The 55,868-nt window shown below is 69.5% G+C and carries 53 protein-coding genes and 2 pseudogenes (2 of these 55 running past the window's edge); 25 read left to right on the top strand and 30 right to left on the bottom strand.

What is annotated here, in order from left to right:
- Positions 1-344, top strand: the end of a protein-coding gene (locus tag ACFVIV_RS04970; RefSeq protein ID WP_379193463.1) for an FAD-dependent oxidoreductase. 1,006 nt of this gene lie to the left of the window's left edge; only the last 344 of its 1,350 coding nucleotides appear in the window; its start codon lies beyond the left edge, outside the window; it ends in the stop codon at positions 342-344.
- A 72-nt stretch (positions 345-416) separates the two neighbouring features.
- Here the strand turns inward: ACFVIV_RS04970 and ACFVIV_RS04965 are convergent, their stop codons facing one another.
- The 3 genes and pseudogenes from ACFVIV_RS04965 to ACFVIV_RS04955 form a co-directional block, all read right to left on the bottom strand.
- Positions 417-947: a thioesterase II family protein gene (locus ACFVIV_RS04965; protein WP_379193692.1), complete on the bottom strand. Its 531-nt coding sequence runs from the start codon at positions 945-947 to the stop codon at positions 417-419.
- A 29-nt stretch (positions 948-976) separates the two neighbouring features.
- Positions 977-1,213 (bottom strand): annotated as a pseudogene (locus ACFVIV_RS04960) (ArsR/SmtB family transcription factor); the annotation flags it as partial.
- A gap of 79 nt (positions 1,214-1,292) precedes the next feature.
- Positions 1,293-1,640, bottom strand: coding sequence for a DUF190 domain-containing protein (locus ACFVIV_RS04955; protein ID WP_379193462.1), 348 nt, complete (start codon positions 1,638-1,640; stop codon positions 1,293-1,295).
- 120 nt (positions 1,641-1,760) lie between these two features.
- Between ACFVIV_RS04955 and ACFVIV_RS04950 the strand changes: the two genes are divergently transcribed.
- The 3 genes from ACFVIV_RS04950 (at position 1,761) to ACFVIV_RS04940 (ending at position 3,712) form a co-directional block, all read left to right on the top strand.
- The gene (locus tag ACFVIV_RS04950) at positions 1,761-2,660 is read left to right on the top strand and encodes an alpha/beta hydrolase (protein ID WP_379193461.1); all 900 of its coding nucleotides are present in this window, start codon (positions 1,761-1,763) and stop codon (positions 2,658-2,660) included.
- Positions 2,661-2,820: 160 nt separating this feature from the next.
- Positions 2,821-3,405 carry a DUF4126 domain-containing protein gene (locus ACFVIV_RS04945; protein ID WP_379193460.1) on the top strand — a complete coding sequence of 195 codons (585 nt, stop codon included), beginning with the start codon at positions 2,821-2,823 and terminating at the stop codon, positions 3,403-3,405.
- Positions 3,406-3,427: 22 nt separating this feature from the next.
- On the top strand, positions 3,428-3,712 hold the full coding sequence (locus ACFVIV_RS04940) for a hypothetical protein (protein ID WP_379193459.1): 285 nt from the start codon (positions 3,428-3,430) through the stop codon (positions 3,710-3,712).
- A 14-nt stretch (positions 3,713-3,726) separates the two neighbouring features.
- Here the strand turns inward: ACFVIV_RS04940 and ACFVIV_RS04935 are convergent, their stop codons facing one another.
- Positions 3,727-4,230: a DoxX family protein gene (locus tag ACFVIV_RS04935; RefSeq protein WP_379193458.1), complete on the bottom strand. Its 504-nt coding sequence runs from the start codon at positions 4,228-4,230 to the stop codon at positions 3,727-3,729.
- A 652-nt stretch (positions 4,231-4,882) separates the two neighbouring features.
- Here ACFVIV_RS04935 and ACFVIV_RS04930 point away from each other — a divergent pair.
- Genes ACFVIV_RS04930 through ACFVIV_RS04915 form a run of 4 tightly spaced genes read left to right on the top strand, consistent with a single transcriptional unit; the run spans position 4,883 to position 8,327 of the window.
- Positions 4,883-5,785: a universal stress protein gene (locus tag ACFVIV_RS04930; RefSeq protein WP_379193457.1), complete on the top strand. Its 903-nt coding sequence runs from the start codon at positions 4,883-4,885 to the stop codon at positions 5,783-5,785.
- Positions 5,786-5,812: 27 nt separating this feature from the next.
- Entirely contained in the window at positions 5,813-6,802 is a 990-nt protein-coding gene (locus tag ACFVIV_RS04925; protein ID WP_379193456.1) for an Acg family FMN-binding oxidoreductase, read from the top strand.
- 6 nt (positions 6,803-6,808) lie between these two features.
- The gene (locus ACFVIV_RS04920) at positions 6,809-7,399 is read left to right on the top strand and encodes a hypothetical protein (protein WP_379193455.1); all 591 of its coding nucleotides are present in this window, start codon (positions 6,809-6,811) and stop codon (positions 7,397-7,399) included.
- A gap of 25 nt (positions 7,400-7,424) precedes the next feature.
- Entirely contained in the window at positions 7,425-8,327 is a 903-nt protein-coding gene (locus ACFVIV_RS04915) for a universal stress protein (RefSeq protein WP_379193454.1), read from the top strand.
- A 66-nt stretch (positions 8,328-8,393) separates the two neighbouring features.
- On the opposite strand, the gene ACFVIV_RS04910 is transcribed toward ACFVIV_RS04915, so the two are convergent.
- Both ACFVIV_RS04910 and ppsA read right to left on the bottom strand, forming a co-directional pair.
- A complete protein-coding gene (locus tag ACFVIV_RS04910; protein ID WP_379193453.1) occupies positions 8,394-10,112 on the bottom strand; it encodes a GAF domain-containing sensor histidine kinase in 1,719 nt (572 codons plus the stop codon).
- A gap of 129 nt (positions 10,113-10,241) precedes the next feature.
- Positions 10,242-12,545 (bottom strand): phosphoenolpyruvate synthase, encoded by a 2,304-nt coding sequence (gene ppsA / locus ACFVIV_RS04905; RefSeq protein WP_379193452.1) that lies wholly within the window; start codon positions 12,543-12,545, stop codon positions 10,242-10,244.
- A 222-nt stretch (positions 12,546-12,767) separates the two neighbouring features.
- On the opposite strand from ppsA, the gene ACFVIV_RS04900 reads away from it, so the two are divergent.
- Together ACFVIV_RS04900 and ACFVIV_RS04895 are read left to right on the top strand one after the other, a co-directional pair.
- Entirely contained in the window at positions 12,768-14,123 is a 1,356-nt protein-coding gene (locus ACFVIV_RS04900) for a wax ester/triacylglycerol synthase family O-acyltransferase (protein ID WP_379193451.1), read from the top strand.
- A gap of 72 nt (positions 14,124-14,195) precedes the next feature.
- Entirely contained in the window at positions 14,196-14,393 is a 198-nt protein-coding gene (locus ACFVIV_RS04895) for a three-helix bundle dimerization domain-containing protein (protein WP_379193450.1), read from the top strand.
- Positions 14,394-14,466: 73 nt separating this feature from the next.
- Here ACFVIV_RS04895 and ACFVIV_RS04890 read toward each other — a convergent pair whose 3' ends face one another.
- From ACFVIV_RS04890 to ACFVIV_RS04865, 6 genes are all read right to left on the bottom strand, one after another.
- Entirely contained in the window at positions 14,467-16,482 is a 2,016-nt protein-coding gene (locus tag ACFVIV_RS04890) for an erythromycin esterase family protein (protein WP_379193449.1), read from the bottom strand.
- The gene (locus ACFVIV_RS04885) at positions 16,479-17,630 is read right to left on the bottom strand and encodes a site-2 protease family protein (protein WP_379193448.1); all 1,152 of its coding nucleotides are present in this window, start codon (positions 17,628-17,630) and stop codon (positions 16,479-16,481) included. The genes ACFVIV_RS04890 and ACFVIV_RS04885 overlap by 4 nt, the downstream gene beginning before the upstream one ends.
- 25 nt (positions 17,631-17,655) lie before the next feature.
- Positions 17,656-17,847, bottom strand: a complete 192-nt coding sequence (locus tag ACFVIV_RS04880) for a hypothetical protein (RefSeq protein ID WP_379193447.1) — start codon at positions 17,845-17,847, stop codon at positions 17,656-17,658.
- 33 nt (positions 17,848-17,880) lie between these two features.
- Positions 17,881-18,537, bottom strand: coding sequence for a DUF2267 domain-containing protein (locus ACFVIV_RS04875; protein ID WP_379193446.1), 657 nt, complete (start codon positions 18,535-18,537; stop codon positions 17,881-17,883).
- Positions 18,538-18,549: 12 nt separating this feature from the next.
- On the bottom strand, positions 18,550-19,104 hold the full coding sequence (locus ACFVIV_RS04870) for a flavodoxin domain-containing protein (protein WP_379193445.1): 555 nt from the start codon (positions 19,102-19,104) through the stop codon (positions 18,550-18,552).
- A gap of 75 nt (positions 19,105-19,179) precedes the next feature.
- Positions 19,180-20,058, bottom strand: a complete 879-nt coding sequence (locus tag ACFVIV_RS04865) for a DUF302 domain-containing protein (protein ID WP_379193444.1) — start codon at positions 20,056-20,058, stop codon at positions 19,180-19,182.
- 235 nt (positions 20,059-20,293) lie between these two features.
- Here ACFVIV_RS04865 and acsA point away from each other — a divergent pair, with 235 nt between their 5' ends.
- The 7 genes from acsA (at position 20,294) to ACFVIV_RS04830 (ending at position 27,764) form a co-directional block, all read left to right on the top strand.
- Complete coding sequence (acsA, locus tag ACFVIV_RS04860) at positions 20,294-22,060, top strand: acetate--CoA ligase (RefSeq protein ID WP_379193691.1); 1,767 nt, start codon at positions 20,294-20,296, stop codon at positions 22,058-22,060.
- Between the two features lie 215 nt (positions 22,061-22,275).
- Complete coding sequence (pdhA, locus tag ACFVIV_RS04855) at positions 22,276-23,283, top strand: pyruvate dehydrogenase (acetyl-transferring) E1 component subunit alpha (protein ID WP_379193690.1); 1,008 nt, start codon at positions 22,276-22,278, stop codon at positions 23,281-23,283.
- Positions 23,280-24,251 carry an alpha-ketoacid dehydrogenase subunit beta gene (locus ACFVIV_RS04850; RefSeq protein ID WP_379193443.1) on the top strand — a complete coding sequence of 324 codons (972 nt, stop codon included), beginning with the start codon at positions 23,280-23,282 and terminating at the stop codon, positions 24,249-24,251. The genes pdhA and ACFVIV_RS04850 overlap by 4 nt, the downstream gene beginning before the upstream one ends.
- Complete coding sequence (locus ACFVIV_RS04845) at positions 24,252-26,054, top strand: 2-oxo acid dehydrogenase subunit E2 (protein WP_379193442.1); 1,803 nt, start codon at positions 24,252-24,254, stop codon at positions 26,052-26,054. It begins immediately after the preceding gene.
- A gap of 5 nt (positions 26,055-26,059) precedes the next feature.
- Positions 26,060-26,314, top strand: coding sequence for an acyl carrier protein (locus ACFVIV_RS04840; protein ID WP_379193441.1), 255 nt, complete (start codon positions 26,060-26,062; stop codon positions 26,312-26,314).
- Between the two features lie 108 nt (positions 26,315-26,422).
- Entirely contained in the window at positions 26,423-27,433 is a 1,011-nt protein-coding gene (locus ACFVIV_RS04835) for a hypothetical protein (protein ID WP_379193440.1), read from the top strand.
- Between the two features lie 10 nt (positions 27,434-27,443).
- A complete protein-coding gene (locus ACFVIV_RS04830; RefSeq protein ID WP_379193439.1) occupies positions 27,444-27,764 on the top strand; it encodes a hypothetical protein in 321 nt (106 codons plus the stop codon).
- A gap of 211 nt (positions 27,765-27,975) precedes the next feature.
- Here ACFVIV_RS04830 and ACFVIV_RS04825 read toward each other — a convergent pair whose 3' ends face one another.
- Together ACFVIV_RS04825 and ACFVIV_RS04820 are read right to left on the bottom strand one after the other, a co-directional pair.
- Positions 27,976-28,551 (bottom strand): CBS domain-containing protein, encoded by a 576-nt coding sequence (locus ACFVIV_RS04825; protein WP_379193438.1) that lies wholly within the window; start codon positions 28,549-28,551, stop codon positions 27,976-27,978.
- Positions 28,552-28,556: 5 nt separating this feature from the next.
- Positions 28,557-29,105, bottom strand: coding sequence for a flavodoxin domain-containing protein (locus ACFVIV_RS04820; RefSeq protein WP_379193437.1), 549 nt, complete (start codon positions 29,103-29,105; stop codon positions 28,557-28,559).
- A gap of 210 nt (positions 29,106-29,315) precedes the next feature.
- Here ACFVIV_RS04820 and ACFVIV_RS04815 point away from each other — a divergent pair, with 210 nt between their 5' ends.
- Positions 29,316-30,347 carry a hypothetical protein gene (locus tag ACFVIV_RS04815; RefSeq protein WP_379193436.1) on the top strand — a complete coding sequence of 344 codons (1,032 nt, stop codon included), beginning with the start codon at positions 29,316-29,318 and terminating at the stop codon, positions 30,345-30,347.
- 231 nt (positions 30,348-30,578) lie between these two features.
- Entirely contained in the window at positions 30,579-31,043 is a 465-nt protein-coding gene (locus ACFVIV_RS04810; RefSeq protein WP_379193435.1) for a pyridoxamine 5'-phosphate oxidase family protein, read from the top strand.
- Positions 31,044-31,073: 30 nt separating this feature from the next.
- Here the strand turns inward: ACFVIV_RS04810 and ACFVIV_RS04805 are convergent, their stop codons facing one another.
- The 5 genes from ACFVIV_RS04805 to ACFVIV_RS04785 all read right to left on the bottom strand — a co-directional run bounded on the left by ACFVIV_RS04805 (position 31,074) and on the right by ACFVIV_RS04785 (position 35,209).
- A complete protein-coding gene (locus ACFVIV_RS04805; protein WP_379193434.1) occupies positions 31,074-32,645 on the bottom strand; it encodes an ABC1 kinase family protein in 1,572 nt (523 codons plus the stop codon).
- Between the two features lie 66 nt (positions 32,646-32,711).
- A complete protein-coding gene (locus ACFVIV_RS04800; protein WP_379193433.1) occupies positions 32,712-33,287 on the bottom strand; it encodes a hypothetical protein in 576 nt (191 codons plus the stop codon).
- A gap of 5 nt (positions 33,288-33,292) precedes the next feature.
- The gene (htpX, locus tag ACFVIV_RS04795) at positions 33,293-34,192 is read right to left on the bottom strand and encodes a zinc metalloprotease HtpX (RefSeq protein ID WP_379193432.1); all 900 of its coding nucleotides are present in this window, start codon (positions 34,190-34,192) and stop codon (positions 33,293-33,295) included.
- A gap of 4 nt (positions 34,193-34,196) precedes the next feature.
- Positions 34,197-34,475 (bottom strand): hypothetical protein, encoded by a 279-nt coding sequence (locus tag ACFVIV_RS04790; protein ID WP_379193431.1) that lies wholly within the window; start codon positions 34,473-34,475, stop codon positions 34,197-34,199.
- Positions 34,472-35,209: a PspA/IM30 family protein gene (locus ACFVIV_RS04785; RefSeq protein ID WP_379193430.1), complete on the bottom strand. Its 738-nt coding sequence runs from the start codon at positions 35,207-35,209 to the stop codon at positions 34,472-34,474. The genes ACFVIV_RS04790 and ACFVIV_RS04785 overlap by 4 nt, the downstream gene beginning before the upstream one ends.
- A 279-nt stretch (positions 35,210-35,488) precedes the next feature.
- On the opposite strand from ACFVIV_RS04785, the pseudogene ACFVIV_RS04780 reads away from it, so the two are divergent.
- Positions 35,489-36,202: pseudogene (locus ACFVIV_RS04780) on the top strand (DUF4389 domain-containing protein); the annotation flags it as partial.
- On the opposite strand, the gene ACFVIV_RS04775 reads toward ACFVIV_RS04780, so the two are convergent.
- From ACFVIV_RS04775 to ACFVIV_RS04765, 3 genes are all read right to left on the bottom strand, one after another.
- Positions 36,179-36,604, bottom strand: coding sequence for a hypothetical protein (locus ACFVIV_RS04775; RefSeq protein ID WP_379193689.1), 426 nt, complete (start codon positions 36,602-36,604; stop codon positions 36,179-36,181). The pseudogene ACFVIV_RS04780 and the gene ACFVIV_RS04775 sit on opposite strands and share 24 nt — an antisense overlap.
- Positions 36,605-36,654: 50 nt before the next feature.
- A complete protein-coding gene (locus ACFVIV_RS04770; protein WP_379193429.1) occupies positions 36,655-37,119 on the bottom strand; it encodes a nitroreductase family deazaflavin-dependent oxidoreductase in 465 nt (154 codons plus the stop codon).
- A gap of 106 nt (positions 37,120-37,225) precedes the next feature.
- A complete protein-coding gene (locus ACFVIV_RS04765; RefSeq protein WP_379193428.1) occupies positions 37,226-37,408 on the bottom strand; it encodes a hypothetical protein in 183 nt (60 codons plus the stop codon).
- A gap of 274 nt (positions 37,409-37,682) precedes the next feature.
- Between ACFVIV_RS04765 and ACFVIV_RS04760 the strand changes: the two genes are divergently transcribed.
- The 4 genes from ACFVIV_RS04760 to ACFVIV_RS04745 all read left to right on the top strand — a co-directional run bounded on the left by ACFVIV_RS04760 (position 37,683) and on the right by ACFVIV_RS04745 (position 42,050).
- Positions 37,683-38,675: an ABC transporter ATP-binding protein gene (locus tag ACFVIV_RS04760; protein WP_379193427.1), complete on the top strand. Its 993-nt coding sequence runs from the start codon at positions 37,683-37,685 to the stop codon at positions 38,673-38,675.
- 10 nt (positions 38,676-38,685) lie between these two features.
- Entirely contained in the window at positions 38,686-39,858 is a 1,173-nt protein-coding gene (locus ACFVIV_RS04755; RefSeq protein ID WP_379193426.1) for an ABC transporter permease, read from the top strand.
- Positions 39,855-41,027 carry an ABC transporter permease gene (locus ACFVIV_RS04750; protein ID WP_379193425.1) on the top strand — a complete coding sequence of 391 codons (1,173 nt, stop codon included), beginning with the start codon at positions 39,855-39,857 and terminating at the stop codon, positions 41,025-41,027. The genes ACFVIV_RS04755 and ACFVIV_RS04750 overlap by 4 nt, the downstream gene beginning before the upstream one ends.
- A 132-nt stretch (positions 41,028-41,159) precedes the next feature.
- A complete protein-coding gene (locus ACFVIV_RS04745) occupies positions 41,160-42,050 on the top strand; it encodes a cutinase family protein (protein WP_379193424.1) in 891 nt (296 codons plus the stop codon).
- Between the two features lie 80 nt (positions 42,051-42,130).
- Here ACFVIV_RS04745 and ACFVIV_RS04740 read toward each other — a convergent pair whose 3' ends face one another.
- The 8 genes from ACFVIV_RS04740 to ACFVIV_RS04705 all read right to left on the bottom strand — a co-directional run bounded on the left by ACFVIV_RS04740 (position 42,131) and on the right by ACFVIV_RS04705 (position 54,994).
- Positions 42,131-43,642: a M1 family metallopeptidase gene (locus tag ACFVIV_RS04740; protein ID WP_379193423.1), complete on the bottom strand. Its 1,512-nt coding sequence runs from the start codon at positions 43,640-43,642 to the stop codon at positions 42,131-42,133.
- Between the two features lie 91 nt (positions 43,643-43,733).
- Positions 43,734-45,623, bottom strand: coding sequence for a M4 family metallopeptidase (locus ACFVIV_RS04735; RefSeq protein ID WP_379193422.1), 1,890 nt, complete (start codon positions 45,621-45,623; stop codon positions 43,734-43,736).
- 165 nt (positions 45,624-45,788) lie between these two features.
- Positions 45,789-46,583: a ParB N-terminal domain-containing protein gene (locus ACFVIV_RS04730; protein WP_379193421.1), complete on the bottom strand. Its 795-nt coding sequence runs from the start codon at positions 46,581-46,583 to the stop codon at positions 45,789-45,791.
- Positions 46,584-47,159: 576 nt separating this feature from the next.
- Complete coding sequence (locus ACFVIV_RS04725; protein ID WP_379193420.1) at positions 47,160-47,756, bottom strand: TetR/AcrR family transcriptional regulator; 597 nt, start codon at positions 47,754-47,756, stop codon at positions 47,160-47,162.
- A gap of 5 nt (positions 47,757-47,761) precedes the next feature.
- Complete coding sequence (locus tag ACFVIV_RS04720; RefSeq protein ID WP_379193419.1) at positions 47,762-49,222, bottom strand: alpha-L-fucosidase; 1,461 nt, start codon at positions 49,220-49,222, stop codon at positions 47,762-47,764.
- 106 nt (positions 49,223-49,328) lie between these two features.
- Positions 49,329-51,830, bottom strand: a complete 2,502-nt coding sequence (locus ACFVIV_RS04715) for a cation-translocating P-type ATPase (RefSeq protein ID WP_379193418.1) — start codon at positions 51,828-51,830, stop codon at positions 49,329-49,331.
- Positions 51,831-51,832: 2 nt separating this feature from the next.
- Positions 51,833-52,168: a spore germination protein GerW family protein gene (locus tag ACFVIV_RS04710; RefSeq protein ID WP_379193688.1), complete on the bottom strand. Its 336-nt coding sequence runs from the start codon at positions 52,166-52,168 to the stop codon at positions 51,833-51,835.
- Positions 52,169-52,285: 117 nt separating this feature from the next.
- Positions 52,286-54,994 (bottom strand): alkaline phosphatase D family protein, encoded by a 2,709-nt coding sequence (locus ACFVIV_RS04705; protein ID WP_379193417.1) that lies wholly within the window; start codon positions 54,992-54,994, stop codon positions 52,286-52,288.
- Positions 54,995-55,112: 118 nt separating this feature from the next.
- On the opposite strand from ACFVIV_RS04705, the gene ACFVIV_RS04700 reads away from it, so the two are divergent.
- A protein-coding gene (locus ACFVIV_RS04700; protein ID WP_379193416.1) for an NADH-ubiquinone oxidoreductase-F iron-sulfur binding region domain-containing protein crosses the window boundary here: on the top strand, positions 55,113-55,868 show its 5' portion. Its footprint extends 834 nt past the window's final position; 756 of the gene's 1,590 nt are visible here — the first part of the coding sequence; its start codon is at positions 55,113-55,115; the stop codon falls past the right edge of the window.

Here is a 55,868-nt window from a genome sequence, read left to right as displayed (position 1 = left end):
TCGATCCGAACGTGCACTCCTGCGGCACCGTGTACCCGCACGGCGTAACCGAGCTGTCCCACCCCGAACCCGGGTTCTATCTGACTGGAATGAAAAGCTACGGCCGCGCCCCGACCTTCCTCGCCCTGACCGGATACGAGCAGGTCCGCAGCATTGCCGCCGAACTGGCCGGCGACCACGAATCCGCGACGCGGGTGGAGTTGACCCTGCCCGAAACCGGTGTCTGCGGTGGCGCGGGCGTGTTCGACGCCCCCGGCGCCACCGCCGACGAGGCGAGCGGCTGCTGCGGCGGTTCCGCTGCGCCGCAACTGATCACCCTCGGATCGGTATCCAGCGCCAACTGATTCACTCCCATGCCCACCCCGAAAACACCACGCAGGCCGACTCGCTCACCCCGAATCGGCCTGCGCCGGTTATTAATTCAGTAGCGCTCGGGAGCTGTGATCGCGGATCAGCTGGGCTACCGGGTGGGCATTCGCATCGAGGAAGAAGTGGCCGCCGGGGAAGGATTTCGCGACGAAAGAACCCGAGGTGTGCGAACCCCACGCCTCGATCTGCGCGAAGCTCGCGTCGGGATCACGGTCGCCGACGAGGGCGACGATCGGCGTGCTGACCGTCGCGTCCGTACTGCATTCGTAGGTTTCGATGGCCCGGTAGTCGTTCCTGACGATCGACAGAATCAACTGCCGGAATTCCGGGTCCTCGAGCAAAGCCGGTGGGGTGCCGCCGAATTCCAGCAGGTGCCCGGCGAGTTCCCGATCGCTCAGCAGATGCATTCGGATCTCGGGCAGCTCGGCCGAGGGCGCGCGCCGGCCGGAGGCGAACAGGACCCGTGGGCTCGCTGCGAATTCCCGCTCGAGTCGCCGGCAGGCCTCGAAAGCCACGACGGATCCCATGCTGTGCCCGAACAAGGAGAATTCCCGAGCGCCCCCGAGCGCCTCTTTCAGCTCGGGCAGCAGACCGTCGACGAGGTCCGCGATATCTCATAGGTGACCGAGAGCCCCTCACGCCGCGCGGTGACCAGACCGGCGCGCCGCAGAATCGACAGCTGCTGCGACAGGTTCGCCGCCTCCACCCCGATCTCGGTCAGCATCTCGGATACGGCATGCTCCCGCTGGCTGAGCAACTCGAGCACGCGAATACGCACGGGGTGTCCGAGCGTCTTGAAGAAGTCGGCCTTCATTTGATAGAGCGGCCGCTGCATCCCTGGCATCCGAGCCACTCCTTCCGCTGATGGCGGAATCACTGCCGACGACCGCCGTATTGATTGCAGAGTTTAGCAAACAGCGCAATCACTCGTCGGCGCGCTGCCCGGCGACATAGCGGATGACCTCGACGGGGTCGAGCAGGATCAGCCCCTCGATGCCGAGTTCGTCGAGCTGGGGCAGGAATTCACGGATGCGCTGCTCCTCGTCGACGATGACGATCGCGACCGGCAGATCCTGCGACAGCGACAGCAGCCGGCTGGTGTGGATGAGCGAGGTGGCGCCATAGCCTTCCACCCCGTGGAAAACCGATGCCCCCGCCAGCCCGGCGCGGTGGGCGCGGCGCACGATCTCCGCCGAGAGCGGTTTGTGATGCCAGGTGTCGCTGTCGCCGATGAAGATCGTCAGCCGTAATGCACTACCCGCCAATCGCATCGATGCTCACCCTTCCCGTCGTTCGGGTAACGCCGTGCCTTCATGGTCCCAGAAGGGTTGGCGGCTGTCCGGTGTGGGTAAAGAACTGAGCGTCCGTCGTCGTTCGATCTTGGGGGACCGGTGTCCGAACCTGCTGGCAATAATCGTGAAACATCGACCGCCGCTCCGACATTCGTTTTCGTGCACGGATTGACGAGCAACAGCTTCTACTGGGCGCCCGTGGTTCGCGAACTGGCCCTGCTCGGGCACCGCGGCCTGCCGGTGGATCTACCCGGACACGGGCTCGACGCCTCCTTCCCGATGTCCTACCAGGCGCAGGACATCGCCGCATTCGCCGCCGAGCCGTCGACGATGTCCGCGATCACGGTGCAGGACAACGTCGATCACGTCATCGACGTCGTGCGGAGGGTGCGTGCCCACGGCCCGGTCATCCTGGTCGGCCACAGCCTCGGCGGCATTACGATCGGCCTGGTCGGCAACGCCATCCCCGAGGCCATCCACCGCATCGTCTACCTCTCCGCCTTCTGCCCCTCCACCCCCGACGCTCCCAGCGCCATGGCCCTGAGCCAGACCCCCGAAGCCATGAAAGAAGTCCCCACCCCGAACCCGGACCACTCGCTGTTCCTGGGCATGGAGCCGGTCTCCCGCGGCCTCATCCGCTTCAACCTCCGCTCGGCCGACCCCGAAGCCCTCGAGGACTTCCGCCGCACGAATATGCCCGAAGCCACCCTCGAACAAATGCTCCCCATCATCAACTTCGGCATGCAACCCGAAGACGCCGCCCAAACCAGCTTCGCCGACGCCCGAGTCGACCCCGCCACCTGGGGCCGCATCCCCCGCACCTACATCCGCCTGACCCTCGACAACGTCATCTCCCCGGCCCTCGCCGCCAAAATGATCACCGACGCCGACCGCCTCACCCCCGGCAACCCCTTCGACGTCCACACCCTGCAAGCCGGCCACGTGGGCGTAATCCTCCAGACCCGCGAACTGGCCGCCATCCTCGATAGCCTCACATAGTGCGCAGCGCAATGGCCCACTGAACAGGACCACCGGAACGATGGGAAGCGGACTGTGCCGGGCGGCCCGTTGGACAATCACGGTCTCCCGGCGATATCCGCGCTGACGCTCACCGGCTTCAATATCGGGTCGCGGTGGGCCGGGGCGGCAGACTGGTGGCATGGAGATCACAGCGGCGGTCGGGGCGGTGCTCGGGGCGTTCGGGTTGTCGGGGGCGGCGGGGCTCAATGCCTGGTTGCCGCTGCTGGTGGTGGGGGTCGCGGACCGGGCCGGGTGGATCGATCTGGGTAGCTCGTACGGGTGGCTCTCGTCCACTCCCGCGTTGATCGTTATCGCGGTCGTATTCCTGCTCGACCTGGTGGGGGACAAGATTCCGGCGTTGGATTCGGCGCTGCACGGCATCGGGGCGCTGGTGGCGCCCGCCTCCGGTGCGATTCTGTTCGCGGCCGAAACCAGTCTGTCCGCGCAGCTGCCGCCCGCGGTCGCCGCGATCCTCGGCGCCGTCACCGCGGGCAGCGTGCACGCCGGCCGGGCGGTGGCGCGGCCGTTCGTCACGGGAACGACCGCGGGCGTGGGCAATCCGGTGGTCTCGACGGCCGAGGACGGCACCTCGCTCGTGCTCACGATCCTGGCGCTGGCGGTGCCGGTGGTGGCGTTCGTGGTGATCGTGGTCGTGCTGATCGGATTGGGCTGGTTGGCATTTCGGGCGGCTCGATGGCTGCGTGGCGGGCGCGGGCGCGGGTAGTTCGGGTCTAGTGTTGGCCGGTATGGCGAGCAGGGACATTGTGGTGACGGTGGGCGAGGCCGACTGGCGCACGTTGAACGATGCCGCCGACTGCGCGGGGATGAGCGTGGAGGCGTATGTCTCCTGGGGCGTGCGGGTGCTGGCCATGCAGGCCAGACCCGGCGGGGCCAAGCAAGGCGGTGGTGCGGGCAGCCCCAGGGCGGGACGGCGCCCGTCCGGGACCACCGAGGAATCGGAGTCCGCCGCCTGGACCGAAACCTTCTCCGAGCGCCTGTCCCACCGCGCCGACCGGCACCACACCGACTGAGTGGAGCCCGCGGATCAAGACCGTCCCGACGCGGCCGCCGCGGGACTCCGGCGTGCGGTCCAGCGGGCGTCGAGGGAGTAGGCGCCCGCGCCGACGAGCAGCAGGAAGGTGCTGCCGCACAGCTGGGCGAGGTCGGTGCGGGATTCGTGGAGGAAGTCCCACCAGCCGGACTTGCCGCGGAACAGCGCGGCGTCGCTCCACAGGATGGGCAGTTTGGTGATCAGCAGCGCGCCGAGCATGTTCACGATCATCGGGATCGCCGCGAGGCGGGTGAGCAACCCGGCGAGAATGAGTACGCCGCAGGTGATTTCGAAAACCCCATCCAGGGGAGCGAAGAATCCCGGAGCCGGGATTCCGGCCTTGTCGAAGCGGCCCGCGCCGAGGGCGTCGGGACGCAGGAATTTGAGAATGCCTTCGTACAGGAAGATCGCGCCCACGTAGAGGCGGATGAGGATCACCGCGGCGGGCGCCCGGGTCGCCGTCACGCGATCGAGGAAACGAGTTCGGTTCTCGGACATGAGCTTTGTCCTCCACAGCGAGATGCCACCGCGAACTGCCTACCGATCCAGTATCGGCGAAGTGCAACCGGTGACGCAGCGACAGGCCCACAGGGCGGCCGGGCGATCCGCCACCGCCGGAGTCACTCCAGAGGGACCGGCCAGCGCAATTGCGTTCCCGAGCCATCGGCGCGTCCGTCGCGGCGGCACAGCGAGCCTCGCGCCCGGTGGCCGGCTCTTTCACCGCCGAGGTGATCGACGGCTTCTCGGCGAGATCGGCGACGTGCTCGGCGAAGGTATCCACGTGGTCGTCGAGAGTGAAAGTCGCGAAGGAGGCATCGATTTCGGTCGGCTGGAACTCTGCGGCGTCCCTGGACAGGATCCGGGACACCAGTCCGGCGCCAGGAATAGGCATGGGGAACTCCTTCCAAAGAAGTGATCACCCTGCAGGGCCGGTCCTGACTAGCCGACCCCCGGTAAATCGAGAGATGGACCCTGGCTCAGGTCGACTCGAGGCCGATACACTGTAATTTAAATATGCGCATCTATGCATGTGCTGCTTACCGTGTCAGCGATGCGAGGGCCGACGACCCAATGAGGTGATGACGTTGTTCCCTGGGGTGACCGGGCTGAGAACGGGATGCTCGGAGCATCACCGGAATCAGGAGACATCATGGCTGACAACGTTGTTCCCGCGCCGGATGCGGGCAATCTTCCGATCGTGGCCGCTGTGGACGGGTCGGAGATCTCCTATCAGGCGGTGGCCTGGGCGGCGGCCGAGGCCGAGCTGCGGGGGTGCCCGCTGCGCATCATCACCTCGTATGCGATCACCGTCGGGCAGGACCCGCGGACGGTGTACGGCGCGGCCGAGATGGCCGGGTTGCGGCGGGACGGGGAGCGGGTGCTGAGTGAGGCGCTGCGCATCGCCAGGCATGCCGCACCGGACGAATCGCTGGAGATCACCACCGAATTGACCTTCGATCTCATTACGCCGACCCTGCTCGGCTTGTCGAAGCAGGCGCGCATGCTGGTGGTCGGCAATCGCGGGCGGGGCGCGATCCGGCGGGCGGTGCTCGGTTCGGTGAGCACCGCGCTGACGCGTCACGCGCATTGTCCCGTCGCGGTGATCCATGGGCTCTCGGAATCGGAGCCGGGATCCTCCGGCAAGCCGGTTGTGGTCGGCGTCGATGGTTCCGAGAACAGTTTGCCCGCAGTCGAAATGGCCTTCGAAGAGGCCGCGCGCCGCAAGGTCACGCTGATCGCGGTGCATGCCTGGAGCGACACCACCGGCTACGACCTGCCGGTGGTCGGCTGGGACGGGATCCGGGAAACCGAGGATGTGCTGCTGGCGGAGAGCCTGGCCGGATTCGGCGAGCGCTACCCGGAGGTGCGAGTGGAGCGGGTCGTGGCCTGCGATACCCCGGTGCGCGCACTGCTCGAGCACGCCGACGGCGCCCAGCTGCTGGTGGTCGGCAGCCACGGCCGCAGCGGATTCTCCGGCATGCTGCTGGGCTCGGTGAGCACCGCGCTGCTGCATCTCTCCACCTGCCCGGTGCTCGTGGTCCGGGAACCCTGAAACGCGAATCCCGAGGAAGGACAAGCGATGTCGAGGACACATCCGGACCCTGAGACGCTGCGGGCGGCGCTGACGCTGGCGGTGCGGGCGCCTTCGGTGCACAACACCCAGCCGTGGCTGTGGCGCGTCGGGGACAAGACCGTGCACCTGTACGCCGACCACCGCAGGCAATTGCCGCACACCGATCCCGACTCCCGCGAGCTGGTGCTCAGTTGCGGTGCGGCCCTGCATCATCTGAGCGTGGCGTGCCGGGTGTTCGGCTGGGAGACCCGGGTGCACAGGCTGCCCAACCCGGCCGAACCGCGGCATCTGGCCGCGGTGGAATTCAGTGCCGCCGCCCCCGATCCGGCGGTGGTGCGCCTGGCGCGAGCCATTTCGCGCCGGCGCAGCGACCGGCGGCGCTTCACCTCCTGGGAGGTGCCCGAGGGCCAGGTCGCGCGGATCACCGCCGCCGGCGCCGGTCGGGGCGTCACCGTGCACGATATCGATGGGGCGGGGGAGCGGACCCGCCTGCTGAGCGCCTTCCGGCAGGCCGCCGACGAACACACGGGCGATGCCGCCTACCGCGCCGAACTGGCGGCCTGGAGCGGCCATCACGCCGCGCCGGAGGGTGTGCCCGCCCGCAATGCGGTGTCCGCCACCGACCCCACGGTGCGGCCGTTCGCGCAACCCGCGCTGGTCGAGGCGGTGGTGCGCGACACCGACGAGGCGGCGCGAATGCTGTTGCTGTGCACCGCTTCCAATGATCTGGAGTCCTGGCTGCGGGCCGGTGAGGCCGCCAGCGCGGTGCTGCTCACCGCCACCGCGCACGGCCTGGCCACCTGCGCGCTGACCGAACCCCTGGAGATCCCGCGGCTGCGCGAACGCATTCGCACCGACATCCTGGGCGGTTTCGGGCATCCGCAGCTGATCATCCGCATGGGCTGGGCGGCCACGAGTGCCGCGCCGATCCCGGCGACACCCCGGCTGCCGCTGCACGAGGTCGTGCGGCCGCTGGAACCGGCCGACGCGAGGTGATCGGCGATGGCAGGCAATCCCGTCCCGTTGCTGCGGCTGTGGCGGCTGCAACCGTGGAATCGCAATCCGCTGATGCGCGGTACGGATCGCTGCCAGGCGGTGCTCCGGCTGATGGTGATCGCCCTGCTGCTGATCGTCGTGCCGGTCGCGGGTGCGGCCGGCACCGCGGGCTACACCCGCACGGCCGACCGGATCAAAACGGAATCGGCCGCGAAGACTCTGGTCACGGCGACCCTGATAACCGAATCCACGCTGCGGCCGGGCGTGGGCGACTATCAGGCGGGCCGGTACGAGGCGCAGGTGAGCTGGCCGCGGAATGGGAATACCGATACCGGGACGGCCACTCTCGACGCGGCGGCGGCGATCGGCTCCGACGTGCAGGTGTGGCTCGATGCGGACGGGCGTCTCGCCGCGCCGCCCCCGAAAACGGGAACGGCGCTCGGCGACGGTGTCGGCATCGCGCTCACGGTGCTCGTCATCGGCTGGGGTGGCGCGATGGCCCTGCAATGGTGCGTGGTCTGGCTCCTGGACGGACTGCGCAGCCAGCGGTGGGACGCCGAATGGCGCGCCTTCGCCAGACCTATCGGCACCGACTGACATATCGAAGGACTTGGAGGACGAAATGACAGAACAAGCCAATTCCCCTGCACAGCAGTTGAATCCACCGGTGGTGGTGGCCGTCGACGGTTCGGCCCTGTCGTATCACGCCGCCGCCTGGGCCGCGGTCGACGCGGGCCTGCACGGCTGTGCGTTGCAGATCGTCACCTCGGTGGCGGTGCCGACCGGTTTCGGTCCGGGCGCGGTGCTGTCGGAGTCGGATATCCAGTGGCTGCGCACCGACGGCGAGCGCGTGGTGACCGAGGCCGCCCGGGTGGCGCGGACGGCGGCCGCCGGCGAGGCCATCACCATCAGCACCGATGTGATCCTGGATCCGATCATCCCGTTCCTGATCGAGCGCTCGAAGCAGGCCCGGATGGTGGTGATGGGCAGTCGCGGCCTGGGCGCCTTTCAGCGCACTCTGCTCGGCTCGGTGAGCACCGCGCTGAGCCGGCACGCGCACTGCCCGGTCGCGGTCGTCCACTCCACCGCGGGCACCGATCAGGTGTCGGCGGAGAAGCCGGTGCTCGTCGGGGTGGACGGCTCGCCGACCAGCGTCAAGGCCCTCGAGCTGGCCTTCGAGGAGGCGTCGTTGCGCAAGGTGGGCCTGACCGCACTGCACGCGTGGAGCGACTATCTGGGCGCGGACTACCCGCTGCCCGGGTGGGATGTGTTCCGGGAGGAGGAGAGTGCGGTGCTGGCCGAGCGGTTGGCCGGTTTCGGTGAACGCTACCCGGATGTGCCGGTGCGCCGGATCGTGGTGATGGACAGGCCCGTTCGCTCCCTGCTCGAGGAATCCGAGCATGCGCAACTGATCGTGGTGGGCAGTCACGGTCGCGGTGGATTCACCGGCATGCTGCTCGGATCCACCAGCGCCGCACTGCTGCACAGCGCGGACTGCCCGATGATCGTGGTGCGCGAACGCTGACCGCGGCGCCGTCGCATCGGATTCGATTCCGGTGCGGCGGTTCTCGGTGCGACGGTGCGGTGGCGCTCAGTGCAGTGGCACCGACCACCGCAGCCGGGTGCCGCTGCCATCGGCATTGGGCAGAATCGCGAATTCGCCGCCGACCTGCTGGGCGCGGTGCTCGAGATTGTTCAGCCCGCTCGGCGTGATGGAATCCGGAATCCCGCACCCGTCGTCGGACACCACAATGGTGAGGTCATCCTCGACTTCCACGGTGACGGTGAGGGTTTCGGCCCCCGAGTGCCGCACCGCATTGCTGACCGCCTCCCGTACCACCGCCTCGGCGTGATCGGCCAGCTCGGGCTCGATCACCGACAGCGGCCCGGAGATGCGCAGCGAGGTGCGCATTTCCACCGACGCGGTGTGCTGTTTGATCACCTGCTCCAACCGCTGCCGCAACCGGGTGCTCTGCCCGTTGCCGCCGTGCAGATCGAAAATCGAGGTGCGGATCTCCTGTACCACGTCCTGGAGATCATTGATGACCTCCGAAAGGCGTTGCCGCACTTCCGGAGTACGGGCCCGCGCCACGGTGCCCTGCAGGTTCAGCCCGGCCGCGAACAGCCGCTGGATGACGTGGTCGTGCAGATCGCGGGCAATGCGATCGCGGTCGGTGAGCACATCCAGCTCGCGCATGCGGTGCTGTGCCTCCGACAGCTGAATGGCCAGCGCGGCCTGGTCGGTGAAGGCGGCCGCCAGCTCCACCAGCTCATCGGGGAACAGCGGCGCCGCCAGGGGCCGCACCATGACCAGCACACCGAAGGTGGCGTCCTGGGCGTGCAGCGGCAGGATGAGCGTCGGGCCCGCGTTCGCGATCGGCTTGCCCAGCTCGATGTCGTCGGCGCTGTCGAAGCGCAGCGGAGCGCCCTCGCGGAAAACCTTGCCGATCGCGGTGCCGACCGTGCCGGCGACGGACACGCTGGGCCCCTCGGCCGGTCCCGACCACTGGGCGATACGTAGCTCGGTGACCTCCTCCGGCGTGCTCTCCGGGTCGTCGTTGACGGCCAGGAACGCCTGCACGGACTGGGTGAGCGCGCGCGCATGGGCCACCACGTCGGCGAGCACGGCGTCGGCGTCGGTGCCGGCCAGGAATTCGGTGGCGATATCGCGAGTGGCCTCGATCCAGGCCTGCCGGGTCTGGCTCGCCTCGTAGAGTCGCGCATTGTCGATGGCGGTGCCGGCCGCGGCGGCCAGCGCGCGCACGATGACCTCGTCGTCCTCGGTGAACGGGTGCCCGCCGGCCTTCTCGGTGAGATAGAGATTGCCGAAGATCTCATCGCGGATCCGGACGGGAACACCGAGGAAGGTGCCCATCGGCGGATGGTTTTTGGGGAAGCCCACCGAGGCGGGGTGATCGGCCAGATTGAGCAGCCGAATGGGCTGGGGCTGGCTGAACAGCAGTCCCAGGACACCGCGCCCGGCGGGCAGATCGCCGATGTGGGCGGCGGTGACGCTGTCGATGCCCTCGTGAATGAACTGGGTGAGCTGCTGGTCGTGACCGCGGACGCCGAGCGCGCCGTAGCGGGCGTCGACCAGGCTGATGGCGGTGCGGACGATGGTGCGCAGGGTTTGGTCGAGGTCGAGGCCCGAGGTGACCGTGAGCATGGCCTCGACCAGGCCGTCCATCCGATCGCGGGCGTCGATGATCTGCTCGACACGGTCCTTGACCTCGGTGAGCAGTTCTCGCAATCGCAATTGCGAAAGAGTGTCGCGCACCGAGTAGGAATCGCCTCGCGGATCCACGGTCATGGTCGTCTTGTCCTGTGTCTGTGGTCGCGAATCGGATGTCACGCACCGTGTGCCCACATTCTATTTGGACAGGGATCCATTTGTATTCCACGCCGGACCGAGTCGCCGCATGCACCCGAAAAGCGCAGATTATCCGCCGATTCGCTGGGCGATCGCGTGCTCGAGCAGAATCCGGCGCTCGGCCGCCGCGACGGTCTTCCGGGTGTGCGCGAGCGCATCGGGGGTCACCGAGACCGACGTGATGCCCATGCGCACCAGGTGTTCGGCGAACTCCGGGTGCGTCGAGGGCGCTTGGCCGCACAGCGAGGAGGTGATGCCGAGCCGGCGCGCGGTGGTGATGATGCGTTCGATCGCGTCGAGCACCGCCGCGTCGGATTCGTCGAACAACTCGGCGCATTCCTCCGAATCGCGGTCCACGCCCAGCATGAGCTGAGTGAGATCGTTGCTGCCGATGGACACTCCGTCGATGCCCATGCCCACATACTCGGGCAGGCGGTAGATGACCGACGGCACCTCCGCCATGACCCAGCGATGCAGGCCGCGATGGCTGCCGAGGGGGCTGCGGTCCACCAGTTCCAGGCAGGCTTCCAGCTCCCAGCGGGTGCGCACGAACGGGATCATCAAGTGCAGGTTGGGGGTTCGTTCCCGGACCCGGGCCAGGGCGGCGAGTTCGAGGGAGAACATCTCCGGTTCGCGGACATAGCGGTAGCAGCCGCGGAATCCGATCATCGGATTGTGTTCCTGCGGCTCGTAGCGGGTTCCGCCCTCGAGCGCACGGAATTCGTTGCTGCGCAAGTCGGTGGCGCGGTAGATGACCGGCCGCGGCGCGAACGCGGAGGTGATGCGATACAGCGCGTCCGACAACCTGCGGACGAAGGCCTCGCCCTGCCCGAGTGCGATGAGATCGCGCGGGTGGCGGCCGTCGAGCGCCTGGGTGAGCAGGGTTTCCGCGCGCAGCAGCCCGACTCCGTCGACGTCCTGGCCGGCCACCCGTTCGGCCACCTCCGGCAGCGCCAGGTTGACGTACACGCGGGTGGCGGTGGTCTCGACGGCGATCGGCGCGGCGGCCCGGTCCGCGGTGGTCGCGGATTTCCCGGAGCGTCCGGCGCGGATCTGCCCGGCGGTGCCGTCCACGGTGACCTCGGCGCCGGCGTGCAGTGCGGTGGTGGCGGTGCGGGTCCCCACCACGCACGGCACCCCGAGCTCGCGGGCGACGATGGCGGCGTGGCAGGTCATGCCGCCGCTGTCGGTGACCACGGCCGCGGCGCGCGACATGGTGGGCAGCCAGTCCGGATTGGTCATCGGGGCGACCAGCACCTCACCGTCGCGCAGCACCGCGCCCTCCGCGGGGGAGTGCAGCACCCGGACCAGGCCGCTGGCGCGGCCGGGTGCGGCGCCCAGCCCGCTCGCCAGCACCCGGCCCGGAACCTCCTGGGCCATCGGGGTTCTGGTGCCGGCGTGGTCGGGCAGCATGGTGATCGGGCGGGCCTGCACCAGCCACAGCTGCTCGTCGTCGAAGGCCCATTCGACATCCTGGGGCCGGTCGCCGTGATGCTGCTGCACCCGCAGCGACAGCCGGGCCACCTCGACGGCTTGTTCTTCGGTCAGGACGGGTGTGTCGGTGTCGTCTGCCGAGAGTTCCACGCGCCGATCGCCTTCGGGGCCGGGCACGATGGCGAAACTCTGCTTTCCCGGCCGCGTGGCCAGCAGGCTCGGGCCCGCATGGTCGAGCAGATAGGTGTCGGGTTCGGTCGCCCCGGACACCACCACCTCGCCCTGCCCGCGCGCGGCATCGATGACCACCCGGTCGCGGCGACCGGTGGCCGGGTCGGCGGTGAACGCCACCCCGGCGCTGCGGGCGGTCACCATGCGCTGCACGACCACCGCCATCTCGGGGCGATCGTGCATGCCGCGGCGGGCCCGATAGGTCAGCACGCGCGGGGTGAACAGCGAGGCCCAGCAGTCCACGACGGCGGTCAGCAGTTGGTCCTCGCCGCGAATATTGGTGCGCGAGAGGTTCATTCCCGCGAAGGAGGCCGTGGCGCTGTCCTCGCCCACCGCCGAGGAGCGCACCGCGACGCCGATGTTCTCGCCGAGCGTGCGGTAGGCGCTCAGGATGGCCTCGTGCACCGCGGGGGTCAGCGGCGAGTCGTGCACGAGTTCCCGCATCGTGCGGCAGTATTCGTCGAGCCGCTGCTCGTCGGCGCGGGTCGCGCGCAGGGCGGCGTCGAGCGCCTGTCCGTGCAGGCGGTCCAGGTCGCCGCCGTGCGGGCCCGCGCCGACCACCTCCGCGTAGCTGGAGCGCAGCACCGCGAAGCCGGGCGGCACGGGCAGTTTCGCCGCCACCAGCTCGCCGAGATTCGCGCCCTTGCCGCCCGCGCGATCGGCATCCGCCATCCGCAGGTCACCCAGATCGGCCACATAGTCGCCCATTACGGCTCCGTCCCTCGCGTGTCGTCCCTCTCAGCGTCGCCGCGGGGCCGGCCGGGCGGCAGGGGAGAAGGTCCCGGCCTCGGCGGGCGTTGGACCCGCGCCGCGATCCGACCGGTTCGCGTGACGACGGTCACTCGCCGCGAGGACCTTCGGGACTCACCGGCAGGGTGCGGGCCGCGAAACGATGGAGTGGGTAATACCCATTCGACATAGGTATCGGTCATGACCGAATTGCGACCGCTGGACGCGGGATTCATCGAGCTCGAGGATTCCGATCAGCACATCAGTCTTGGAATCGGCGCTGTGGCAATCATTTCCGGGCAGCCACCCACCCGCGCCGAATTCGCCGACGCCCTGAACGGGCGGCTGGCCGACAATGCCCGGCTGCGCCAGCGCGTGCGGCGGGCGCCGCTGGACCTGGCGACCCCAGTGTGGGAGGACGATCCGAATTTCGATGTGGCGCACCACATTCGCTGGACCGCGCTGCCGGAACCCGCCGACGACGCCGCACTGTTCGAGTTCATCGCCACCGAGCTCGAGGAGCGCCTCGACCGCGATCACCCGCTGTGGCAGTGCGTCGTGGTCGAGCACCTGCGCGATGATCGCTGGGCGCTGCTGGTGAAGGCGCACCACAGCCTGGTCGACGGCGTTTCCGGGGTCACGCTGTTCGCGAGCCTGTGCGATCGCGAGAACGAGGGCCCGCAACTGACCGTCGTCCCCGCCGCGGGCGATACCGCGCCGCGCACCGGTGTGCTCGATACGGTGACCGGGGCGCTGCGCTGGACCCTCGACGCGCCCCGCGCCCTGACCGGCATGGTGCGCAGCCTGATTCCCATCGTCGTCTCCGTCGTCACCCCCGCCGCCGGGTCCTCGCTCAACGGCCCGATCGGCCGCCAACGCCGCTACGTGGTCGCACGAGTCTCCCTGCCCGATGTCCGCGAGGTCGGCGCGGCCTTCGGCGCCACGGTCAACGATGTCGTCCTGGCGGCGATCGCGGCCGCCTATCGCGCCCTGCTCCTGGGCCGCGGCGAACAGCCCAGTCACGACAAGATGCGCACCCTGGTCCCGGTGTCCATGCGCCCCGAGAACGCGAAATACGTTCTCGACAACCGCGTCTCGGCCATGCTCCCGTTCCTGCCGATCGAGATCGCCGACCCGGTCGAACGCCTCGAGGTCATCCACCGCCGCATGACCAAACACAAGTCGCGCGGTGAGGCCGGCGCCGAGAAGTCCCTGATCACCATGGCTTCCCTGCTGCCCTTCGCCCCCATCGCCTGGACCCTGCGCCTGATCTCGCGCGTCCCCCAGCGCGGCGTCACCGCCGTCGCCACCAATATCCCCGGCCCCCGCCACCCCCTCACCGTGCACGGCCGCAAGGTCCTCGAACTGCTGCCCGCCGTCCCCATCGCTATGCGCCTGCGCACCGGCATCGCCATCCTCAGCTACGGCGACCAGCTGAACTTCGGCATCACCGGCGACTACGACACCACCCCCGACATCGACGTCATCTCCACCGGAATCCAGCGCGCCGTCACCGAACTCCTCACCGCCGCCCGGCACGGCGCACCGCACGCATGAAAGACCGAGTCCCCTCCCGCCCGGGGCAGAAGTGCTCTACGACGCCGATCCCGCGCCGACAACCATGGGCCTATGCGCAATGACGAGGACACCCAGATCCGGTTCGTGATCGAAAGATTGACCACGCGCCACCCCGACGTGGCCCCGGGCATCATCACCGCCCTCGTCGGCCACGTCCGAGAATCCTTCGCCGGAGCCAGAGTCCGCACCTTCGTCCCTCTGCTGGTCGAACGGCGCGCCGCCGAGCAACTGGCCGCGGTCCGGATCTGACGACCCGACAGCGCCCCGCTCACCCGCACAGCGGGTCGGGCGGGGCGCAGTCGGGTCGCCGGCCGCCGTGCCGTCACAGACCGGTCGGATAGGTTTCCGGTGTCGTACCGAATTCCCAGCGGCTGCCCGGATACAGCGGCTCGAGCGCGGTGGTGCGGTCGATGTGGACGATGGCGTCGTAGCGGTCGGCCGGGCGGGCGTGGAAGTAATGGCTCTGACGTTCGGTGGCGGGCTGATAGATGACGCCGATGGCGCGTTCCAGGCGTGGGGCGCGCAAGATGTCGGCCGCCTCGGGGGAGGCGTCGGTGCGCAGGAACAGCGCCGGCAGGCCGATATCGTGCAGGAGCTCTTCGAGGCTGGTGGGCAGCGGCGGGCGGACGGTCTTGCGCTCGGCGTCGCCGCCCCAGCTGCTCGCCGCGGTGACGGTGCCCGAGCCGGTGGTGAATCCGATACTGCGGCACCGGTCTCCGTGGCGTTCGCGCAGCAGCTGGCCCAGCGAGAGCTGGCCGTCGGCGCGCATCTCGGTGGCGCGGGCATCGCCGATGTGGGAGTTGTGGGCCCACACCACGATCCGGGCGGGGGCGCCGGGGCGGTCCAGATGGCGCAGCAGCGCGTCGAGGGTGTCGGCCATGTGCTCGTCGCGCAGATTCCACGACGAGACCCGCTCACCGAACATGGCGCGGTAGTAGGCTTCGGCGTCGCGCACGGTCCAGGCATTGCGCAGGGCGTCGAAATGCGCCTCGCCGTCCTGGATTTCGCCGAGGGCGGGGGTGTTGCGCTGGAGGTCGACCAGCTGGCGCACCACCTCGGCCTGACAGGATTCCCCGGCGCCGAACGCGGCCGCGAATCCGTAGGCCTGGCCGTCGTCGTCGGAGGTGCGGTCGAAACAAGCGTAGCGGCGTTTCGCCCGCTGCGCCGCCGCCGGATCCACCTGCTCGAGGTAGTCGATCACCTGTCGCATGGAGCGGTGCATGCTGTAGAGGTCGAGGCCGTAGAAGCCGGCGCACGCGCCACCGGCGCGGCGTTGCGCGTCATTGTGCAGGCGCAGCCAGTCGACGAACTCGCGGACCACGGTATTGCGCCACATCCAGGACGGGAACTGTTCGAAACCGCTGAGCGCCTGCGCGGGCGATCCGTCGGCGCCGCGGCCCCGCACATAGCGGTCGACGCGATAGGCGTCGGGCCAATCGGCCTCGGCCGCGACCGCGCTGAAACCGCGCTCGCTGATCAGCCAGCCGGTGATGGCGGCGCGCGCGGCGTAGAACTCCCGGGTGCCGTGCGAGCTCTCGCCGATCAGGACGATGCGGGCATCGCCGAGGAACTCGGCCAGCGCCTGCTCCGGCGGCACGCCCGCGGGCGCTTCGATGGCCGCCGCGCGCAGGACGGCCACCGGATCGACCACGGGCGCGGGCGCGCCGACCGTCGGCGTGGCGAGCAACTGCCGCACCTCGTCATCGGTGACCTGGCTGAAGTTCCAGAACGAATGGCCGACCGCGAGGAACGGGGAAGGCATGGTGGCACAGACCATCTCGTCGACGAGCGCCCCGAACTCGCGGCAGGTGGATTCGGGCGCGGCGGGCACCGCCACCACGATGCGCTTGGGCTCGCCGGCGCGGATGGCCTCGACCGCGGCGAACATGCTCGCGCCGGTGGCCAGCCCGTCGTCGACCAGGATGATCGTGCGCCCCGCCACCTCCACAGGCGCGCGGCCGGATCGGTAGGCGCTCTCGCGGCGGGCCAGTTCCCGGGCCTCGTCGCGGGCGATGGAGCGCACCTGTTCGGCGGTGAGCCGCAGCGCCCGGACCACATCGTCGTTCAGCACGACCCGGCCGCCGCCGGCGAGCGCCCCGATGGCGAACTCCGGCCGGCCCGGCGCGCCGAGCTTGCGGACGATGAGGGTGTCCAGCGGAGCGTCCAGGGCGGCGGCGACCTCCCAGGCCACCGGCACCCCGCCGCGGGCCAGGCCGAGCACCACGACGTCCGGATCGCCGCGATAGTGGGCGAGCAATCGGGCCAGCGTCCGGCCGGCCTCGCTGCGGTCACGGAAGATCTGCTGCGGTTCGTCCCGCAGGACCGGGGTGGCGTTCATCGGGAGTTCTTGGGGGAGTAGGGGATCGGGAGGCCGAGGGCGGAGCGGTTGCAGGCCAGGACGAGGTCGGTGGCGGTGACGATGCCCAGCAGCGGGCCGGCGGGGTCGGCCACCGCGAGGGCGTCGAGGTTGGGGCGGAGGACGGCGCGGGCGGCGACATCGGCGAGGCGCTCGTCGGGTCCGGCGATCGCGCCCGGGGGCAGGCGGCGGGCGATATCGTCGACTCGGGTGGTGTGGCGGGCGGATTCGGGGAGGGCGGCCACGTCCGACCAGGCCAGGACGGCGATGGGGTGGCCGGTGCGGTCGGTGACCGGGAAGACCCGGTGGCGGGTGTGCACCGCGTCGGAGGCGAGTAGCGCGGGGATGGGCCAGTCGGCGGGGATGGCCAGGGGGTTCGGGGTCATGACCTCGCGGATTCGGGTGTCGCCCAGGCGATGACGCAGGCCGGAGAGGACGAGTTCGGTGTGGGCGGCGGTGTAGAGGAACCAGCCGAGCAGCATGAGCCAGACGCCGCCGAGGTGGCCGATGGCGATGAACTCGGCGAAACCCAGTGCGCCCAGAGCGAATCCGAGGATCTGGCCGCTGCGGGCGGCGTGCGTCTCGGCGCGCAGGCGGTCACCGGTGCGCCACCAGATGATCGCGCGCAGCACGCGGCCGCCGTCGAGCGGGGCGCCGGGCAGCAGATTGAATACCGCCAGCACGGCATTGACGATGGCCAGCCAGCCCAGGGCGGCGGTGAGCGTGCTGTCGGGGGAGACCAGCGCGGTGAGCATCGCGGCAGTGCCCGCCACCGCGGCCAGCAGCAGGCTGGTGCCGGGCCCGGCCAGCGCGATGCGCAGATCCGAACGCGCATCGCGAGGCTCGCCGCTCAGCTCCGACACTCCGCCCAGCAGCCACAGGGTGATGCCCTGCACCTGTACCCCGTCGCGGCGGGCCACGAGGGAATGCGCGAGCTCGTGGGCGAGCAGGCAGGCCACCAGTGCGATTGCGCCGGCGATGGCGGTAATCCATACCGTCGCGGTGCTGCCGGTGCCGGACAGGTAGACCCCGAGCACCCAGGCGAACAGGGCGACGGTGACGAGGGCCGACCAGTGCGCCGCGACCTGGACGCCCGCGATCCGGCCGAGTGGGAATGTTGCCTTCAGCATGTCGAATCCTTGGTTCCGGTTCCGATTACGGGCGGTGCTCGCTCGGGCGGGGCCGCGGGGTGCGCACGTCACCGGGCAGCAACAGCAGTGACAGCACGGGGACGGCGAGCGCGAGCAGCGCGAACAGCATGGTGGTGGCCGAGGCGCCGGCCAGCTGGAGTCCGGTGACGACCACCGGCAGGGCGATCACGAACAGTGGGGCGTGGCGGATGGTCATGATGGTGTCCCTCCGAGCGGGGCGTGATCGGTGTCAGTGCGGACGGGCGGCGGGTCCGGTCAGGCCCTCCGCGAGCAGGATGCGATGAGCCTGTTGTGCGGCGGAAACCTGTGCGGTGGTGGCGGATTCACTGCCGGGTAGGGCTTCCAGGCCGCGCGCGAGCACCGCGACCGCGTCGGTGAGCGCCTGGATGCGCTGCTCGAGGTCGGCGAGGGGCGCGATATCCGGCGGGGTGAACACCGCCGCCGCCGCGAGGATTTCGCGGAAGTCCGCGCCCAGTAGGATCTGCCGCAGTTTCACCGGCAGCTGCGCGAGCACGTGATCGAGCTGGCCGGGGGAGAACAGTTCGGCGAACGCGTCGGTCACCGCCCCCGCCAGGGTCACCGCGTCCTCGGGGGAAACGCCGGCCTCGCGGGCGAATTGGCTGATGAATGCGGGCCCGTCGTGGGCGACGGGCACGTGGCTGGGGATCCAGCCCTCGTAGAAGATGCCGCGCAGGATCTCGGGCAGCTGCGCGCTCAAATGCGCGGCCGCGCCGACGGGCAGGCGGTCGCGCACGGTGTGCAGCCAGGCCCGGACCGCCTTGTGGGCGAATATGCGGTCCTCGGTGCCGAGCCGGTCGGCGACGGTGCGCAGCCATTGGTTGGCGGTGTGCAGAGCCGGGGCGAAGGGGTCGGTGTGGTGGCTCATCGGATGCGCCTTTCAGGGGTGGGTCGGAATGGACTGCGGCCGCTGCAGTCTCAGCTCTTTTGCGATGTAGTAGGACCAGAGGCCGATGGCGGTCCAATCGCGCAGGTCGCCGTAGCGTCCGCCGCCCATGAGGCGGTACAGGATGCGGGCCTTCAAGGAGACGCCGACGCGCTCGTAATGCCCGGCGAAGCAGCGGTATTCACGTGGGTTGATCGAATCGCGCAGGGCCGCGATCTTTTTCGGCACGCGCCGCCCGACGCGGCGGCCGATGGGGCCGCGCAGGGCCGGTCCGAGCCCGACGCCGAACAGCCACACATCGCGAGAGCCGAGCTCAGCGCGGTGGCTGTGCACATATTCGGTCGCGGCCGGCAGGAAGTCCATGTCGTGGACGGCGCTACCCAGGATGACCGCGTCGAAACGGGTCAGATCGGGGGCGTGCTCGACATCGGCGATCTCGACGGTCGCGCCGCGGGCCGACAGATCCTCGCCGATGTACTCGGCGATCTCCCGGGTCGACCCCTGGGCGGTGGCGTAAACGACTGCGATACGGGGCTTGTGCTTTTCCATGTCGCCAGCGTGCCCGTGCACAGTGGCCTGGACGGAGAGGACTCGTGCCCGCACCGGCGGGACCATGGTCACCGCTCAGGACGCCGATGCGGCCCGCTGCCGGAGGCTGTCGAGGGCGGCGGCGAGCAGCCGCCGGGCCTGCGCGGCGATCGGCTCCAGGGCCGGCTCGGCGGAGGCCCGCATGAGCACCTCCGGATCGGCGGCCTCCACCAGGACACCGGTGTCGTCGGCGCGCAGCACGACATTGCACGGCAGCAGCAACCCGGCCTGCCGGTCCGCGGCCAGGGCGCGGGCCGCCAGCTGCGGATTGCAGGCGCCCAGGATCAGGTACTCCTCGATGTGCTCGCCGGTCTTCTCCCGCAGCACGGCCTGCACGTCGATCTCGGTCAGCACACCGAACCCGTGCTGCTGCAGGGCTTTCCGGGTGGACTCGACCGCGTCGGGGAAGGTGGCGTCGAGATGCACCGCGATGGCCGGCGACGGCGCGACCGGAATCCGGATCTCGGTGATCAACTGCCGGGGATCGCTGACCTCGTCGGGGCCGATGAGATACGCCTCGGTGGGCGGGCCGATCGGCCGGCATCCGTTCTGGTGCAACCATTCCCGCAGTGCGCGGTAGGCGGCGTCGATATCGTGATAGCCGCCGCGATGGCAGGTGCGCGCGATCAGCGCGGGCGGCTGGATCACCAGCTCGGCGCCGGAACTGGGCCCCAGCGTCGGCGCGGTCTCCACGGGCAGCCCGCAGTCCACCGTGATCGCATCCACGGCGGGCAATTCCCGATGGAAGGTAATGGTCGGCGCGCCGCTGGCCGTCAGCCCGGCACGCTGCGCGACCTCGGTCAGCCGCTCCATGGCGATCACGATGCCCTCGCTCAACAGGTCCGGGCGGATCTCGAGCGGTACGCGCAGCACGGTCTGCGGCGCCGTCTCACACAAGCTCACCCGATAGTCCATCGTCTGCCTCCTCGGTCCGGGTTCCTGCGTCCAGCGTGCGTCCGCGCCGCTGACCGGCCACAGAGGCGAAGGTCCTGCCGCCCGGGCAGAAGCGCAGTGCCGTTCCCGGCGGAGGCGGAGGTCATCGCGGCAATGGTCTTTGCGCCCTGCCGGAGCGCGCGGTGGGCGGCGTTGACTGGATCCGGGAGGACCCATGAGAACCGTCAGCCGTGAGGGCGTCTCGGAACGCGAACCGATGCGCTGGGCACCTATCGACAAATCCGTGCATCAACGATCCGCCGCCAACCTCACCGATTACCCGACGGCGCGCCGGGAGTTCAGCTGGAACGCCGCCCGCGCCGCCCTCGGTGAAATGCCCGGCGGCGGCATGAATATCGCCTACGCGGCGGTGGACCGGCATCTGGGTACGCCGCTGGCCGATACGGCCGCGCTGCGCTGGCTCGGCGCGCACGGCAGCCGGGTGAGCCTGACCTATGCCGAACTCGCCTCGCTGAGCAATAGATTCGCCGCGGTGCTGCGCGGTATCGGCGTGCGCCGCGGGGACCGGGTGTGCCTGCTGCTGGGCCGCACCCCGGAGCTGTATGTCGCGATCCTCGGTGCGTGGAAGGCCGGATGCGTGGTGTCACCGCTGTTCTCGGCGTTCGGACCGGAACCGGTGCGGCAGCGGCTGGAGATCTCCGGCGCCACCACCCTGGTGACCACCACCGAGCACTACCGCCGCAAGGTCGCGCCCCATCGCGCCGCGCTGCGGCATGTCCTGCTCACCGACGCCGCCGTCGAGGCCGAACCCCTCGACGACACCATCGAACTGTCCCTGGCGCTGGCCGCGGCCAGTGACGTGTTCCCCATGGTGCGCACCGGATTCGAGGATCCGGCGCTGCTGCACTTCACCAGCGGCACCACCGGCCGGCCCAAGGGCGCGGTGCACGTGCACGGCGCGGTGCTGGCGCACCGCATGTCCGCGCACTACGCACTGGATCTGCGTCCCGACGACATCTTCTGGTGCACAGCCGATCCCGGATGGGTGACCGGCATGACCTACGGCGTGATCGCGCCCCTGTGCCTGGGCGCCACCGTGATCAGCGATGAAGCCGAGTTCGACGCCCGGCGCTGGTACGACATCCTTACCCGGGAAAAGGTGACGGTGTGGTACACCGCCCCCACCGCGCTGCGCATGCTCATGCGCCGCGGCGACGAACTGCCCGCGGGCACGGATCTGTCCCGGATCCGCTTCGCGGCCAGCGTCGGCGAACCGCTCAACCCCGAGGTGGTGGTGTGGGGTGAGCGCGTACTCGGCCACCCGATCCACGACAACTGGTGGCAGACCGAGACCGGCGCGATCATGATCTCCAATTTCGCGGCCGAGCAGATCCGGCCCGGATCCATGGGCCGCCCGCTGCCCGGCATCGAGGCCGCCATCCTGCGCCGCGGCGCCGACGGGCGCGCCGCCGTCGTGGACGGAGCGGTCGAATTCGCCGGCGACGACGAGGTCGGCGAGCTGGCGCTGCGCGCGGGCTGGCCGTCGATGTTCCGCGGCTACTGGAACGATCCCGCCAGGTACGCACGGGCTTTCGCCGACGGCTGGTATCTGTCCGGCGATCTGGCCCGCCGCGACGCCGACGGCTATTTCTGGTTCGTCGGGCGCGCCGACGACGTGATCAAATCCGCCGGGCATCTGGTGGGCCCGTTCGAGGTGGAGAGCGCGCTGCTGGCGCATCCGGCGGTGGCCGAGGCCGGTGTCATCGGCACGCCGGACCCGGTGGCCGGGGAACTGGTCAAGGCATTCGTCCTGCTGCGACCGGGTTTCGAGGCCACGCCCGCACTGCACGACGAGCTCATCGCCTTCGGGCGCAAGCAACTGGGTGCGGTGGCGCCCAAACAGATCGTGTTCGCCGACAGCCTGCCGCACACCCGCAGCGGCAAGGTCATGCGGCGACTGCTCAAGGCCCGCGAGCTCGGGCTCCCCGAAGGCGATGTGTCGACCCTGGAAGGGACATCATGACCACCTCGCGGCGGCGGGCCGAATCCGGGCCGCCGAGCAATCGAAATACCCGGCGCGGGCGGAAAACCCCCGAATCCGCGCCTCCGGGCGGGCCGAACGGCGGCGGCGTGGTCGTTCCGGCCCCGGAGGCCGGCTCCGGACCGGGGCGCCGGCCCGCCCCGGAGCCGGGCCCCGGGCCGTTGCACCCGGCCGCGCCGGAGGCGGGCGTCGGGCCGATGCACCCGGCCGCTTCGGAAAGGTTCGGGCCGGAGCATTCGCACGTGCCGGCGGCGGAGCGAATCGAGTTGCTGCGGCAGATGATTCGTATCCGGCGCTTCGAAGAACGCTGCGTGCGGCTCTACAGCGCCGAGGCCATTCGCGGCTTCCTGCACCTCTACATCGGTGAGGAGGCGGTGGCCGCCGGACTGCTGGGCGCGCTCGACCCCGGCGACGCGGTGGTCTCGACCTACCGCGAGCACGGGCATGCGCTGGCCCGCGGTGTTCCCATGGCCGCCGTGATGGCCGAGATGTTCGGCCGCGCAACGGGATGCAGTCACGGTCGCGGCGGCTCCATGCACCTGTTCGACGCCGAGCGTCGCTTCTACGGCGGCAATGCCATTGTCGGCGGCGGACTGCCGCTGGCGGTCGGGCTCGCTCTCGCCGACGGGCTGCGCGAGCGGGATACCGTGACGGTGTGCCTGTTCGGCGACGGCGCGGTGGCCGAGGGCGAATTCCACGAATGCCTGAACCTGGCGGCGCTGTGGCAGCTGCCCGTGCTGTTCGCTTGTGAGAACAACCGTTACGCCATGGGCACCGCCCTGGATCACGAACACGCGGCCACCGATCTGGCGCTGCGGGCCGCGAGCTATGGGCTGCCGGCCTGGCCGGTCGACGGCATGGATCCGGTCGCGGTGACCATGGCGGCGCGGCGCGCGGTGGAATCGATCCGGGGCGGCGGCGGGCCGTGCTTCCTGGAGTTGCGCACCTACCGTTTCCGGGCGCATTCGATGTACGACGCCGACCGCTATCGGGAACGATCCGAGATCGAGGAGTGGAAGGCCCGCGATCCCATCCCGCGACTGGCCCAGGAGCTCAGCGCCGCGGGCGAATTGGGTCCCGAGGACCGGGCGGCGCTGGAAGCCGCGGCCGACGCCGAGATCGATGCCGCGGTCGCCGCGGCCGAATCCGCGCCACTGGAACCGGTGGCCGACCTGACCCGGCACGTGTATGCGGAGCGGACATGACCATCACCTATCGCGAAGCGCTGCGGGAAGCCTTGCGGGAAGCCCTGATCCGCGATGAGCGCGTCTTCCTCATGGGGGAGGACGTCGGCGCGTACGGCGGCTGCTTCGGAGTCAGCCGCGGACTGCTCGACGAGTTCGGGCCCCGGCGCATCCGCGACACCCCGCTGAGCGAATCGGCCTTCGTCGGCGCGGGCATCGGCGCGGCGCTGGGCGGTCTGCGCCCGATCGTGGAGGTCATGACCGTGAACTTCAGCCTGCTTGCCATGGATCAGATCCTCAACAATGCCGCCACCCTGCGCCACATGTCCGGCGGCCAGCTGGGCGTGCCATTGGTGATCCGCATGGCCACCGGCGCGGGACGTCAACTCGCCGCACAGCATTCGCACAGCCTCGAGGTGTTCTACGCGCACATTCCCGGGCTGCGCGTGCTCTCCCCGGCCACCGTCGCCGATGCGCGCGGCATGCTGTGGACGGCATTGCAGGACCCGGATCCGGTGCTCATCTTCGAACCGATCGCCCTGTACAACAGCGAAGGCGACCTGCCCGCCGACGCGGGGGCGGTCGACATCGACAAGGCGGCAATCCGGCGCGCCGGAACCGATGTCACGCTCGTGTCCTACGGGGGCGCGCTGCGCGTCGCCACGGCCGCCGCCGATCAGTTGGCCGGCGAGGGTATCGACGCAGAGGTGATCGATCTGCGCACCCTGCGCCCCCTCGACGAGACCACGCTGCTGAATTCGATCACCCGCACCCACCGTCTCGTCATCGTCGACGAGGGCTGGCGCAGCATGAGCGTCTCCGCCGAAATTGCCGCCCGCGCAGCCGAACACGCCTACTACGACCTGGACGCGCCCATCGGGCGCGTGTGCACCGCCGAGGTGCCCATTCCCTATGCCCGCCAACTCGAGGAAGCGGCGCTGCCCCAGCCCGACGCCGTCGTCACGGCCGTGTACAAGGCGGTGGGCTGAATGCCGGAATTCCGCATGCCCTCCCTCGGTGCGGACATGACCGAAGGCACCCTGCTGACCTGGCTGGTCCACCCCGGCGACACCGTGCACGCCGGCGATGTCGTCGCCGAAGTGGACACCACCAAGGCGGCCATCGAGGTGGAATGCTTCGACGACGGCGTCATCGGCGAAATCCTGGTGCCGGAAGGAACAACAGTCCCGGTGGGCACCCCGCTGGCAACCATCGAAACCAGCGCCGCCACCGACACCATCGGCAAAAGCAACGGTGCGAAAGTCGTTTCCCCGGCCGCCGAACAGGTACCCGCCACACCCGGGCCGGTGCCTGCCAAATCGGAGCCGGTACCCGCCACACCCGAGCCGGTGCCTGCCGCATCGGAGCCGGTGCCGGGCGCATCCGAGCCGGTGCCCGCCGCACCCGAACCGGTACACGCTCCTGTCGAGCCGATACCCGCTGCGGCAGAGGCGAATTCGGCAGCGAGCGGTCCACACCGACACGATGGGAACGGAATCGGGGTGCGGGCTACGCCGCTGGTTCGGCGTCTGGCCGCGCAAGCGGGCATAGACCTGGCCATCGTGCACGGTTCCGCGCCGGGCGGCAGGATCGTGCGGGCCGATGTGGAACAGGCCGTGGCGGATCGCGATGCGGTCCACGACATCGCTCCCGGAAAGTCCGGGCCGGGCGAAGCCGCTGACGCCGCTGGCCGGTCCGGCCGGGGCGGTGCTGCGAGTCGGCCGGGGGCTACTACAGTGCCGGGTCGCGCGGGCCGACGTGCGGACGGTGTCGACGCCCACGCCGGGCCGATCGCGCCGTTGCGTGCCTCCGACGCGGGCGTGCGTGCGACCGGAGCGGACTCTGCTGTCGCAGAACGGGAGACATCGGCAGAACGGGAGACATCGACTGCCTTGCACCGTATGACTCGGGACGGGTGGGTGCGTGCCTCCGGGCTGGCGCGCCGGCTGGCGGGTGAGTTCGGTGTGGATCTGGCCGGCGTGACCGGAACCGGGGCCAGCGGTGCGGTGCGGGCCGCCGATGTGCGGGCGGCGGCCGTGGCGGAGCGGGTGTCCGATAGTGCGGCGGAATCGGCTGTCTCGCAGGCGCGCCCGCGGTCGTCGGGTGCCGGTGGGCTGCCTGCGCGTGATCCGGTGGCGATTCGCAAGCAGATCGCGGCGGCCATGACGAGGTCCAAACAGACTGTGCCGCACTACTATCTGTCGAGCACCATCGATATGGATGCCGTCACCCGCTGGCTGCGGTCGGCGAATCGCGAGCTGCCGGTCGCGGGCCGGATGGTGCCCGCGGCGCTGCTGCTCACGGCGACGGCGCGCGCCGCGCGGGCGGTGCCGGAACTGAACGGGCACTGGGTCGATGACCGATTCCGCCCGGCGGAGTCGGTGCACCTGGGTGTGGTGGTGTCGCTGCGCGGCGGCGGGATCATCGTGCCGACCATTCCGGATGCGGACACCCTCGACCCCCCCGCCATGATGGCGGCATTGCGCGGCATCGTCGAGCGCACTCGCACGCTGCGGCTGCGCTCGTCCGACACCGTGCCCGCGACCATCTCCGTCACCAATCTCGGTGAGCTGGGCGCGGATTCGGTATTCGGCGTCATTCCCGCACCACAGGTGGCGATCGCCGGTTTCGGCGCGGTGAGCGAACGCCCCTGTGCCGTGGACGGGATGCTCGGCGTGCGCGCCCAGGTGACCGCCACCCTGTCCGCCGACCATCGGGCCAGCGACGGCGCGGTCGGCGCCCGTTTCCTGCGCGCCGTGTCGGATCTGCTGCAACATCCAGAGGAGCTGTGAGAACAATGCCCATCACCGTGTCCCGCGAGACCGCCGACGGCATGGTCCGCGCCGCGCTGCGCGGATTCGCCGGGGAGGCGGAACTGGCCGCGCTGCCGGTCGACGAGCCGCTGCGCCCGGCACTGGATCTCGACTCGCTCGACTTCCTGACCTTCGTCGAACGTCTTTCCACCGCGTTCGGGCGGCGTATCGAGGAGGACGACTACCCGCGGCTGGCCACCATCGCGTCCAGCGTGGAATTCCTCACCGAGACGCACTGAGCCGCGGAAACGGGACCTCCGGTCTGGTTCCGGGGTATTTGGTCCCTGGGCCCGCATGTTGTGCTCGTTGTTTGCTGAAGCGATCAACGGGACAACGAAGGGCCGACCATGATCACAGCCGCTTCCGAAGCGGTGGCCGGGAATCCGGCGCCGTTCACCTGGGTCACCGCGTTCTCCATGATCGTGTTCTGCGCGATCCTGTGGGCGATCGTCCGCTACATGCAACTGCATCCCCGCGCCTCCATGTGGGTGTGGGGGCTGTCGATTCTCACCTTCCCCCTGTGGATCTGGGGGCCGGGCCGCGATATCGGCCTGATCAATTGGTTCTCCTGGGCCAAGATCCTCTCGGTGCTCATCCCGCTGACCATTGTCGGCGCGATGCGCGTCTCGGTGGCCGAACAGCGGCCCGGCCGGGTGTGGACGCTGCTGCGCCACCCGCGGTTCCTCTGGTTTCCCTACGCCATCCTGTTCCTCAACATCACCGAGGCCACCCTGCGCGACGCCCAGATCGGCAATTACTGGAACGCCGCCGTCGGCCTCGGGCTCTGCCTCACCATCCCCTACACCCCGCGCTTCTGGGAGATCACCGCCAACGGCAATGCCGAGCTCATCGCCTTCACCACCGTCGCCTGGAACTTCGTGTACACCTCGTGGAACCTGTGCTTCACCTACGGCGGCTACCCGCCGCAGGAGGAGCATTTCGCCGGCAGCATCTGCATCCTGGCCGTGGCCGAGATCTACCCGCTGGTCATGCGCCGCCCCGAGCTGTACATCATGGCCCGCATCTACACCCTGCCGGTCCTCATGCTCGTGATCGGCATCTACAACATCTTCCCGACCGTCATGCCCTCCGACGGCTGGTTCGACGAACGCGTCTGGATCATCTGGGGCGCAGCCAATTTCGCACTCATGGTGCCGATGCTGTTCTGGCACACCTGGCAACTGCACACCGGAAGGGCCTTCCTCACCTTCCGCCGCGGCCGCGCCCGCGCGGAATTCCTCGCCCGCCACGGCGACACCGTCGACCAGCTCATATCCCTGGGTCGCTCCCTCGACGCCGGCACGGAGACACGGCAGCCGCCCGCGCCCGCCGCGCAGCCGCGCAGTGCATCCAGGTGACGGCACGCCTGTGGACGAAAGCCATCGACATCGAGGTCTTCCGCATCGGTTGCAATCGGCGGGAAACGGGCACAGTCGATATATGAAAAGCGACCCGCATACCGGCTCCGCCGGTCGAATCGAGCAGCAGCTCCTCGGCGTGAACTACGAGGTGCGATGGTCGCCGGCGGATTCGGCGTACATCGCGTTCAGCGGCGAGTTCCCGGAACTGATCAATACCGACCCCTGCTCATCGCTGGCGGCGCTCGATGGGCTGGAAGAGATGATTCGCCGCGCTTTGCGCACGGGACCGGATCGGTTGCTGTGCAGCACGCTATCGGAAAAGAGGTGAATCATGGACTGGCCCACAGCGGCGGTGCTCATCGCGCTGCTCATCACCGTCACCGCAATCGTGACGACCTATATCGGCACCCGCAGCAGCGGGAAGAAATAGGGCGGAAACGGAGCGGGATGGACCGACCCGATCAGGCGAATGCTTTGTGCCCGGAGGATTTCCGGGCACATTGTCGTGTCGGCGCGCAGTGTCCTCGGCGCACGCTGTTTCAGCGCTGCGGTGGCAGCACCCGATCCTCGAGGATCTCGACGTGGTGGACGCCGGCGACCAGACGGGTCAGTTCGGCGACGGTGCGCTGTTCGGTGTCGTCGGCGAAGATGCCGCGCACGGCGACGCGGCCGTCGGCGACCTCGATGTCCCATTGGCGGCGGCTGCCGGCGTAATCATCGAGCAGCGCACGGATTTTCGCCTCGATGGTGGCGTCGTCGTCGATGAGGGTGCGCAGCAGGTCGCTGCGGGCGACGATGCCGACCAGGATGCCGGATTCCACCACCGGCATGGAGCGCAGTTGTCCGGTGAGCATGCGCGAGGCGATGGCGGAGGTGTCGGTGCCGGGGGTGACGACCTCCACCGGCACCGCCATGACGGCTTCGACGGTGACGGCGTCCAGGCGGGTGACCGCCAGCGCGTCGGACTCGGAGAACATGCCGACCACACGGTCCTGTTCGTCGACGACCGGCAGCGCCGCATAGCCGTGGCCGGTCAACAGCGCGATCGCTTGGCGCAGTGGGGTTTCCGGGCGGACCGTGACGACCGGTCGGCTGAGGACGTCGCGTGCATGCATGGGTATCACCTCGCGGGAGGGGTGGGGGTGGACAGCCGCAGTGCGGCGGCAATGGTGTCGGTCCAGGCGTGGATCTCGTTCCAGTCGCGCAGGTCGCCGTAGCGGCCGCCGCCCATGGCGAGATAGACGAGCCGGGCCCACCAGGCGGTGTCGGCGCGGTGCATGACACCGGCGAAGGCGTGATAGTCGCGCACGGCGAGGGAATCGCGGACGGCGGCGAATTTGGCCGGCACCACGGCCGCGAAGCGGCGGCCGATCGGCCCGCGCAGGGCGGGGGCCAGCCCGACGCTGAACAACCAGACCGGTCGGGCCACCAGATCGTCGTGGTGGTCGCGGATGTACTCGGTCGCCTGCGGCAGCAGGTCGGCGTTGTGCACGGCGCTGCCGAGGACGACCGCATCCGCACCGGTGATATCCGGCGCCTTGCCGATGGCGGCGACTTCGACCTCGGCTCCGCGCTCACGGAGGGCGTTGCCGATGTATTCGGCGATCCCGCGCGTCGAACCGGCGGCCGTCGCGTAAAGGATCACGATGCGTGCGGTGTCCTTTGCCATCTGTTCAGCCTGGCCGCACAGCGCCCGGTTCGGCAGAGGACTGGTGCCTTCGCGGGCGGGACCAACGGCCCCGGCACCGGCGTCGCGCGTAACGATATCGGTCGGCGAAAGGTCACGAAGACAGTGACTTTCGCTTCTGTGGCCGATCGCGCGGCGGGCGGAGGATCGAGGCATGGCACGAATCGATTCGCCGACCGGATGGAGGACACGGTGAGCGTGAAGTACGAGACACCGGGACTCGGAGCATCGGCGGTGCTGATGGCGTTGCGGCTGCCGACGGGCCTGGCGCACACGATAGGTGAGTTGCGGTACGAGGGACGAGTGTCGGGACGGCGGACCGCGCTGCCCGTGTCCTTCGTCCGAGCCGGCGACAGCGTGGTCGTCCGGGTTGCGAATTCCGCCACAAAGACGTGGTGGCGCAACTTTCGGAAGCCGCACCCGGCGTCGATCCGGATCGATGGGGAGTGGTTCAGCGGTATCGGGCACGTGGTGCGGCCGGCCTCGCTGGAGCACGAGCAGGTCGAGGCGCTCTTCCTGCAAGCGCGGCCGCGGACACAGGCGTCGGCGATCGATCCGTATGTGGTGTTCGAGGTGGGGTCGCGCGCCGAGTCCGACGTGCTGCCGAGCCTGCGCCGCCGCTGGTTCACCCGGGTGACGCTGGGCGAGTTCCTCGGTTTCGCCGCGCCCGCGCTCGGCGGTGCGCTGGTGGCCGACGGGCGGCCGGCCGTGGTCGCGGGCACGATGTTGTTCGCCGGCGCGGTCGAGGGCGCGGTATTGGGCGCCTTTCAGGCCGGTGTGCTGCGAACGGTCTTGTCCCGGCTGCGCATTCGCGACTGGGTGGCGGCCACCGCCGCGGGCGGAATCGTCGCCTGGTCGGTGGGTGTGCTGCTGATGTTGTTCGGCGAGAAGCTCGGCGAATGGCCCATCGGGGCGCAGATACCGGTGATAGCGGCCGGGGCCTTGATCATGGTCTTCGCCCTCGGCATCGCCCAGTGGATCGTCTTGCGCCGCTTCACCGATCGCGCCGTGCTGTGGATCTGGGGCACCGCGGTCGCCTGGGTCGCGGGTCTGATTTCTTTCACCCTGGTGACCAGTCCGCTGTGGCAGCCCGGTCAGGCGGTGCCGCTGGTGGCCGCCATCGGCGCACTGGGCGGTCTGGTCATGGCGGCGGTCATGGCGGCGGTGACCGGAGCCTTCCTGACCCGGGTGCTGGCGGCCGGCCATGCGACGCGCCCGCGCTGACACGGCGCGGCGAGGTCCCGGTCCGGGTATCCGGATGGGAGATCAATGGAGGACCTTCGGCCCTGGCGGCCTCGCGCCCACGGTGGTGCCATGGAGTGCGGGGTCTGCAGTAGGGGAGCACGATAGAAAGGGTTGTTGCGACATGCGTCCGTCCGAATCATGGCCGATCCGGGTGAGACAACACGCGGTGTTGTTCGATGCCGATGCCAGGATGCGAGCGGGTGATGCGCGGTGAGCGGGTTCCTCGACGGCGAACTACCCCCGCGGGACACCATCCAGCTGACCCGCGAGGAAGCCCTGCGCCTGCTGTCCAGCGTCTCCTACGGCCGGGTGGTCTTCACCCGCGAGGCCCTGCCCGCGATCCGGCCGGTGAACCATCTGCTGGACGAGGGCGAGATCATCGTCGTGCGCACCCGGCTCACCTCACGGCTGACCTCGGCGGTGCGCGCCGATGCCAATGTGGTGGTGGCCTACGAGGCCGACGATATCGACCCGATCCAGCAATTGGGCTGGTCGGTGGTGGTCACCGGCATCGCCCGGACCGTCACCGATCCCGAGCGCGTCGCGCGCTACGAGCGGCTGCTGCGGCCGTGGGTGAACGGCGCCATGGACACCGTGGTCGCCATCGAACCGGCGCTCGTCACCGGCATCCGGCTGGTGGACGCGAGCGAGAACGCCGCCGAGAAGTCCGCCTGATGACCGGCCCCGCGCTGGTGCGCGGGGTGATCAGCGGGGCAGCGCCGTGCGCAGGCCACGGGCGATCCAGCCGCCGGCGGCCACCTCGGCCACCGCGGGCAGCCAGCTCTTGGGCGGCGGCGCGACCGATGCGCTGAGCTGGTCGAGCACGCTGCGCCGCCGCAGCGTGTCCGCGAGTTCGAGGACCATGTCCGGCACTTCGAGGGCCAGGCCGAGGTAGTCGATGCGCTGTTCGGAGAACATCCCCCACAGATTCCGCGGCGTCGGCAGCAGCGCCATGAGCAGTTGCGGCAGCAGCGGCCGGAACAGGACCGACAGATCCAGTTCCGGCCGGATCACCCGCGCCGTGGATTCCAGGGTGACCAGCGAGCGGCACAGCAGCATGAGCTCGCGCGGGAACACGATGCCGAAGGCCCCGCCGAGCCCGAGATCGCGCAGCAGCAGCTGCGCCGCGGTCATCCCGGACTCGGCCTCGTACCAGTCCTCGACGAGATCGGCCACGGCATCGCGGAAGCCCCGCGGATCCGCCCCGGGGCGCAGCGTCGACATCCGCAGCAGCTGCATGCCGACCGCGTTGTAGTCGCCGCTGATCAGCGCCAGCAGCATCAGCCCCATCCGGCGCCGCTGGGTGCGGTCGAGCCGGCCGAACATGCCGAAATCGATGAGACAGACCCGGTTTCGCGGGAGCAGCAGGATATTGCCCGGATGCGGATCGGCGTGGAAGAGGCCGTCGGTGAACAGCTGCCGCACCATCCAGCTGGCGCCCGCGGCCAGCACCCGGTCCGGGTCGATTCCCGCCGCGGCCAATTCCGCGGCCGGGGCCGGTTCGATGCCGTCGATCAGATCGGTGGTCAGCACCCGGGCCGTGCTCAGTGTGCGGTGCACGGCGGGGACCACCAGGCGCTTGTCGCCCGCGGCATTGTGCCGCACCTGCTCGGAAACCGCTGCCTCACGCCGGAAGTCGAGCTCCCGCGTGGTGTAGGCGGTGAGTTCGTCGACCGCTTCGGTGGGCCGGAAGGCCAGGGCGCCGTGGCGATGCTGCTCGACTTTTCCGGCCGCCCACCGCAACAGCGCCAGATCGCGCGACACCAGCGCGGCCACCTCCGGCCGCTGCACCTTGACCGCCACCGCCCGGCCGTCCCGCAGCCGTGCCCGATGCACCTGCGACAGGGATGCCGCCGCAAACGGTTTCGGCTCGAACTCGGCGAACAGCCGATCCAGCGGCGCCCGCAGTTCGGTCTCGACAATGGCCTGCGCGATCTCGGCGTCGAACGACGGGGCATGGGTGTGCAGCCGCTGCAACGCCTGCGCATAGGGCAGCGGCAGATAGTCCGGCCGCAGCGCCAGCATCTGCCCCGCCTTGACGAAGGTCGGCCCCAGCTGCTCGAGCACCTCCCGAATCCGTTCCGGCAGTGGCCTTTCGATCGCCATATGATGCTCGCACTGGCTGAGCCCGGCCGCGCAGTGCAGCCGGCACCGCAGCGATCCGCACTCCTTCACCCCGAGCGCATCGGCCACCCAATGGGTTTCACCGCTCCACAGCACGCGGGTGATCTGGGAGATGCGGGACAGGCGGGCCCGGTAGCTCACATGCGAGTTCATGGTGTCCTCCGAGACGAGGGCGCGGGGACCGGGCGGGCGGGTGCGGTGTGCACGGGCGTGATCCGTTCAGGGTGCGGGCGCGTTCCAGAGCGGGAACCAGCGCTCGAGATCGGGTTCGATGGGCAGTTCCCGCGAAAGCGCGGCGCGGGCCCGCAATTCGAGGACGGTGTCGCGCCGCTGCGGACCGGACGGCGCGAAGGGATAGAAGGTGCCGCGCTTGAACAGGTACACCAGGCCGAGCCGGCGCGGCGGCGGGTCATCGGTGACGAAACCGATGACTGTACACAGCAGCAGCGATCCGAAACCGCTGTCCGACAAGGTGGCATTGATCGCGTGCAAGGCCGTCACCAGCGCGGCGAGGTCGGCGCTCGGCTGGCGGCAGACGATCCAGGTGAAGCCGTACTCGTCCGCGGTGACCTCGGTCGTGAGCTCCGGGTCCAGCCGCAGCAGCGCCAGGATCTCCTCCCGGGAGCGCCGTGCGCCGCCGCCCTCGGCGTCCCGGAAGCACACCGCGCCCACGCCGGTGGGCTGCAGGGCCAGCGCCGCCTGCAGGGTGCAGGCGGCGGGTGCGACGGTGAACAGCACGTCCAGATTCGGCGGCGCCGCGGGGGTGCGGCCCAGGAGCGCGTCGAGAAATCCCATGCCGCTCACGCCTCGAGTTCGCTGGTCAGCCGGGCGAGCTGGTCGAGCCGCGTCTCGAGGCTGGGGTGGGTGGACAGCAGCGTCGACAGACTCGCCCCCGCACCGAGCGCGGGCACCACGAAGAAGGCGTTGAACGCCTGCTGGGCGCGCAGATCCCGGCTGGGGATGCGGGAGATATCGCCGCTGATCTTGGTCAGCGCGGCCGCCAGCGCCGAGGGGTGCCCGGTGAGGGCCGCCCCGGCGCGGTCGGCGGCCAGTTCCCGGTAGCGCGACAGCGCGCGGATGAGCAGATAGCTGAGGGCGTAGACGGCCGCCGAGACGGCCATCACCAGCAGCACGACCAGAAAGAGGTTGTCGCCGCGGCGATCCCGGCCGCCGAACATGGTCGAGTACATGGTGAAACGGGCGACGAGCCCCGCGAGCACGCCGAGGAACGACGCGGTGGTCATGACCACGACATCGCGGTGCGCGATATGCGAGAGCTCGTGTGCCAGTACGCCGTCCAGCTCCTCCGGGTCCAGCCGCCGCAGCAGCCCCGTGGTCACGCACACCACCGCGCGCCGCGGACTGCGGCCGGTGGCGAAGGCATTGGGCAGCTCGATATCGGCAATGGCCACCTGTGGTTTGGGCATGTTCGCCGTGGCGCACAGCCGGTCCACGACACCGTGCAGGCGGGGCTCCTGCTCCGGGGTGACGATCCGGCCGTGCATGGCGTAGAGCGCGATTCGATCGGAGAACCAGAACTGTGCCCACAGCAGCGCGCCGACGATGGCGACGATGACCACCACCTGCTCGATGAGCACCACCAGCGCGGCGATGAAGGCCACGTAGACCAGCCCGAGCAGGAATACGGTCAGCGCCATGCGCGCGGTGAGCTGGTGATCGGGGCGGAACCTGCTGTGCACGACGCTATCCCGGGATCAATCCGTCGGATCGCAGCAGCGCCCGCACGTCGGCGAGCGGCGTGTCCGCCGCGGGCAGCACGAGATCGGAGGGGAGCAGCGCCTCGGCCGGGACCGCGGCGCCGAGCTCGCCGACGGCCGCGAGCAGTTTGCGCAGGGTGAGCGCGAATCCGACGGCGTCGTCGGCGTCGACCGCGAGCACCAGCTGATCGTCGAGGTCGTTGAGGACGGTGATGTGCGCATCGTCGACGGTGAACTGGCCCTCGCCGAGAATCCGGATGATCATCGCGAGCCCTCCCGCCGTGTCGCGTCGATCATGGTGAGCTGGTTCTTCAAATGCGCGAGTTCGTCCTCGACGGCGCCGGTGCCGCGGGCGGCGTCCAGGGCGGCCTGAATGTCGTCGCGCCCACCCGGTTCCGCGGTCGCATCGTCGAGCGCACCGCTGGCGATGAGCTCGTCGAGCGCCTGCGCACGCGCGCTCAGTTGCGCGGTCTTGTCCTCGGCGCGCTGGATGGCCAGCCCCACATCGCCCATCTCCTCCGAGATGCCGGTGACCGCCTCGCCGATCCGGCTCTGCGCCTCGGCGGCGGTATAGCCGGCCTTGATGGCCTCCTTGCGGGTGCGGAAGGCCTCGACCTTGGTCTGCAGGCGTTGTGCGGCGGTGGTGAGTTTCGCCTCCTGCGCGGCCAGCTCGTCGTGCTGCGGGCGCAGGCGCTCCCGCTGCTCCTGCACGGCCGCCCGGCGGGTCAGCGCCTCCCGGGCCAGATCGTCTCGGCCCTGTGTGACGGCCTGCCCCGCTTGGCGCTGCAATCGGTCGGCGGACTGCTGTAATTGGTTGTCCTGCAATTCGATGCGCTTGCGGCTGGTCGCGACGTCGGCGAGCCCGCGCTGCACCTGGGCGAGCAGCTCCAACTGCCGCTGATACGAATAGTCCAGCACCTCACGGGGATCCTCGCTGCGGTCGAGCAGCTTATTGGCCTTGACCCGGAACAACAGGGCCAGTCGGCGGGCGATACTCACGGCTGTTCACTCCTCGAAGAGTCGGTGTACACACCCTCGCCCGCGCGCGGGCGCGCCGATAGGGACATTGGTGGCCCATCCGTGGGCACTCGGTCAATTGCTCGCCCGGTCCCGGGTCTTTCGTCGCGCACCCGGGGCTGTTCGGCCCTGCACCGGCTCGGTGGCGCGGCCAATCCTGAAGGCGGGAAACAGATCACGTGTCCGGCAGTGGTCCGGAGCGGATCGAAGCACTGCCCTCGGTAAGGAGCCGATATGAATCCCGAGAACACCGTCGCCGGGCCGGTCCGGTTACGCGGCGATCTGGACGAACCGCTGTCGCGGTGGTTGTGGCTGGTGAAGTGGATCATGGCGATCCCGCACTATGTCGTGCTGTTGTTCCTGTGGGTCGCCTTCTGGGTGCTCACCGTGGTGGCGGGTTTCGCCATCCTGTTCACCGGGCGGTATCCGCGATCGCTGTTCGACTTCAATGTCGGGGTGATGCGCTGGTCGTGGCGGGTGCAGTTCTACACCTACGCGGCGCTGGGCACCGACAAGTACCCGCCGTTCACCCTCGGCGCCGCGGACTACCCGGCCGATCTGGAAGTCGACTACCCCGAACGGCTCTCCCGTGGACTGGTGCTGGTGAAGTGGTGGCTGCTGGCCATCCCGCACTATCTGGTGCTGGCGGCCCTGTTCGGCGGTGGCGTCGTGCTCGGCGGCAATGAGAACACCGACGGCACCACCACCATCGGCCTGCTCGGCGTGCTCATCCTGATCGCCGCCGTGGCGCTGCTGTTCACCGGCCGCTACCCGCGCGGCCTGTTCGATTTCGTGCTCGGCGTCAACCGCTGGTTCTACCGCGTCTTCGCCTATGCCGCCCTCATGCGTGACGACTACCCGCCCTTCCGGCTCGACCAGGGCCCGCGGGAACCGGTGTGGAGCACGCGGACCGCGACGCCCGGCGCCGACCCGGCCGGCACGCTCACCAGTTCAGGGAGCGGCGGCGAGCGCTAGCCCGATCAGCGTGACCACCTTGGCGATCTCCAGCCCGACGTACCAGTGGTGTGCGGAGGATCGCGGCAGGTCCTCACCCGCCAGCACACGGTTCGAGCGACGGGTGAGGATCGGCCGCACCGCCAGCACCTGGACGGCCAGGATCGCGCTCGCGGACCCCAGCCACCACCAGGTCGCCGCCCCGGGGCCCACGCCGGCCGCCGCGGCGAGCAGCGCCACCGCGAGCACGGCTTCGGCGGTGTTCAACGCCCGGAACACGAGTCGGCCGATACCCAACCCCAAGGGCACGGTGATCCCCGGCGCGCGGAACTTCAGCGGCGCTTCGAGAAACGAGATCGCCAATACCATGCCGAGCCACAGCATCGGCAGAAACCACAGCAGGTGCTGCCCAATCGACTTCACGATCATCGACGCTACCCACGCCGGCGACCGTCGCCAGGGTCTTTTGTCCCTTATTGCGTGATCCGGAAAACGGGGTAATCCGCGGCGATGCGCTGATAGTCCGTGAGCGGCGCATCGCGCCCGACCGGAATGTGCGGGCGCCCGCCCGGTGCTATCTGCACATAGCGCCGCAGAACGGGAGGTCTGTCCGTCGGCTCCACCTCGGTGAGGCGGACCTCCTCGCGGCGGCCGTGGCGCAGCACCGCCCGGCCTTGGGCTGCGGCCAGATTGCGCACCCAGTTGACGTCCGGGCCGAGCATCGACACCACATACCGCTGGCCGCCGACCTCGGTGAGCACTATCGGGAACCAGATCAGCCGCCCGCTGCGCCGGCCCACGATGCCGAGCGCGGCCACCGTGCGCGGGGCGACGCCGAGTGCGAACAACCACGCCGACGCCCGATTCTGCACCCGGGCAAACCAATTGGGCCGACCCGTTCGATACAGCCAGCGCAGATAATCGCTGTAGCTTCGCATGACAACTCCGCACGACGGACTCCTCGCCACGGTAACACAGTGCGGCGCAGCCGACTCCCGGCGTGATGCAGGCCGGCCGACCGGCCCGCATCACCCCCGCCGCCGCTCAGAAGTTGCCGATCACCGAGGTGAACAGGCCGAGAATCAGCTTGACCAGGCCCATGCCGATGCCCGCGGAACCGCTGGAGGCGAGCGAGGATCCGCTGCCCAGGGAATTGCCGCCGCCACCAGGCGCGGAACCGGAGGCAATGTAGTTCACGGTATCCATGGCGCTCAAGAAAACAGACATAGCTCGAAACCACCTGTCTTGAAATGAATTTCCATCCGAAAGGCATCGGATCGACGATGCTCGGATAAAGATAACAACCACAACGTAATTCGATACTCCCCAGACATCCCCAGTCGAAATACCCACGGCCGCTGTGGTTCTACTGAAATATGAATTCCGGAACGACACGGTCGCCCGCACCCGCTGTCGAGCGGACGGCGGGGGGAGGAAGGTCCCCCGGGATGAGGACCATCCGCCCTGGGGGCCGGCGCCCGTTGCGGCGCACCATGTGTCGATGAAGCTGACGGCCACCACGACCGCACGGTCGCCCGACCCCGGCGGCGCGGCCGCGGGGCCGGCCCTGTCGTGCCGGCATGTGACCCGGCGATACGGCGATCTCGTCGCCGTCGACGATCTGTCGTTCACGATCGCGCCGGGGGAAACCTACGGGCTGCTCGGCCCGAACGGGGCCGGGAAGACCACGGCGATCTCCATGGTGGCCGGGATCCTCGCCGCGGATACGGGGGAGATCCGGCTGGCGGGCCGGCGAATGACCCCGCACGCCGTCGCGGTCAAGGCCGAGATCGGGTATGTGCCACAGGAACTCGCGCTGTACCCCGATCTGTCCGCGCGCGAGAACCTGCGGTTCTTCGCCGGGCTGTACGGCATATCGGGGCGGGCGGCGCGAACCCGGATCGCCGAGGTGCTCGACGCCGTGGGTCTGGCCGAGCGCGCGGGCGACACGGTGTCGGAGTTCTCCGGGGGAATGCAGCGGCGATTGAACATCGCGGCGGGGCTGCTGCACCGGCCGCGGCTGCTGATCCTGGACGAGCCCACCGTCGGCGTCGATCCGCAGAGTCGCAACTCGATTCTCGCCGGGGTGGAAGCGCTGGCGGCGCAAGGCATGTCGGTGCTCTACACCACCCACTACATGGAGGAGGCGCAGCGGCTGTGCCGGCTGGTGGGCATTCTCGACGAGGGCCGGATGATCGCGGAGGGGACGCCGCGCGAGCTGACCCGGCTGGTCGGTGAGCACGATCGGATTCGGCTGGCCGCGGCGGGCGAGGTGACCCGGGCGGCGGCGGACCTGGCCGCGATGGCCGCGGTCGTGCAGGTCGCCGCAACCGCGGACGGGCTCGATCTGTCCGTCGAGGACGCCCGGATCACGTTGCCGGACGTGCTGGCCGTGGTCGGCCGCGCCGGTGCGGTGGTGCGCGCGGTCACCGTGCACGAACCCGATCTGGAGGCGGTCTTCCTCCACCTCACCGGAAAGACCCTGCGGGATTAGGGAGGGCGCGGTGCGAGCGGTGTGGTGGATCGCGGGCAAGGACTTGCGGCAGCGGCTGCGGGACCGCTCCGCGATCCTGCTGGCGGTGGTGCTGCCTTTGGCATTGGCCGGGATCTTCAAGCTGGTGGTCGGTTCGGCGGCGACTCCGCGCGCCTTCGACTACGCCGTGGCCGATCTGGACCATGGCCCGGCCGCAACGGCTTTCACCGCTGAGGTGCTCGGCGGGCCGGCGGCCGACGGCGTGCTCACGGTGCGCCGCGTGGATTCGCGCGCGGAGGCCGAGCGGCTGGCCGCGGACGGCTCCATCGACGCGGCCTTCGTGCTGCCCGCCGATTTCAGCGCCGCCGTGCGGACCCTGGCGCCCGCCGCGATCGAAGTCATCGGCAATGCGGACGCGCCGATCGGCGCGTCCCTCGCCCGTGCCCTGGCCGAGTCGTATACCGCTGAGCTGCAATCGGTCCGGGCCGCGGTGGCCGCAGTCGCCGCACAGCGCCCGCTGACCCCGGAGGAGGCCGGACAGGCCGCCGCGCGGGCCCGCGACACCGCCGCGCCGGTCGCGCTCACCGACGGCTCGGCGGCGGCCAAGGTGCTCGACAGCACCACCTACTCCGCCGTCGCCATGTCGGTGTTCTTCCTGTTCTTCACCGTGCAGTTCGGCGTCACCTCGATACTGGACGAGCGCGCGGGGGGAACCCTGCGCCGGCTGCTGGCCGCGCCCATTCCGCGCGGCGCGATCCTGGCCGGAAAGCTCACCGTCAGCGCACTGCTCGGGCTGGCGAGCATGGCGGTGCTGGTCGTGGCCACCTCCGTGCTGCTCGGGGCCCGCTGGGGCCCGCCGCTGGTCGTGGCCGCGCTGCTGACCGCCGGTGTGCTCGCGGCGACCTGCATCACCGCGGTCGTGGCATCACTGGCGCCCACCGCGGACGCCGCCGGGAACGCCCAGTCCGTGGTGGCGGTGGTGCTGGGCCTGCTCGGCGGGGCGTTCTTCCCGATCAGCGAGATCGGCGGGCCGATAGCGACAGTGAGCCTGGTGACGCCGCATGCCTGGCTGCTGCGCGGGTTCGGTGACCTGGCCGGCGGAGGAGTGGCCGATATCGGGCCCGCCGTGGCGGCGCTCGCCGGGTTCGCGCTCGTCGCCGGAGCCGTCGCCGCCATTCGACTGGGCAAGGTGATCCGGCTGTGAGAATCCCGAAACCACTCGCGCTCGCGGCCATCGACCTCCAGCGAAACTCCCGGCAGCGCAGCAACTATTTCTTCGTTTTCGCCTTCCCGATGCTGCTCATCCTGGTTCTGGGGATGGCCTACGGGGGCGGTTTCGAACCGCGGGTGGGCGTGCTGGTCGGCGGCGCCGGGCCGCGGGCCGAGCAGCTGGCGGCCGAGTTGCGGGCGGCCGACGGTATCGACGTGTATGTGATCGGCAGTGAATCCGATCTGGTCAGCCGGGTCGAGCACGGCGAACTCGAAGCGGGCGTGGTGATTCCGGCCGGTTACGACATTGCGGTGGGCGCGCCGTCGGACGCGGCCGAGGTCCGGTTCCTGGCGCGCCCCGGCATACGAGGGGAGCAGGTGCGTTCGGTGGTGACCGCGGTCGTCGTCCGGGAGGCGAGCATGCTGCGCGCCGCGCGCTTCGCCGCGGCTGAGACCGGCGCCGATTTCGCCGGCGCCGTCGCCGGTACCGAGGACGCCGCCGAGCGGACGCCGCGGATCAGCGTGCTCGCCCACAGCGCCGGCACCGCGGATTTCCCGGAAGAGCTGGGGCGCTTCGACACCGGTGCGAGTTCACAACTGGTGCTGTTCATCTTCATCACCTCCTTGACCACGGCGACCGCTCTCATCGAAACCCGCCGCCTGGGCGTCGCCCGTCGCATGCTCGCCTCGCCCACGCACGTCACGACGATCGTGCTCGGCGCGGCCCTGGGCCGCTTCGGCGTGGCGGTCGTGCAGGGCGCGTTCATCATGCTCGGATCGGCCCTGATCTTCGGGGTCCGCTGGGGTGATCCGCTCGCCGCGGTCGTTCTCATGCTGGCGTTCTCCCTGGCGGCCGCCGGTGCGGGCAAGCTGCTGGGCTCGACCATGCGTACCGTCCAGCAGGCCATTGCCGGCGGGCTGCTGCTCGGCCTGGGCTTCGCCGCCCTCGGCGGCACCATGATGCCGCTCGAGTTCTACACCCCGTCCGTGCGGATGCTGGCGCATCTGACGCCGCACGCCTGGGCGGTCGACGGCTATGCCGAACTACTGCGCCACGACGGCGGACTCGCCGATATCGCCACCGAACTCGGCGTGCTGTCGGCGGCCGCGTTGGTCCTGTTCGCGCTCGCCGCCCGGCAACTGCGGCGGTCGATCGTCGCGTGAACCCGAATCCCCACTCATCCCCACTCGAATTACCTTCGGCGACTGTGGTTCTACTGGAATATGAATCCGAAGAACGGCACGTTATCGTGCACACGCTGTCTGCTCACCACGCTCGTGACGGCCGGGCTCACAATGGGTTCCGCAGCCGTCGCCGCGGCCGCCGCCCCACCACCACCACCGAATTGCGCGGCGACGTTCAATCTGTTCATACCCGGTACCTGGGAAACCGACGAAAAGGCCGACCCGGCACGGCCCGTCGGCATGCTCGGGCCGATCGCCGAGGCCGTCGAACGCGAGCAGGGGGCCGAGTCGGAGATCTTCTTCACGCCCTATATCGCGCGCGCCTTCGACGACGGGCACACCTACGCCGACAGTAAGAACACGGCGATCCTCAATGCGGGGAATGTATTACGCGACTACTTCACGCGGTGCCCGGAGGCGTTGTTCACCATCACCGGGTACAGCCAGGGCGCCGATGCCGCCGGTGATATCGCCTCCGCCATCGGCAACAACCGGGGGCCGGTGCCCGCGGATCGGGTGCTGGCCGTCGGCCTGCTCTCGGATCCGGCGGCGGGGACGGCGGGTGAGACCGTGGTCGGGCCGCGTCCCGTCGGCACCGGTATCGCCGATCCCCGGCCGTTGGGCATGGGCGCGCTGACGGGCCGGGTGTCGTCGATCTGCCATCCCGAGGATCTGTATTGCGCGATCAGCAAGAGTGACAGTCCATTGTTCGGGCTGCTGGGCTCGGTGCTGAGCAAGACCTCCCGCGGTGCTGGGATATCGGATGAGCCGGGCGCGTTCACCGACAGCGCGTTCACTAACGGCGCATTCACCGATGCGACCGATTCAGCGGATACCGATCTGGGCACGCTGCTCGACGAGGGCATCGATATCGCGGAGTTCTATGCCTCCGGCGTGCACGGGGGATACGGATCCCTGGTGGTCGACCAATTGGGGCGCACGGCCTTGCAGTGGCTCGGCGATTGGCTGAACCGGCTGATCGGCAGCGCCACACCCGAATAGCGCCGAATGGAGAGGCCGGTCCCGAGGGACCGGCCTCTCACTGTGCTGCCGCCATTTCGACCGAATCGTATTGGCCGGCTCTATTTCCGGTCACCGTCGCCGAACGGCCAGTCCGCCTCCTCCTCGGAATCCGGCGCATCCACCGTCTGCTGCGCGGAACGATCGCCCAGGCTGCCCGGGTACAGATACTCCTCCGCCGGCCGCTCGGTGCCGTTCAGCCAGGCATCGAAGAAGCCGCTCAGATCCTCGCCGGTGCGGGATTGGAAGAACACCCGCAATTCCGGGATCGACGCATTGCCGTTGCGATGGCTTTCCGCGAAATCGCGGACGGCGGTGAAGAATACGTCATCCCCGATGGTCCGGCGCAGCGCGTGCAGGAACAGCGGGCCGCGGGAATAGACGGTGGTGAACTCATTGCCCTTGCCGGCGTCGTAGAGCGGTATCGACCAGATGTCGCGCTGTTCGGCGCGGGCGAGGGCGCGCAGGTAGATGGCGTCGGGATCGCGGTGGTTCTTCCGTTCCGGCCAGAGGATGTCGGCGGTGTAGCTGGCGAAGCATTCGTTCAGGCAGACATCGCGCCAGTCCTTCACCGACACCGAATTGCCCCACCACTGATGGGCGTTCTCGTGGACCACGGTATTCATATCCGTCCACGGCGCGTAGATGGGCCGGGTCTGGGTCTCCAGCGAGAAACGCAGATCGGTGTCCACATAGATGCCGCCACCGGATTCGAACGGATAGGAGCCGTACAGGTCCTGCAACACTGTGAGAACGCCCGGTAGCTGCTTCTCCAGCTTCTGCTTCTGTTTTGCCGCGTCGGGCGCGAAATAGCTTTCCAGATTCACCTTCTCCGACAGTCTCTGCTCGAGCTTGGTGAACTTGTCGATCGCGACCGTGGTCAGGTAGCCGATGATCGGGTCCTTCGCCTCCCAGGTGACGGTGTGGCCGCCCTCGGCGGGCACATCCCCGGTGCGGATCCCGTTCGATGCCACCTCCCAGCCGGTGGGCACCGTGGCGTGCACGGTGAACGTGGCCTTGTCCAGCGGTGTGTCGTTGAGCGGGTACCACGTTGTGGCGGAATGGGGTTCGCCCGCCGCGAACGCGCCGCCGGTCGGCGTGTAGGTCCAGCCGTTGCCCTTGGTATCGGCCGCGGTCCCGGCGTAGTCGACGACCACGGTGAACGATTGTCCTTGCGGCAGTGGCGCTCCGGGCGTGATCACGAGCTCGTGTTCGCCCTGCCGCTGGAACTGCGCGGGCGCGCCGTTGACGGCGACGGATTCGACCGGGGGACCGGCGAAGTCGAGATTGAAGGCGGACAGATCCTGGGTGGCCTTCGCCGTGACCGTGGTCGTGCCGTCCAGGTGATGGGTCGGCGGGTCGTAGTCGATGGCGACGTCGTAGTGGACGGCGTCGTATCCGCCATTGCCGTCCTGCGGGTAGTACGGGTCGCCGAGCCCGTCGGAGCCGGGTGTGGGGGAGGTCGTGCCCGCGGTGGTATCGGAAGCGTTGTCGGGCAGCGCGATCGCCGGCGCGGCCGTCAGCAGGCTCAGTGCGAGAGCCAGCGCGGAGGCGGAACGAAGGTGGATGGACATGGGACACAATCCCTTTCGCGAATCATCAAGAGGGGATGAGGCCGGGCGTCGCACCCCTGCGATGCGGCGCCCGGCCCCGAGAGCGGCGAAATCAGGCGGATACGTCGAGCGACGGCATCTTCACGGCCTTCGTGGCCTTGACCACCTGCGCGCAATCCGCGGCGGTCGTGCCCGCGACATTGTTCTGCACATTGGTCCGGCACGCGGTCGCCAGCGTGCTGCTCAAGGTCGAATAGGTGGCGTTCGACGACAGCAGGGTCTGCGCCGTGAAGTACAGCTGCGACGCCTTCTCGACGCCGATTCCGGAAACGGTTTCACCATTGAGGCTGCCGCCGTCGGTGATCAACTGCGCGGCCTTGTTGCCCACGCCGCTGTTGATGTGCACGAAAGCGCTCTGATTGCTTCCGCTGTACCAGTTCGGGCCCCGATAGGTATCGGGATCGCCGAGCGCGCCCGGATTGTTCATATCGCGGATGACGCCGAGGGAACTGCCCTCGCCCAGCTTCCAGCGGTTCTGCGGAGTATCGTCCGTGCTGCCGTTGGTGAGGTCGGTGAGTTCGCCGAAGATATCCGACATCGATTCATTGATCGCGCCGGATTCATTGCGATAGACCAGCCCGTTGACCCGTTCGGTCACGCCATGGGTGAGCTCGTGCCCGGTGATGTCGTCGGTGCTGACGCCCTCGCCGTAGGCCATCTGCTCGCCGTTCCAGAACGCATTGGCGTACGGGCAGCCCGGATCGCCGCTACTGGGGTAGGTGCAGACGCGGACGGTGGCGCGCAGCGCCTTGCCATTGCCGTCGCCGGTGTCGAATCCGATCAGGGCGGTCAGATCGCGCAAGGCGGTGTGCTGGGCATAGAACTTGTCGGTGTCACCGAGGAATTGGTAGATATTGTTGACATCGGCCACGGCGGCCGGGCCCTGGCCCTCGGTGCGGGCCGGTTTGATCGCGGAGGTCGCGCCGCATCGGACCGAGGAGTTCGACAGGCTGACAACCTTTCTCGCCGCATCGCAGACCACGCGGTTGATGTGCTTGGTCTCGCTCCACTTGTCGAGCACCTGATCGGTCTTGTTGGCGTCGACGAAGACCGACCAGGTCACCGGCTCGCCGTCCTCGACGGTCTCCCCGCCCTTGACCACCGTGACCAGATAGGCCGGGACGGCGACGCTGCGGGCATCGGCCACCGATGCGAGTTTCGGGTCGTACCAGCGGGATTCGGAGCCCGCGACGGTGAGCTGGTCGGCGGGCTGCCCGCTCTCGGCGGCAATGGCGGCGAGCGCGGTCTGCGCGGCGGCCTCCGGCGGGGCGCTCACATCGCCGGGGAACTCGCCCTGCGATTCCTGGGTCAGCGCGCCGGTGACCGAGATGAGCGCGCCGTCGGCGGCCAGTGACTGCGCCACCGAGGCGCCGTAGACCGGCACCGAGTTGATCTCCTGGCGCAACCGCACCGTGGAGCCCTCGCCGATCTCGAGCACCTGATCGACGACGAGATCGCCGACCGGCTCACCGCCGAACAGCTTTTCGACCGATTCGGCCTGCGCCTCCGCGGCGGCCGGGGCCTCGGCCGGGGTGCCCGGGGGAGCGGGCACCGGCGCCTTCGGCACCACCTGGGTGACCACGCCCTGCGGGTCGGTCAGCACCTCCTTCGGCGCGGACTCGAGATCGGAGCCCTCCGGCGCGCGCTCGGTTGTCGGCGCCTGCTCAGTGGTCGGTGCCTGCTCGGTGGTGGGGGCTTGCTCGGTTGTCGGAGCCCGCCCGGTGGTGGGCGCCTGCTCGGTGGTGGGCGCCGGCGGGGTGGTGGGCGCCTGCTCGGTGGTGGGCGCCGGCGGGGTGGTGGGCACCGTTTGGGTCGTCGGCGCGGTGGGCGAAACCGGGGGAGTGGTCGGCTGCTGGGCGAGGGCGCCGGTGCTGGTCGCGAAAACCGTTGCCGCGAAAGCGATCGCCGCGGTGGCGGTGAGGCGCTTCGCCCTTCGATTCATCGAATTCATATTCAAGTAGAACCATGTTCGAGGCGTTTTCCTCGACTGGGGATGACTGGGGAACACATTGTCCCGGAGCGCTTTTCGGGCAGAGAAATAGCGTAACCACGCAACCGTGAAAGGAGTTGCGCAGTTACGCTATATCGTTCGAATCAGCGCGCGCCTTCAACTGCGCAGGCGATCGCCGACCCGGGCCGCGAAATCCTGCCAGTTGGCCGCATTCTGCCGCGCCATATCGAGAATGAGGTTCAGGCAGTGCTCGGGAATGCGATCGGCCAGATCCACCGACTGCGTCGGCGTGCGCGGGCTGGCATCGAGCCAGCGCAGCAGCGTGCGTCCCGCCTCGGTGAGCCGCAGCGACGGATCACGGCGCAGGCTCTGCAGGACCGCCGCGGCGCACACGCGCTCCATCGGCGCCGGGGCGGGTGGCGTAATGCCCCCGCCGCCAAAGGTTTCGGTGCGTTCCTCGCGTTGCGCGGGCGTCTCGCGCACCCGCCGCATGCGCCCGTCGCGGCCGAGCCGCTGCCGGGTCTGGGGAACATCCCCAGACGACTGCTTGCGCACCGCGCCGACCGTCTTGTGGTCCAGGCCGGTCACCTCGGCGACCTTGCGATCCGACCAGAGCGGGTACATCCGCATGATCCGCAGCGCCGCCGCCTTGCGTTCGACCACCGAGAGCGGCAGGCCGTGCGTGATATTGGCCCGCACCGCCAGCACGAACGCCTCCTCCTCGGTGCCGTCGAAGAAGCGCGCTCGAATCATGGTGGCGCCCCTGGATTTCGCGGCTTGCAATCGGTGGGCGCCATCGATCAGCCGCATGGTTTGCCGATGCACGAGGACCGGCGGCAACTCGGTCTCGGCCCGCGCCAGCAGGTTCGTATGCCGGCCGTACTCCGTGCGCACACGCAGCGCACCACTGGTTTCTATCGAGTCGACGGGAATGTCGACGATCGGGTCCACACTCCCTCCCCTCGTCATGACAACGTCCGCGTCCAAACGGGTTTCGTTCACGGCGGTACTCTCCTGCTCCGAAGCTGCGATCACATTCCGTAGCCCATCCAGCACCCCCCTCACCGCCGACCCCGAACAGCTCGAAACAACGGCAATGATCGGGAGAGAAGACACCGCGCCGTGTCCGGTCAGTGAAGATCATCCGGTGCGGTCAGCAATATTTCACATTGGAACTTTCGCGGCAATGTTTCCGCGCGCGGGGATTCCCGCAAACCCTTCGACACCAGGGTTATTCGGTGAAGACATGACTGCATCGCGGCGACACGGATGCGCCGACTATCGGCGCGCAAAAGAATCGATCGGCGAGCCCGCGGACCGACTACAACTGCGTGACAGGATATCTCACTCCGGCCTACTCCCATTCCCATTCGCACAATTACTCTCGCAATCCGAACTGTGAAACGTTGCGGTAGGGCGTGCCGACAGGTTTCGGCGGCAGATCCGGCCCCGGTAGGGACCCGTTCCGCGGCAAGGGCATCGGCCTCGTGCCCACCCTCACGAGGTCCTCGAGGCTTGCCGCCGGACTCACACTTCGGTGGCGGACCGGATCGCGGTGAGCAGTTCGCTGGTGCACGTGGCGAGGTCGAAGCCGGGTTCGGCGGCCGTGCGGGCGATGACGCCATTGCGCAGTGACAGGATGAATCCGGCCATCATGTCGGTGTCGAAATCCCGGAATTCGCCCGCTCGTTGGCCGCTGGCCAGCAGGTCGGCCAGCTTCGCTCGATCCGAAGCCGCCAGGATGCCTGCGTTTTCGCTGTCGGGGGCAGCGGTCTGGATGCGCAGCATGGCCACCAGATGGTTGCGGTGCTCGCGCAGGAATTCGTTGTTCGCGACGATGAACGCCGCGAGCCGTCCGGCGGCGGTATCGGCCGCACTGCGGGCCACCACGAAGTCGGTGAAATCGGCCAGGACCGTACGCATCACCTCGTCGATCAGATCCTGTTTGCCCGCGAAGTGATAGGAGATCATCCCGGTGCTGCTGAGCCCGGCCCGGCGTGCGATTGCGGTGAAAGAGGCGCGGGCGTAATCCGTTTCGGCGATCGTGTCGATGGCCGCGTGCACGATCTGTGCCCGCCGGGCCTGCTCGGTCACGGTGAGCGCGTCACGTTTCCTGACTGCCACGACGCTCACAGCCCCCTGATCGCGAGCGCGAAGGCGTGCTGTTGCGGCGCAACCTCGGTCGGTAGCTCGACCAGCAGGTCGCCGCCGCGCTGCTGCCAGGTCAACGCGGGTGCGCCACCCACCAGGCCGACCGCGGCGCTGGCCGGGATGGTCAAGTCGCGCAGGCTGATCGCACCGGCCGGCTGATCGGCGAGGACGATCGCATAGACGGTGTCACCGCCGCTGGTGAATCGCACAGCCTGCCCGTCGGTCGTGGTGGTGGCGAACCGATCCCAGGCCACCGTGTCGTAGATCGCGGCCGAATTCCGTGCGAGCCAGGCGCCGAGCGTCCGCAGCGGCTCCCGCTGGAGCTCCGATATGCGGCCGTGTCCATCGGGCCCGACATTGAGCAGGAGATTGCCGCCCTTGGCGACCACGTCCGCGAACAGGTGGATCACCTCGGCCCCGGTCAGGGTGTCCGCGCTGGTCTCCTGGGCGTTGTACCCGAAGGACCGGCCCAGCCCCCGGGTGAGCTCCCACGCCTCGGACCGAACCCCGGTGGGCGGGGTGTATTCATGGGTCGCGAAATCGTAGTGAAAATCCTTGGGCGGGTCGGGGATCGGTTTGCCGAGCTTGCCCATCGCCCGCAGCGCCACGCCGATGAACCGCAGATACGCCGCACGGGCGAGACGATTCGCGGGCAACTTCGGCTGCACCCAGCGATCGTTCACGACCCCATCGGGCACGGCATCGTAATAGTGGGCCATGATCTCGTGCGGATCCACCTCCGCCGGCCAGCCCATATCGTTCCACAGGATCGACGGCGCATAGGAATCGATCAATTCCCGCCATTGCGCGGCGGCATAGCGCGCATACCCCGGCCCCAGCGCCTGATGCCGGATCAGATCGGTCAGGGTCCGTATCGGCGCGGTCCGGAAGGTCCAGTCCATCCCGCCGCAGTAGTAGAGGCCCATCCGCAGCCCCCGCTGCCGCACCGCCTGGGACAGATCACCGACGATATCCCGCGGCGAGCGATAATCACCCGCCGCATTCGGATTGCCGATCCCCTTCGGCCACAACGGATACCCATCGAGATGCCGTGACACCAGCACGACATACCGGGCACCCGCCGCGGCGAACAGCTCCGCCCATTCGCCGAAGTCCACCGCCCGGGCAGCACCCTCGAACTCGGGCCGGAATCCGGTGTACTCGAACCGATCCCCATAGGTGGCCGCATGATGAATCGCGGTGGGAGACCCCGGAACCCGCATCGAATTGAGGTACCACTCGGCATACGGGATCCGATCGGCCGTCGTCGCGCCGCTGGTGAGCGCACGCATGAACGCGGTGTAATCCGCGCTCCCACGCGCCGCGAAACCCGGAACCGAATACAAACCCCAGTGCACGAAGATCCCGAGCTTGGCACGCCGATACCAATCCGGCACCGGCCGCCCCGCCAGCGCCTGCTGATCCGGCCCGCAACTCATCGCCACTCCTCGGAGTCGTACGGTTCGCCCTGCGGCACCCGTTCTTGCTCGGGTAAGCAAAAATTAGCATACATGAGCAGCTGTCGCGGTGCCGTCGGGAAACCCGCTAACCCGTCCCATGGCCGGGGTGCAGGACGCGGTCGAGGCGGGCGGCGAGGAAGCCGAGGGTGGCCAGGGCGGCGACGGTGAGCAGATCGGCCGGGGAGAGGGGCTCGGTGTGCAGGAGGCTTTGCAGCGGTGGGAAGTAGAGGGCGGCCGATTGCAGTGCCAGGGCGGCGGTTACGGCGACCAGGAGCATGGGGTTGGCCAGGGAGAACAGGCGGGTGCGGGAGCCGAGGGCGACGCCGAGCTGGGTCGCGCCCAGGGCGAAGAAGGCCATGCTCTGCCAGGGGCGGTCGGTGTGCTGGGCCCAGACCGCGACACCGAGGGTGACGGCGGTCAGGACCAGGCCGATGCGCAGCACGCGCTGCCACAGGCCCGCGCCGAGAATGCTTTCGGTCGGTGGGCGGGGCGCGCGGCGCATGGTGTCCGGGTCGGCGGGCTCGCCGCCGAGGGCCACGCCGGGCAGGCCGTGGGTGAGCAGATTGATCCAGAGGATCTGGGCGGGAGTCAGCGGCAGCGGCAGGCCCAGGAGGGGACCGGTGAGCATGACCGCGATTTCGGCTGTGCCGCCGGATAATCCGTAGACCAGGAAGCGGCGGATATTGGCGTAGATCCGGCGGCCTTCCTCGACCGCGTGGACCACGGTGCCGAGCTCGTCGTCGGCGAGCACCAGATCGGCTGCCTGCCGGGCGACTTCGGTACCGCGCCCGCCCATGGCCACACCGATGTCGGCGCGTCGCAAGGCCGGTCCGTCATTGACGCCGTCACCGTTCATGGCGACGATCTGGCCGTCGTGGCGCAGTGATTCGATGATGTCGAGCTTCTGGCCGGGGGTGGCGCGCGCGTAGACCGTCGCGTCCGGAAGCCGGTCGGGATATGTGCGGCAGTCGATCACGGGCTCGCCGGGCCCGATGATCCCGGTGTCCATCGCGATCGCACGAGCCGTGCCGGGATGATCACCGGTGATCAGCAGCGGGCGAATGCCCGCGGTGCGGCACGCGGCGATGGTGCCGGCCGCGGCGGGCCGGGGCGGATCGAGGATCGCGATCAAGCCGAGCAGGCGCAGCCCGTGCTCGGGATCCTCTCCGGCGGCGGGCATGCCGTCCCGATCGCCCTGAGCGACGGCCAGCACCCGGAAACCGCTGTGCGCCAGTTCGTCCGCGCGATCGGCGGCGCGCCGCACGGCGGCCGGATCATCGTCGAGCACGGTGGGGTTCAACAGGGCTTCGGGAGCGCCCTTGCAGATGACGCGATAGCGGCCGTCGGGCAGCCGGTGCACGGTGCTCATGCGTTTGCGATCGCTGTCGAACGGGCGCTCGGCACAGCGCGGCGACCGGGCCAGCAGCGCGTCGCGATCCACGCCGAACCGGAAAGCCGCGGACAGCAGCGCGATTTCGGTGGGATCCCCCAGGAAGGTCGCTTCGCGGTGCTCGCCATCGGGCGGCATCGGATGCGCGTCGTTGCACAGCGCGGCCGCCGACAGCAGCCGCCCGGTCTCGCCGCTCGGCTGCGCGGCAATGGCGGCGTCGGCGTCCTCGAGCGTGAATTCCGTTGCCGGGGTCCAGATCCGGCGAACGGCCATGCGCCCCTCGGTGAGGGTGCCGGTCTTGTCGGTGGCCAGCACCGTGACCGCCCCGAGCGTCTCGACGGCGGGCAGCTTGCGGATCAGCGCGTGCCGCTCCGCCATCCGCCGCGCCCCGAGCGCCAGGCTCAGGGTCACCACGGCGGGCAGCGATTCGGGGACCGCGGCCACCGCGAGACTGATGGCGGTGACGGCCATGAGCTCCACCGATTCACCCCGGGCCAATCCGAGCCCGAGCACGATCAGGCACAGTCCGACGGTGACGGCCGCCAGCAGTCGGCCGACGTCGATCAGCCTGCGCTGCAACGGCGTCAGCCCCTCGTGCCGCTCGAGCAACCGCGCGATCCGGCCGGTGGCGCTGCGCGCGCCGATGGCGGTGACCACGGCCCGGCCGCGGCCCTTCACCACGACGGTCCCGGCCGACAGCGCGCGGTCACCGGTGATCGATTTGTCCACCGGCACCGATTCGCCGGTCAGGGCGGACTCGTCGACCAGCAGGGACATGCCCTCGGTCACCGTCGCGTCGGCGGCGACGATATCGCCCTCCGCGAGAACCAGCAGATCACCGATCACCACCTCGGCGGCGGGGATCTGCGCCTGCTGCCCGTCCCGGGTCACCCGCGCCGTGGGCGCGGTGAGCTGCGACAGCGCCGAGATCGCCCGGTCGGCCCGCAGCTCCTGACCCACTCCCACCGCGGTATTCACCACGACGACGAGCAGAATCACCGACATATCGGTCCAGTCGCCGATCACCGCCGTCAGCGCCGCGGCCACCAGCAACACCATGATCAGCGGATCGCGCAACTGGGTGGCGACGCGCTGCCACCACCGCACCGGCGCTGGCTGGGGCAGGATATTGGCGCCGTCGCGGGCCCGCCGGGTCGCCGCCTCGGCGGACGACAACCCGGCGAACGTGGAGGTCACCGCTACCGCTCGTAGGCTCTGGCGATACGCGCACCGATGATCATCGCGATCGCGATCACGAACCCGGCGACGGTGATCACCCGGTTGACGTCGACGGCCGGCTGCCAGCGCAACTGCCCGTCCTTGAGCACGAAGGCGCCGACCGGTTTGGCACCGATGCCGTAACCGCCGCCGGACCCCTCCTGCCCGTCCTTGTCATGGCCGCCACCGCCGCCCGCGCCCCCGGAGACCGCGGCCGCCGCGATCACCGTGACGCCGTCCCGCTCAACCGGTTCGGCGTATACGCGTTTCACCGTTGCGCTGTCCTTCGCGGCCGCGAACAGTTCTTCGACCTTCATAATGCTGCCTCCGTGGTAGGTGTCGGGCACTACCCAGTCTCGATCGGCCCCGGCACCGCGGACAGGGGCCGATGGACCCCGCCACCGTCCGCGAAAGGCCCCATTGCGCCGCCGCAGTCAGGTTCGCCCGCCCGGAACGGTGAAGGTCAGACTGGCGAGAACCGTTCCGTCCCAGCGCTTACCGCTGAGCGTGACGCTGACCTCGGCGCCGTTGTCGGTGATATCGAGGACGCCGTACTGGCCGCCGCCCGGGAAGACGCCCTCGCTGTACGGTCCGCCCTTGACGCTTCCGGGCCGATCCAGCGCCGCGGCACTGAGAATCGGGAAACCGTACCCGCCGCGCGCGGAGTAGTCGCTGTTGGTGCCGTCGTCGATGGCGACCATGTGCGCGTCACCGGAGACCATCACCAGATTCCGGATTCCGGCGCCGGCGATCGCCTCGCCGATGCGCTGGCGCTCGCCGGCGTGACCGGGCCAGCCGTCGCCGCCGGGCTGTGCACCGCTGATCCAGGGCAGCGAACTGCCCCACACCACCAGGGCGTGCGTGCGGCTCGAGCGCACCAGTTCGTCGATGAGCCAATCGGTTTGGGGTGCGCCGAGCAGCGAATCAGCGGTCTCGGCCGAGCGCGAATCGGTGAGCACGAAACGCACCCGGCCGATGGTGAAGGCCTGATTCACGGTGCCGTCCGGGGAGACGAACCGATAGTGCGGAACCGTGGTGTCGAAGGCGGTCCGGGAGGCCGCCCGTCCCGGGAAGGCCGCACCGGCATCATTGGGGCCGTAGTCGTGGTCGTCCCAGACATAGGCGATCGGTGTGCTGCGGTAGAACGCCGCTTGTCCGGGCTGTGTCAGCAGCCGGTCGTAGGCGTCGTAGAACGGCCCGGTGGAGGTGGCTTCGATATTCGCGTAGTGCAGGTCGCCCAGTGCGAGGTGGAACAGCGGGTGTTCACCGGTGAGAGCGTCGAAGACGGCCCCGTTGGAGCCGACCCGGGCGCATGCGCCCGCGGTGACCCGGAAGGACATGGGCCCCTCCGATGGTGTGATGAAATGCCCTGTGCCGCGCGAGGAGTCGGCGACGCCGTCGACGACGAGGGTGTAGGTGTAGGCCGTCGCGGGGCGCAGGCCGTCGGCGTTCAGGCGGACGATCCGATGGTCCCCCGCGTCCACCGCCGCCGTGTCCACCGCCGCCGAACCGTCTCGGGGCTGCAGCCGCAGGAAAGCCTCCCGGTGGCCCGATGCGAGCCGCGCGGTGACGGTCACGCCGTCGGCGCGCAGCGCGCCGGACCACACCCATTCGACCCGGTCCACGGCGAGCGCCGGCGCCGTGCTCGCCGGATGCGTGGGACCGAAATAGATGGCGTACACCCGATTCGCGCCCACCCACGTGGTGCCCAGCAGCAGCATGGTCACCAGCGCCCCCGCCGTCAGCAGGATGGCATAGCCGGGCTGATACTCGATCGCGGCGAAGATGTCCAGACAGGTTGCGGCGAAAGCGATCAGCACCGCCCCGACCGCCTCCCAGCGCCACCCGACGAGAGCGCCCAGCGACACCACGCCCGCCAGCGCCAGCTGAACCGGCCGCTCGATATCGGATCCGAAGACGAATCCCTCACCGCTGGCGGGCACACCGACGGTCACCGTGAGCACGGCCAGGGTCACCGCGACCGCGGCGGCCGACAGATGCGCCAGCATTCGCACCACCGACGCCGCGGGCACGGTGAACGGGATGAACCCGCGCGGCGGGTGGGGGTGCGCGGACTCGTCCGGCGACCACGGGCAGCCACGGCAGGCGACGTGCGCGCGGGGCGTGTCGATGATCCAGCGTGCCCCGAGGACCAGCATCAGGCCGATGGCCGCACCGCCGAGAACATCGGTGGGCCAGTGTAATCCGTCGGCGACCCGGTCGAAGGCGGTGCCGGCGGCGGCGGCCCCGAGCACCAGGGTGAGGGGTGCGACGACCGAACGCCGCCCCAGCAGTGTGGCCGCGGCCAGCGGGACCAGCCCGGCGACGATGACGGCTTGGATGACATGGCCGGAGGGATAGGAATCCCACGCGCCGGCCAGCGGCCCGTCGGGGGGCCGGAACCGCTCGATGATGCCGCGCAGCATGACACTGGCCAGCAGCCCGAAACCGGTTGCGGCGGCATAGGACACAGCGAGCGCCCGGCAGCGCATGGCGGCCAGGCCGACCAGCACCGCCAGGGCCAGGATCGTGGGCGTGGCGAAGGCCAGATTCGTGAACCGCGTCCAGAACGCGACCGACATGCCGTCGAACCAGCCGGCGACATAATGGTCGAAACCGTCCACCACGTAGGGCGAAGCGCCCACGACCAGGGACAGCAGCCCGGATACGGCGGCGGCGGTCATGAATCCGGCCCCCAGCCGCCAGGACGGCCGCCCCTGCCATTGCGCGCCGTACACCGGCCTGGTGGTCAGCAGTGAGGTGGTGAGCATGCGGTTCAACCGCCGCGGCGGTGTCGGATACCGCGCGAACACGATGGCCGCCACGATGCCGTAGCCGCACGCCGCGGCGCCCACCAGCAGCGAAACCCACAGCAGCCAGGCGATATCGGCGACCCAGCCCGGTTGCTGGAAGTAGTTGGCCACCGACCCGATGGTCACGTACACCGTGCCGCCGAGCAGGGCCAGCGCGATGAGCAGATAGACCGGGCGGGGGCGCAGGCGGTGGTGGAACCATCGATCCCGACCACGATCGGTGCGCGCGGATCGGTGTCCGAGCGGCTGCCGATGCGCTCGTCGAGGTATTTCGCGTCCATGTCCCCAGGCTGCACCGCCGCCGCCCGCCCGAATAGGGACGGCACGCACGAGGCGATGGGACCAAAGCCCTCACAACAGGAGGCTTGCCGACCCTGCTGTGCGCTGCTCGTTCGCGGGAAAGTTGTCGGTGCCGGCCCCGACGAGCCGGGGCAGAAATGAGCAGACGATGAACGTCCGACCCCGGGACTGGATGGCAGTACGTGCCCATCGACGCGCAACCGCCGCCGCGAACGCAACCGAGATGTTGCGGGCGACGCTCGATGAGCACCACGAAATCCGACCCGGGGATGTGGACGAGGTCGCCGATCGCTCGGGCCTGCCCCCGGCCGCCGTGGCCGGCTCAGCTTCCTTCTACGCCGACTTGACCGTGCCGCCGGGGGACCGGATCTGTGCCGGCACCGGATGTTTCGTCGCCCGCGACGGCGCTCCCGCGGTGTCGGAGCCGCAGGTGTACTGCCTCGGATGCTGCTATGCGGCGCCCGCCGCGCTGATCGGCGGGACGCTGGTGTCCGGTCCGGATGGCGCGCCCGCGCCGCCGATCCCGTACTCCTGCGCCGCACCCGAACCCGTTGTGCTGGCTGGACTCTGCGGTGGCGACCGGCCCTGGGAGGCGTGGTCGACGGTTCTGCGCAATCGGCAGTGGCGCGGCATCCTGGCCGAGGTCGCCTGGTCGGGCCTGCGTGGCCGCGGCGGCGCCGAGTATCCGGTGATCGCGAAATGGCGTGCCGCCCAGGCGCTCGCCGCGCCACGCTATGTCGTCGCCAATGGCGACGAGGGCGATCCCGGATCCTACTGCGATCGGCTGCTGATGGAATACGACCCGGACCGCGTGCTCGCCGGCCTGGCCCTGTGCGGCTGCGCCGTCGGCGCGAGCCAGGGCCTGGTACTGGTTCGCGCCGAGTATCCGGCCGCGGCCGCGGCC

The organism is Nocardia sp. NPDC127526 (assembly GCF_042672265.1).
GTDB lineage: Bacteria > Actinomycetota > Actinomycetes > Mycobacteriales > Mycobacteriaceae > Nocardia.
Note: the sequence above shows the minus strand (reverse complement) of the source record. Positions and strands in the feature narration are given on the sequence as shown.

Coding starts and splice junctions, on each gene's coding strand:
- ACFVIV_RS04895 (WP_379193450.1), top strand. CDS start 14,196: ATGCGCAATGACGAGGACACCCAGATCCGGTTCGTGATCGAAAGATTG.
- ACFVIV_RS04835 (WP_379193440.1), top strand. CDS start 26,423: ATGATCACAGCCGCTTCCGAAGCGGTGGCCGGGAATCCGGCGCCGTTC.
- ACFVIV_RS04800 (WP_379193433.1), bottom strand. CDS start 33,287: ATGGGATTTCTCGACGCGCTCCTGGGCCGCACCCCCGCGGCGCCGCCG.
- ACFVIV_RS04805 (WP_379193434.1), bottom strand. CDS start 32,645: ATGAACTCGCATGTGAGCTACCGGGCCCGCCTGTCCCGCATCTCCCAG.
- ACFVIV_RS04740 (WP_379193423.1), bottom strand. CDS start 43,642: ATGTCCATCCACCTTCGTTCCGCCTCCGCGCTGGCTCTCGCACTGAGC.
- ACFVIV_RS04875 (WP_379193446.1), bottom strand. CDS start 18,537: ATGAGCCACCACACCGACCCCTTCGCCCCGGCTCTGCACACCGCCAAC.
- ACFVIV_RS04940 (WP_379193459.1), top strand. CDS start 3,428: ATGGCGAGCAGGGACATTGTGGTGACGGTGGGCGAGGCCGACTGGCGC.
- ACFVIV_RS04745 (WP_379193424.1), top strand. CDS start 41,160: ATGGGTTCCGCAGCCGTCGCCGCGGCCGCCGCCCCACCACCACCACCG.
- acsA (WP_379193691.1), top strand. CDS start 20,294: ATGCGCTGGGCACCTATCGACAAATCCGTGCATCAACGATCCGCCGCC.
- ACFVIV_RS04880 (WP_379193447.1), bottom strand. CDS start 17,847: ATGACCATCCGCCACGCCCCACTGTTCGTGATCGCCCTGCCGGTGGTC.
- ACFVIV_RS04720 (WP_379193419.1), bottom strand. CDS start 49,222: ATGAGTTGCGGGCCGGATCAGCAGGCGCTGGCGGGGCGGCCGGTGCCG.
- ACFVIV_RS04840 (WP_379193441.1), top strand. CDS start 26,060: ATGCCCATCACCGTGTCCCGCGAGACCGCCGACGGCATGGTCCGCGCC.
- ACFVIV_RS04735 (WP_379193422.1), bottom strand. CDS start 45,623: ATGAATCGAAGGGCGAAGCGCCTCACCGCCACCGCGGCGATCGCTTTC.
- pdhA (WP_379193690.1), top strand. CDS start 22,276: ATGCACCCGGCCGCTTCGGAAAGGTTCGGGCCGGAGCATTCGCACGTG.
- ACFVIV_RS04910 (WP_379193453.1), bottom strand. CDS start 10,112: ATGACCGTGGATCCGCGAGGCGATTCCTACTCGGTGCGCGACACTCTT.
- ACFVIV_RS04945 (WP_379193460.1), top strand. CDS start 2,821: ATGGAGATCACAGCGGCGGTCGGGGCGGTGCTCGGGGCGTTCGGGTTG.
- ACFVIV_RS04850 (WP_379193443.1), top strand. CDS start 23,280: ATGACCATCACCTATCGCGAAGCGCTGCGGGAAGCCTTGCGGGAAGCC.
- ACFVIV_RS04790 (WP_379193431.1), bottom strand. CDS start 34,475: ATGATCATCCGGATTCTCGGCGAGGGCCAGTTCACCGTCGACGATGCG.
- ACFVIV_RS04760 (WP_379193427.1), top strand. CDS start 37,683: ATGAAGCTGACGGCCACCACGACCGCACGGTCGCCCGACCCCGGCGGC.
- ACFVIV_RS04845 (WP_379193442.1), top strand. CDS start 24,252: ATGCCGGAATTCCGCATGCCCTCCCTCGGTGCGGACATGACCGAAGGC.
- ACFVIV_RS04710 (WP_379193688.1), bottom strand. CDS start 52,168: ATGAAGGTCGAAGAACTGTTCGCGGCCGCGAAGGACAGCGCAACGGTG.
- ACFVIV_RS04935 (WP_379193458.1), bottom strand. CDS start 4,230: ATGTCCGAGAACCGAACTCGTTTCCTCGATCGCGTGACGGCGACCCGG.
- ACFVIV_RS04890 (WP_379193449.1), bottom strand. CDS start 16,482: ATGAACGCCACCCCGGTCCTGCGGGACGAACCGCAGCAGATCTTCCGT.
- ACFVIV_RS04825 (WP_379193438.1), bottom strand. CDS start 28,551: ATGCATGCACGCGACGTCCTCAGCCGACCGGTCGTCACGGTCCGCCCG.
- ACFVIV_RS04865 (WP_379193444.1), bottom strand. CDS start 20,058: ATGGACTATCGGGTGAGCTTGTGTGAGACGGCGCCGCAGACCGTGCTG.
- ACFVIV_RS04885 (WP_379193448.1), bottom strand. CDS start 17,630: ATGCTGAAGGCAACATTCCCACTCGGCCGGATCGCGGGCGTCCAGGTC.
- ACFVIV_RS04870 (WP_379193445.1), bottom strand. CDS start 19,104: ATGGAAAAGCACAAGCCCCGTATCGCAGTCGTTTACGCCACCGCCCAG.
- ppsA (WP_379193452.1), bottom strand. CDS start 12,545: ATGGGCGACTATGTGGCCGATCTGGGTGACCTGCGGATGGCGGATGCC.
- ACFVIV_RS04930 (WP_379193457.1), top strand. CDS start 4,883: ATGGCTGACAACGTTGTTCCCGCGCCGGATGCGGGCAATCTTCCGATC.
- ACFVIV_RS04765 (WP_379193428.1), bottom strand. CDS start 37,408: ATGTCTGTTTTCTTGAGCGCCATGGATACCGTGAACTACATTGCCTCC.
- ACFVIV_RS04900 (WP_379193451.1), top strand. CDS start 12,768: ATGACCGAATTGCGACCGCTGGACGCGGGATTCATCGAGCTCGAGGAT.
- ACFVIV_RS04820 (WP_379193437.1), bottom strand. CDS start 29,105: ATGGCAAAGGACACCGCACGCATCGTGATCCTTTACGCGACGGCCGCC.
- ACFVIV_RS04920 (WP_379193455.1), top strand. CDS start 6,809: ATGGCAGGCAATCCCGTCCCGTTGCTGCGGCTGTGGCGGCTGCAACCG.
- ACFVIV_RS04915 (WP_379193454.1), top strand. CDS start 7,425: ATGACAGAACAAGCCAATTCCCCTGCACAGCAGTTGAATCCACCGGTG.
- ACFVIV_RS04955 (WP_379193462.1), bottom strand. CDS start 1,640: ATGCGATTGGCGGGTAGTGCATTACGGCTGACGATCTTCATCGGCGAC.
- ACFVIV_RS04925 (WP_379193456.1), top strand. CDS start 5,813: ATGTCGAGGACACATCCGGACCCTGAGACGCTGCGGGCGGCGCTGACG.
- ACFVIV_RS04770 (WP_379193429.1), bottom strand. CDS start 37,119: ATGCGAAGCTACAGCGATTATCTGCGCTGGCTGTATCGAACGGGTCGG.